Below are 54,938 nucleotides of genomic sequence, written 5' to 3' on the forward strand. Positions count from 1 at the left end.
TTCACCGGGCGGCGGCGCGCTACCCGACCGGCGAAGGCACCGGCGGTAGCCTGGGGCCGGGCGACGAGCGGAGTGGACGGGGGCCGATGAGTCGCGCGGTGGAGGAGTCGAACCGGGCGATGCTGCGTGCCCGGGACGCGATGGACCGGGCGTACGCCGAGCCGCTGGACATCCCCGCGTACGTGGTGGCGAACCTGGTCGCGATCAAGGACGAGACCCGGAACGGGGGACTGTTGACGATGTGAGGTGAGGCGGGGTGACCGTGATCCGTCGCAGCTCGGACGGCCCGTCGACGCTCGTCGCGCTGGACGACGTCACCGACCTGCCGCCCGAGCTGCGTGCCACCGGCCCGCCAGACGACTACCGGATCCGACCGGCGCTCAGCTGAGCAGCTTCACCACGGCGTCGGCCACGGCGCGGGCGGACTGCGGGTTCTGACCGGTCACCAGGCGGCCGTCGACCACCGCGTGCTCGGTGAAGTCCGGCGCCGGTACGTGCTGCGCGCCAGCCTCGGTGAGCTTGTCGGCGAGCAGGAAAGGCACCTCGTCGGTGAGGCCGACGGAGGCCTCCTCGCTGTTCGTGAAGCCGGCCACCCGCTTGCCGGCGACGAGCCGGGAGCCGTCGGTGAGGGTCAGGTTCACCAGCGCCGCCGGACCGTGGCAGACGGCGGCCACCACGCCGCCGCGCTCGTGGACCGAGCGGGCGATGCGGGCCAGGTCGGGGTCGTCGGGGAAGTCCCACATGGTGCCGTGACCTCCGGCGAAGAGGATCACGTCGTACCCGGCCGGGTCGACGTCGGCGGCCCTCGGGGTGTCCGTTACGCCGGCGGTGGCGAGGAAGTCGTTCTGGGTGCTGTCGTTCTCGTCCCGGCCGTCTACCGGCGGCTCGCCGCCGGCCACGGACACCAGGTCTACGTCGTAGCCAGCGGCCCGGAACACCTCCCACGGTTCGGCGGCCTCGCCGACGTAGTAGCCGGTCGAGCGGCCGGTGCGGCCCAGCTCGGAGTGACTGGTCAGGGCGATGAGTGCACGAGTCATGCCCTCCATGCTGGCGTGGTCGGTCCGTCCCGGCCATAGGCCGATGTCACAGCGGAGACGGGTTTGAAAGCCGGGTCACCGGGGTCGGCGGTAGCCTGGGGCCGGGCAACGAGCAGGGCGGGACGGGGGCCGATGAGCCGCGCGGTGGAGGAGTCGAACCGGGCGATGCTGCGCGCCCGGGACGCGATGGACCGGGCGTACGCCGAGCCGCTGGACATCCCGGCGCTGGCCCGGATCGCGCTCGTCTCTGAGGCGCACTTCATCCGGACCTTCCGGGCCACGTTCGGTGAGACCCCGCACCGCTACCTGCAACGCCGCAGGGTGGAGCGCGCGATGGCACTGCTCGTGGAGTCGAACCGGGACGTGACGGACATCTGCTACGCCGTCGGCTTCGGCAGCCTGGGCACGTTCAGCCGTACGTTCCGGCAGATCGTCGGGGAGTCGCCCTCGGATTTCCGGCGGCACCGCGTCGCGGCGGCCAATGTGCCGTCGTGCTTCGCCAAAGCGTGGACCCGACCCAGCAGTTTTGGATAAGCCGCAGGTCACGGTCTACCTCTAGCGTCATGGGCATGACGATGAACGCGATCAGCCGCTCCCAGATCTACGTCCTCGACCAGGACGCCGCGCTTGACTTCTACGTCAACAAGCTCGGCATGGAGGTCAACACCGACCAGGACCTCGGTTTCATGCGGTGGTTGACGGTCAACCTGCCCGGCGACCCGGAGCGCGAGATCCTGCTGGAGAAGCCGGGCCCGCCCGCACTGGACCCGGCCACCGCCGAGCAGGTCCGGGAGCTGCTCACCAAGGGTGCCCTCGGCGGGTACCTCTTCATGACCACCGACGACGCCCGCAAGACGCACGAGGATCTTGTGGCGAAGGGCGTCGAGATCACCGACGAGCCGACCGAGCGCCCGTATGGGATCGACTTCGGCATCCGGGACCCGTTCGGTAACCGGATCCGCATCGGCCAGATGTTCCCACGGGCGTAGGGGAGCCGACGATGAGCCAGGCTGCACCTTTCCCGCTGGTAGGACCGGCTGCTGTCGGTCGGGACCGCGCACTGCTGATCGGCGGTGTGCTGGCCGGTCCGATCTTCGTCGGCTCGGCGATCGTGCAGGCGTCGACCCGGGACGGCTTCGACTTTCGCCGGCATCCGGTCAGCGTGTTGAGCACCGGCGAGCTGGGCTGGATCCAGATCGTCACGTTCCTGGTCACCGGCGCGCTCTGCGCGCTGGCCGCCGACGCGCTGCGCCGCCGTACCGGCGGAGGCGGCGGGTCGGTCTGGCTTCCCCGGCTGCTCGCGCTGTATGGGCTGGGCCTGATCGGCGCGGCGATCTTCAGCGCCGACCCGGCCGACGGGTTCCCGGTCGGCACGCCCCGGGGCGCCGGTCAGATCAGCTGGCACGGCGGCCTGCACTTCCTGGTGGCGGCGGTCGCCTTCGTGTCGCTGATCGCGGCGACCGTGGTGGCGGGCCGTCGGGCCGCACGGCAGGGGGCACGTGGTCGAGCCGCGTACAGCCTGGTGATCGGGGTCTTCTTCGCGGTGGCCTGGGTCGCCCTGATCGTCCGACCGGCTCCGGCCGTGATGGTGGCGTTCGGTCTGGCGGTGACGGCCGGTTGGCTGTGGGTGTCGGTCACCTTCGCGCGAGCGGCGTCCGGCCAGGCCGACTGAGCTGACGGCCGCAGGCCCGGGAGGTGCGGGGTGGAGCCCGCACCTCCCGGTGTGTTGAGGTGGGCGGCATGGTGACTCGCCTGCTGTACCTTGCCCGACACGCCGAGCAGGACCTGACCGCGCTGCGGGAGTCGGATGCCGGTGAACCGGACACCGGCCTGACGGAGCGCGGCCAGCAGCAGGCCACGCTGCTCGGCGAGCGCCTGCGAGGCCGCCGGTTCGCCGCCGTCCACCACGGACCGCTGCGCCGGGCCGCGCAGACCGCCGAGCTGATCGCCAGGTCGCTGCCCGAAGCTCCGGTGTACGCGACGGAGCTGGCCGGCGACCACCTCCCACACGACACGGACCCGGCCGGCCTGCCGCCCGCGTACGCCACATTCCTGGCGCAGTTCTCGGCTGCCGAGCGGGCCGACGGGCCGCGGGTGACGGCGGAGGCCGTGCGGCGGTTCACCGGCCCGGTCCCGGCGGAAGCTCCCGATGGCGAGCCGGTCCGCGAGCTGGTCGTGACGCACACTTTCCTGATCGCCTGGCTGGTGCGGCACGCCCTCGACGCGCCGGAGCGGCGATGGCTGGGCTTGAACCTGCACAACGCGGGGTTGACAGTGATCCGGTACAGCTCCGGTGGCCCACCCAACCTGATCGTCCTCAACGACGTGGCCCACCTGCCGCCGGAGCTGCGTGGCACCGGCCTGCCTTCGGACTACGCGGTCTGAGTGCCGGTGGCCCGCAGTAGGAGCTCGACCAGCGCGCGGGTGGCCGGCAGCTGTTGCGCGTCGTCGCTGGGGCAGTCGTCGTACCCGACCTCGATGGTGCCGACGGTCAGCCGGTAGCTGAACACGTCTGTGCAGATGGTCGCGCCGGCCGTCTGGCGGGCCTCGGCGGCCAGCCGGGCGTCGGCGGTAAGCCCGCGCAGCCGGCCGAGGTCGGCGGGAGTGAGTTGGCCGGTACGCCGCCCGCCGGCGCGGTCCACGGCCGTCCACCGGCCGTCCGGCTCGACGGTCACGGTGTCAGCGCGGCCGGCGAAGCCGCCGGAGCGAAACAGCATCACCCGCGTCGACGCGCTATCGGTGGCCGGCGGCCCGGTCGGCAACGTGGAGGCGGGGCCCGCGGTTGGCGTCCGCGGGGCGTCGGTGGCCGGCCCGGTCGGGACGGGGTCGGCGCTGGTCGGCGGCTGGTCACGAGCGTCGCCGGTGCGGTCGGTGCTGGTGCAGCCGGCCAGGAGCGCGACCAGTAGGGCGAACGTGACGCCGGCTGTCGAGACGGGTCTCATGTCCGTCGGACGTGCTGGGGCAGGTATTGGTTCCCTCGTCAAGCCCCTCATCCGTTCGGTCAATGTCGATGCCTGACATCAGTTCAGGGCTTCTCTTTTCTTCAATACATAGCTATATCTACATGCGTGACTACCTCCGTCACATCCTTCTCCTCTCAGGAGCGCACTTGAAAAGAGCTCTTGCCGCCGTCAGTGCAGTGCTGCTCACCAGCGGCCTGCTGACCTGCATCGTCACCCCGGCGCACGCGGCCCCGCCCACCTCTCCCGCGCCGGACGCCTCCGCCGCGGCCCGAGCGGCAACCGTCCTACGAGCGAACCCCGGCGCCGTCCAGGGTTCGAGCGCCGAGTCCTACCAGGTGCGCAGCACCAAGGTGGACCCCAGCGGCGCTGCCCACACCCGCTACACCAGGACCTACCAGGGCCTACGGGTGTACGGCGGTGACTTCGTCATCCACACCGCGCCGAACGGCACGTACGCCGGCAGTTCGGTCGGGCTGGCCGCGCCGCTGACCCTCGCCACCTCGGCCAGGACCACCGCGGCGGCCGCGAAGAAGGCCGCCAGCGCCCGGTTCGTCGGTAAGGCCGAGGCGGTGGGCACGCCGGAGCTGTTCGTGGACGCCAGTTCCGGGCAGGGTCGACTGGCCTGGGAGACCGTGGTCAGCGGATGGCAGCCCGACGGGCAGACCCCGTCCCGGCTGCACGTGATCACCGACGCCGCCACCGGCGCGACCGTCGGGTCGTACGACGAGATCGAGTCGGTGGTCGGCAGCGGCCAGGGCATCTACACCGGCTCGGTCAGCATCGACACGACGCTCTCCGGCAGCACGTACCAGATGATCGATCCGTCGCACGGCAACGGCCGTACCTGCGACATGAACAACGGCACGTCGACCTGCACCACCTTCACCGACGCGGACAACGCGTGGGGCACCGGGGCCAACTCCAACCGGCAGTCCGCCGGCGTGGACGCGCACTTCGGCGCGGCGAAGACGTTCGACTACTTCAAGAACGTGCACGCCCGCAACGGCATCTTCGGCAACGGCTCCGGCGTGCCGAGCCGGGTGCACTACGGCAACAACTACGTCAACGCCTTCTGGGACGGCGCCCAGATGACCTACGGTGACGGCTCCAGCAACTCCCGCCCCCTCGTCTCGCTGGACGTGGCTGGGCACGAGATGAGCCACGGTGTCACCGAAGCGCTGGCCGGCCTGGTCTACTCCGGCGAATCCGGCGGCCTCAACGAGGCCACCAGTGACATCTTCGGCAACATGGTGGAGTTCTACGCCGCCGCGCCGAGCGACCCGGGCGACTACCAGGTCGGCGAGAAGATCAACATCAACAACAACGGCACGCCGCTGCGCTACATGTACAACCCGTCGCTGGACGGCTCGTCCGACAGCTGCTGGTCCACCAGCACCAAGAACAAGGACGTGCACTACTCCTCCGGCGTGGCCAACCACTTCTTCTTCAACCTGGCCGAGGGCACCGGCGCCACCTCGTACGGCACCTCCCCGGTCTGCGGTTCCGCCCCCGCGGTGACCGGCATCGGCCGGGCCAAGGCCGAGAAGATCTGGTACCGGGCGCTGGACGTCTACTTCACGTCCAACACGGCGTACGTCAGCACCAGCAACCCGGCGAACACCTCCCGCGCGTACAGCCTGCGGGCAGCCACCGACCTGTACGGAAGCTGCTCCACCGAGTACAAGGCCGTGCAGGCCGCCTGGACCGCGGTGAACGTGGCCGGCAGTGACTCGGCCTGCTCGACCGGCAACGACTTCTCGGTCGCGCTCTCGCCGACCGCCGGCTCGGTCAACCCGGGCAGCGCGGTCTCCACCACCGTGTCCACCGCCACCACCAGTGGCTCGGCGCAGACGGTGACGTTCTCAGCGTCCGGCCTGCCCAGCGGGGCTAGCGCCGCGTTCAGCCCCGCCTCGGTGACCTCGGGCGGCTCGTCCACCCTCACCATCAGCACCTCGGCGAGCACCCCGCCCGGCACCTACTCGATCACCGTGAACGGTGCGGGCGCGGTCACCCGCAGCGCCACCTACCGACTCACCGTGAACGGCACCGGCGGTGGCTGCACCGCGCCGGGGCAGAAGCTGGCCAACCCGGGCTTCGAGTCCGGCGCGACCGGTTGGACCGCCAGCTCCGGCGTCATCACCACCTCCAGCAGCCAGGCCGCCCGCACCGGGTCGTACAAGGCATGGCTGAACGGGTACGGCAGCACCCGCACCGAGACGCTCGCCCAGTCGGTGAGCCTGCCGGCCGGCTGCTCGTCGTACGCGCTCAGTTTCTGGCTGCACATCGACTCGGCCGAGACCACCACCAGCGTCGCTTACGACAAGCTCAACGTGCAGGTGCTGAACTCGAGCGGAACCGTTCTGGCCACGCTGGCGACCTACTCGAACCTGAACAAGGCCACCGGCTACAGCCAGAAGTCCTTCTCCCTGGCGGCGTACGCCGGCCAGACCGTCAACCTGAAGTTCACCGGCACCGAGGACTCCTCGTTGCAGACGTCCTTCGTGGTCGACGACACCGCGCTGACCGTCTCCTGACCTGACCGCGGGCCCAGCGACCGCCCCTCGGGGTGGCCGCTGGGCCCGCGCCGTTATGGTCGCCGTATGTCGGACGCGGAGTTGACCGTCGAGGTGACCGGACCGGTCGCAACCGTGGTGATCCACAACCCAGCCCGGCGCAACGCGATGACCGCAGCCATGTGGCGTCAGCTCCCCGAACTGCTCGACCGGCTCGAACCCGACCCGGGCGTACGGGCGTTGGTGCTCACCGGCGCGGGCGACGCCTTCTGCGCGGGTGCCGACCTCGGCGACCTGGCCGAGCTGTTGGACGCCGGCGACGCCAGCATCGCGGTGGCCGCCGAGGAACGGCTGGCCAGTTTCGCCAAGCCGACCGTCGCAGCCATCCGAGGCGCCTGCGTCGGGGGTGGCGCTCAGCTCGCGGTCGCCTGCGACCTGCGGATCGCTGCGGACGGCGCCAGGTTCGGCGTACCGCCGGCCCGGCTCGGTCTGGTCTATCCGGCACCGACGACGCTCCGGCTGGCCCGGCTGGTCGGCCCGTCCGCCGCCAAGCATCTGCTGTTCACCGCCGAGCTGATCGACTCCGAGCGCGCCCTGCGGATCGGCCTGGTCGACGAGGTGCTGCCTGCCGATCGGCTCGCCGGGCGGGTGGACGAACTGGTGATGACGATCGCCCAGCGGTCACCACTGAGCGTCGCCGCCGCCAAGGAGATCATCGACGACCGTGCCGGGCCCGCGCGGATCGCCTGGTGGCACCGGAAGGTCGCGACCACCGGCGAGGCCCGGGAGGGGGTCGCGGCGATGGCCGAGCGGCGTACGCCCCGCTTCGCCTGGCGGGCACCGGCCGACGACTGACCGGTTTGAGCCGTCGACGTCGATGGGTAGTCCCCGCTCCACACGGTGATCGGGGGACCACTATGGACGCGGCAGCATCGAATCGGGGGCAGACCGAGCGGGGCCAACGGCGACTCCGTCTGATTCTTCTCTTCGTGCTGCTGCCCGCCGTGGTCGGCGGTCTCGCGGTGGGTGTCGCGACCGGTGGTGAGAACACCGGCATCTTCGACGGCGACCCGCCGCACTGGGCGAGCAACCTCGGCCTCGTCCTGGTGATCGTCGGAGTCGTCATCGAGGTGGCCGCAGCCATCTGGCTGGTCGCCACCGGCCGCTACCGGTCGGGACGACAGTCGCCCCTGATCGGGCTCAGCTGGTCGCATCGTCGCCGGCTGGATCGGCAGGTGCGACGCGACGCACCCGAGGCCGACGAAGACCCGGCTCTGCTCGTGGAGACCGCCAGACAGTTCGTCAGTCAGCGCTATCTCGCGGTGCTGTGCGCTGGGCTGGTGATGACGAGCGTCGGCCAGGTCTTCGTGGGGTTCGCGCCGTTCCACGCATTGATCGGCGGCTTGCTGCTGGTGATCTGGGTGGTGCTGATCGTGTCGGTCCTGCGAAACGCCCGACGGGGTGAGGCGTTCCTCCGGAACCACCCGGATCTGAGCGAGCGGTAGCCGAAGCTCCGTCCCACCCATCGCAACACCTCGATCCGGGGTGGCCCGCCGCCGGTCGGTACGGCAGGCTGTCGGTCGTGCAGCGTGATCAGTTGCTTGCGGGGCGCTACCGGCTCCTGGAACGCCTCGGCAGTGGTGGCATGTCCGCGGTGCACCGGGCGTACGACGAGGTGCTCGAACGGGACGTCGCGGTGAAGGTGCTCGTCGCCACCGACCACAACGCGCGGCAGCGGATCCGGGCTGAGGCCAAGGCCGCGGCCCGTCTGTCGCACCCGCATGTCACCAGCGTCTACGACTTCGGCGAGTCGTTGGTCGACGGTGCCCAGGTCCCGTTCGTGGTGATGGAGATGCTCGGCGGTCACACCCTCGAACAACGGCTGGCGGCCGGGCCGTTGCCGCCCCGCGAGGGTCTGCGGGTCTGCGCCCAGGTGGCCTCCGCGCTGGCCTCCGCGCACGGCCAGGATCTGGTGCACCGCGACATCAAGCCGGCCAACGTGATGCTCACGCCCACCGGCGCCAAGGTGCTCGACTTCGGCATCGCGGCGGCCGCCGGTGAGTCGGAGATCGACTTCGAGGGGCGGCTGCTGGGCACGCCGGCCTACCTGGCCCCGGAGCGACTGGAGGCCGGCGAGGTGTTGCCGGCCTGCGACGTGTACGCCCTCGGCCTGCTGCTGCACCGGGTGCTCACCGGCCGGCTGCCGTGGCCCGCCGAGGCGCAGACCGGGATGCTCCGCGCCCACACGCACGTCGAGCCGGATCCGCTGCCCCCGGTCGACGGCGTGCCGCCCGAGGTAAACCGGCTCTACCGCTGGTGCCTGGCCCGCGACCCCGCCGACCGGCCGCCGGCCGTCGAGGCGGCCCGCATCCTGCTCGCCGCCGCCAGCGCAGCGACTGCCGTGGTCGAGGCGGCCGGCGCTGTCGACCCGGCGGCCGACGGGACCGAGCAGTCCGGCGACACGCCCGCCGATGCGAGCGAGCCGACCGGGCCGACGAGCGAGCCGACCGGGCCGAAGGTCGAGACGGGCGAGGCGGCTGCCGGGTCCACGCCCCGGCGAGGAGCGTGGCGTCGGGGGCGGGCCGTGCTGGCGGTCAGCTGCGCGGTGATCGCCGCGCTGGCGATTGCCGGGTCGCTCGGTGACTCGCACAACCGTCGGCTCGGGCAGAAGGGGCCGACGGGGATCGGCCCGGGCACCACCACTGTGGGAATGCCGCGCAGTGAGGAGCCGGCCGACACCGGACCGGCCGCCGTCCCGCCGGCCGGGAGCACCGCGCCCGCTTCCCGGTCAGCCCCTCGGGCCAGGCCGAGCCCGACCGTCACCGCCCCCGGGCCGAGCCCGACCAGGGCTGCACCCGCGCCCACATCCACGCCCACCCCTGGCTCGGGTGCGTCCGTGGACGCGCGAGGCGGGACGGTCACCATTCGCTGCGTCGGGAAGTCCGTCGAGGTGCACGCGGTGACGCTCGTGCCCGGGTTCCGGGTCGAGGCGTACGACCCGGGCCCGGCGAAGCAGATCCAGGTCGAGCTGGTCTCCTCCGAGCACCGCAGTGAGATCCGGGTGCGCTGCCCCGGCGGCAGCCCGAAATCGCGGGTCAGGGAACGCGCCGTCTGACCGGGGGCCGGCGGGTGCCGCGCCCGGGACGTACCCGGAACGCGGCCCCCCGTTCCCGCCGGCCGGTCCGTCACCGCCCGGCCAGCGCCCCCCACCCGGGGTTGACCGGCTCCCGGCGCAGCGGCATGCCCGCTTCCGACGGCGTCCGGTCACCCTTGCGCTGGTTGCAGGCGTAGCAGGCGGCGGTGGTGTTCCGCCAGGTGTTCCGACCGCCGCGCGAGCGGGGCAGGATGTGGTCGATCGTGGAGGCGGACCCACCGCAGTACGCGCAGCACCTGTCGTCGCGGCGCAGCACCCCGGCACGGGACCAGGCCGGCCCGGAGTTGAACCTCCACCGGGTGACCACGAAACGGACCAGCCGCACCACCCGGGGCATCGGGAAGACCCCGATCACCCGGTCCGGCTCGGCCTCGTGGATCTCGGCCACCCGACGGCAGAGCATCCGTACGGCGTGTTGGACGGTGACCCGGTGCAGCGGGCCGAGGTCGGCGTTGATGACGAGGACGGCGTCCACCGGGACTCCTTTCCAGAGGCTGACGGACAGCGAAGAGCCGCCCGGTCCGGCTGTCGGACGGGGCGGCTCAGCGCGTACGGATACGCGTCAGTCGGGCCGGCCCGCCCGGGGACCTTCCGCTCGGCAACCGCCGCCGGGCAGCGTCGACGGCACGATGGTGACGTGCGACATCGCCATGAGCTGCTCCCGCGGTGGTGGTTGACCTTGCGCGCTCACGGTAGGCCGGGACGGGACAGACGGGCAACGGATTTCGATCGGCTGGTCTCGTCGGAACGTCGTTGGCGGCGGGTGGGGGTGGTGGCGTCCGTCGAGATGTGGGCGGTGGTCAGGGGGCGGTTCAGTCGCAGGGCCATCCGCACTGTGAGTTCGCTGTCCAGCAGGGGTCGGTTGACCTCACCGGCGACCGCCAGCGCCGGGCCCGACACCGACCGCCAGATCGCGGCCAGACCGGCGCCGAGGCCCACCAGGGCGACGGTGGCCCGGGTGGTCGGTGAGCCGGCGGCCGCGGCGGCACTCACCCCGACCACCGCAAAGAGCACCAACAGCACGGGTACGAGCACCGGCCAGAAGATGCCGCGTGCCGCCTGCGCCACCAGCCGCCGGTCCCGGATCATCAGGTTCCTGGCGATCACCGCGTAGTCCTCCTCGTCGAGCAGGTCGCGCGGGTGCAGGCCGCCGGTGAGCACGTCGCGCCAGAGGTCGCCCTGGCCGCGCAGGGCCCGGCTCAGCTCGGCGGGCGCCGGCACGGCCGGGTCCCCGAGGCCGGCCCGGTCGACAGCGCTCGACCAGGCGGCGAGTGACCGGCGCACCACCGCGGCCGAGTACGGCGGCAGGACGGTGGCCAGCTCGTCCAACCACCGGCGGATCTGGATCTGCCGCCCACCGAACTGCCTCAGCAACTGGGCGGCGTCGCCGGCTCGGACGGTGTCGGCCACCGATCGGCCCAGCCGGTAGGCCAGACCGACCCGGTGGTTGGTGGCCATCGTCCAGCGGAGCACGTCCACGTTGAGGTCGTCGAGGGCGAGCAGCAGGGGTACCGGGTCTGCGGGGTCGGCCCGGTCCAGGTCGGGGAGCAGGGCCCGGGCGGAGGCGGTGTCGGGCACCGGCCCGTTGTGCCGGGTGAGGTCGGCGATCTGGGCCAGGGCGACGTCCACCCCGTCGAGGTACATCCGCATTCGGCGGTGGGCGGACATCTCGGTGAGGTTGGAGAGCTTGGCCGGGGGTACGACCGGTCGGGCCTCGACGGGAGCGCCGAGCTCCGCGTGCTGCCCGTGGTGGTAGGCGTCCGCCATCCACCAGCCCAGCCGCAGCGCGGTGACGATGCACGCGCGTTCGTCGCGGATCAGGGGGTACGCGTCGTCGCGGCCGATCTCGTCGTTCGGCGGGCCGCTTTCCGCGCCGACGCGGTGCAGTGGTGACATCTGCCGCTGCCCTCCCGCCCGGTCGATCGACGGTTGATCAATCGAGCGTACGACAGCAAATAGTCGCTTATAGCAGCTTTGGTGGTTTTGGCGGCGGTAGTGAGCGAAGGGCCGCGCCGGGCGTACCGGCGCGACCCCTCGTTCTGAATCTGCCCAGGTCAGGAGGGATCTGACAGGACGATCGTGATCTTCTTGTTGGCGCCGTCACGAAGGGCGACGCCACGTGCGGAGGCGAGGTCGGACCCCCCGTACCAGCCGCCGACCCACGGCGGATTCGGCACGTACCGGATCTTGACCGACTGGTCGGTCATCCCCTCGATGACCCGCTGGCCGTAGAACGAGTACTCCTTGACCAGGTCCCCGGTGCGGGCGTTGTAGACCTCGCCCGCGAGCCAGCCGTTGTACGGCTGGCCGTCCGCCGACGTCACGCCGATGCTCAACCGGGGGCCGTTCTTGCCGAGCGAGATGTCGGCGACGCCCGGTTGGTCGGTTCCGGCCCTGGTCGTCGCGGCGGTCTTGCGGTCCGACGCGTTGCCCGTCCACACCGCCGCATACGGCTCGGTGTAGTCGTAGAAGTGCGAGAACTCCAGCGGCCAGTCGTACGGCCCGAGGTTCGGCACCGTGTAGGTGCCGTCGGAGTCGGTGCAGAACGGGCCGATCCCGGGCGCGCCGGAGCCCTGACGTGTCGGCAGGACCGACGCGCAGCCGTTGGTGAGAGGCTGGCCGGTTTCGGTGTCCCGAATCGTGCCGGTGATCCGGGCCGCCGGGTCCAGCTTGACGGTGGGCACGGTGCTGAGCAGCCCGGCATGACCATCGACCCGCAGCGCGTCATACTGCCGGCCGACGCCCCCACGGCGTCCCACCCACTGCATGCCGTGCACCTCGTCGGCTGGTAGCGCCAGCAGGGTGTACTCACCCGGCTGCAACTCTCCGATGGTGATCCGGCCCTGCTCGTCGGTGTAGTTGACGCCCCATTCGCACGTGTCGCTGTCCACCGAGCCGAAGGTCAGTGACAGTGCCGCGACACAGACGTTCGGGACCGGATCCCCACTGGCCCGGTCGACGACGGTGGTGGTGATTGCGGTGGTTGGGCGGAGGGCGACCTCGACCGTGGTGGTCTGACCGAGGGTCACCTTGACGTTCTTGACCTCCTGCGCGGCATGCAGGCCGTCCGAGGAGCGCAGCTCCAGGGTGAACGTTCCCGACTCCAGGTTCGCCAGGCGAATCCTGCCGTCGGTGGCGCCGCACTGCTGGTCGTACGGGCGGACGCCCGCGCAGTACGCGTTCACCGGGCCGCCGCTGACCGCGTCGGTCGCGAGCACCTCGACGACGCCGGGCAGGAGCATCTGCTCCTCCGGCACCGTCGTGGTGACGCCGGACGCGACGGTGACCACGTCGGCTGTGGAGTAGCCGAGCTTTTGGTGCGACCACTGGAACCGGCCGAGGAAGCCATACTGGATCTTGTAGGTGCCAACCGGGACGGAGGCGAACCGGAAGTTGCCGTCAGCGTCGGACACGACCTGCCCACCGCTGGCACCATCGGTGGTGAAGAGGTTGACCATGACGTTGCCGGGCTTCTCGGTCACCACGTGGCCGGTGATGGCGCCGCTGTCGGGCTCCACGGCCTGCGCCGGAGTTGCGGCCAGAGTGGCGGCGAGGGTGAGCGCGGTCGCCGAGGCGAGCATGAAGATTCTGCGGGCGGGTCTGTTCATCGTTCCCCGTTCAGGCGGAGGGTGTGGCGCAGCCGTCGGATTCTGGCTGATGCTCCGCGTCGATCGAAAACGGGGCCGCCGCCGTCGGTCCAAGTCACTACGATCCGAGCGGTCGCCGCCGCTCTGCTGGCGACCGTACAGGAGGAACTCCACTTGAGATTCACAAGTCGCGGTGTCCGGCCGGGCGGGCATATGCCGGTGCTGGCCGCCGTCGCCACGCTGGCGCTGGGAGCTGTCGTCCTCTCGCCCGGTCCGGCCGCCGCCGCCGAACCCCACCACGTGTTCACACCGTCGCTCCTCGCCTACACCGACTCCACCACCCCGGACACCGCGGTCTTCTACCCCAGCGGGGGAGAGATCCCTGTCGGGTCGTGGCGGGATGACGCCGGCAGCACGCACTCCTCCCGCATCTACGTAACGTTCGACATCGGCGGGATCTACGTCGGTCGGCTGAGCCAGGCGACCCTCGTCGGGCGGGAAAGCCGCGCCAACGACTGCGCACGCGCGCGTGCCACCGTCGCCCAGGCCACGGCCGCCTTCACCGCTGAGAACAGTTGGTCGAACCCGCCGGCCACGGTCGGCAAGGCGGTCGCCGCGACCGCCGAGGGCGCTGATTGCGCCTCCTGGCGGACCAAATGGGACTTGACCGCCGCGTTGACCAGGGCGCTGGGCCGGGGCGAGCACCAACTCACCACCGAGCTTCGGGTCCCCAAGCGGAACGAGGGGGATGTCTCCTACGGCCGCTGGCTGGAGAGCAACGAGTTCCGGTTCGAGGTGGAGCTGACGAACACCGCCCCGCTCAAGCCGACCAAGCTCTTCAACGCGAACACCGACACCCCCTGCGGTCCGGAATACTTCGCCGGATCGGAATTTGCCGCATACGCCAACATGACGGACCGGGATCGGGACCCGTACGACGCGCTGACCGCCGAGATCGAGTACTGGCCGCTCGCCGACCCGTCCGCTGTCACGCCTGTCGACCCCGGCATTTCCAGCGGCCCCGACGGTCTCGACGCGGTCGGCCAGATGCCGGTGGCCTCGCTCGCGGACGGGGAGTACGCCTGGCACGCCCGGACATTCGACCAGCGGGCCTGGTCACCCTGGAGCGACCCGTGCCATTTCACTGTGGATCGCACCAAGCCTGCCGTCTCGCCGACCGTCGCCTCTCCGGAATATCCGGAGAACCCGGCGAACCCGACCGGCAGCCGTGAGACCGAGGGCACCTTCCTGTTCACGTCGCATGGCGTGGCGGACGTGATGAGCTTCCGGTACGGCGACAGCCAGGGAGCTCTCTACAACCAGGTGCCAGCCGACCAGCTCGGCGGCGCGGCCACCATTCGGTGGCGACCTCGCGACGCGGGCAAACAGACGCTGTACGTGGCGAGCATGGATCGCGCCGGCAACAGCTCTCCGGTGCGGGCCTACACGTTCAACGTGCGCGACCTGGCCGTCAACGCGTGGTCGACGGCCCAACAGCCCGACCCTTCCGGTAGCGGAATGGCGGTCACGATGCGGTTCAGCACCCAGCCCGGCAACGGCATCACCACCATCGCCTATCGGGTGGACGGTGGGTCGGAGCAGTTGGCGACCGTGGGAGCCGACGGGGTCGCCGAGCCGGTCCTGGCGCCCCTCAAGGGCGGTGAGCACCAGCTCAGCTACGTCGGCCGGAGCGCCTCTGGCGAGGCGGGGTATCAGCAGGAGACGACCTTCTTCGTCGACGATGGGCCCACCATCACCTCGGACGGTGTCTATCCGATCGACGGCTCCGGCGGTGGCGTCGGCGTCCCCGGGGTCTTCACGGTCTCTCCGGCGGTGACCAAGGGCGCCACCTCGGTGCGGTGGTTCGACAGTGTCGACAACAACCCCAGAGTGGTTCCGCTGGCCTCCGACGGCAAGGCCACGATCACCTGGACGCCCACGACGGCCGGCTGGACCTACTTCTGGTTCACCGTCGAGTACGCCGACGGCAGCTTGTCCAGTTACCGGTCGTTCTCGGTCACTGTCAACTGATCCGACGCGGGGGTGCGGGCACGCACCCGCACTCCCGCGCCAGGTCTTCCACGCAGGTCAGGGCTTCCGGGCGAGCAGTCCACGTGGTCGGATCGAGCGCACCGGCTCGGCCGAGGCGCCCTCGGCGCGCAGGATGTGGTTCGCGGCGATGATCCCGGTCGCCGCCGAGCGTTCCATCAACGCGCTCGGGAAGTCCGTGGCGATGCCGTCCCCGGCCAGGTAGACGCCGGTCGCGTCGGTGCGTACCCCGGGTCGCCAGGCGTGGCTGCCCGGCGTGAACGCCGGCGCCTGCGCCTCGACCCGGGCCCGCAGCTCGCGGACCCGCAGGTCGCCGGCCTCCGGCCAGAGCGCGACCAGCTCGCGGCGCATCCGCTCGGCCAGCTCCTCCGCCGGCACGCCGGGCTCGCAGGCGTACGCGTGCAGCTCGATGACCGACCCGCCGGTCTGCCGCGCCCAGCGCCGCGGCTCGTTTTCTAACCGGTGGTAGAGCGTCACCGAGTCCAGAGTGGGCTGCCGGGACACGCCGTTGAACACCGCCCGCTCGGCGGCCACGTCCCCGTCACACCAGAACCGCGCCACCGCGTACGGCGGGCCGGGCTGGCCGAAGGCGGGCATCCGCGCCGCCAGCTCCGGTGCCTGCCCGGTCAGGTCCGGGGAGGCCGCGACCAGCGCGGCGAGCGCCGGCGGGTCGACGGCGAGCACGACGTGACCGGCCGGGTGGCTGCCGTCGTCGGTGGTCGTCACCCGCCAGCCGTCGCCGTCGCGGTGCACACCGGTCGCGGCGGAGCTGGTCAGCACCCGGCCGCCGTGCTTCTCGACGTGCCGGGTCAGGGGCTCCCAGATCGCCGTGGCGTAGTCCTCGTCGGGGCAGTCGAACGCCAGCCCCTCCGGGTTGCCGAGCAGGTAGAAGTGGAACTGGGCGACCATCTCGGCGGCCGACATCTCCGCCTCGTGGTTGAAGAACGAGTGCGAGAAGACCTCGAACAGCATGGCCCGCGCCCGGTCCGGCAGTCGTAGCGACGCCAGCAGCTCGTCGGCGGTGGTGCCGTCCAACTCGGCGTAGGTGCGTACCGGGTCGTAGCTGAGCAGCGGCAGCGCGGCGTCCCGATCCATCAGTCGCAGGTCGGCCAGGCGCAGGCTGGGGCTGCGCAACAGCAACGCGAGAAGGTTCGTCGGCGGTGCCGGCGGCAGCTTGCCGAACTCCTCGGTCGGCCACTGCTCGCTGAGGATCGGGTAGCCCGGGATGGGCTTGAGGAAACCCAGGTCACTGTCGACCCGGCGGAGAATCGACCGCCAGTTGTAGTACTGCCGGAAGAACGCGTGGAAGCCGTGCTCGTTCTGCTGGGTGCCGTCGGCGAGCGCCTCCGGCCAGGCGCCCAGTCGACCACCGAGCGTCGGCGCCGCCTCCAGCACCGTCACCGCCACACCCCGCTCGGCCAGCACCACCGCCGCCGACATGCCGGCGATGCCACCACCAACCACCACCGCCGTGGCCGGTCGCGGCACGCGGTCCGCGCCACCGCCGCCCGGGTCCACCAGGTGCTGGCGTACGCCGATGAGCCGACCCACCACTTGCGACAGCGCCATGGGCACCTACCTCTCTCGGGCCCCAGTCTCCCCTACTCCAGGCATCGGCGCGCGCGGTCGGAGGCAGGCCAGACGTACTCCAGGTCTGCTGGAACGTCGTCACCGAAGAGGGGCCGGTAGTGCGCCGGGTCCTTGCGGACCAGCGACGAGCGGTGGCTCAGGTGCAGGTCGTCGCGGCCCAGCCACGGTGGTAGTTCGCCGTCCCGGGCCAGCTCGTCCTGGGTCCGTACGACACCGGCCCCGCAGGCGGCGGCGAGGTCGACGGTCATCGTGGTGGCACAGGTGTCCGCCCGCCCCGGTTCGGTCCACACCGCGCACATGTCCAGCCCGTAGCGGGTGAGCGCCTCCTCGTACCCGGCCCACATCTTCACCGCCGGGTGGTTGCGCCAGCCGTACCCGGGTCGGGTGAGCCCGCGCAGCACCTGGATGGCCTCCACCCGTTGCTTGCCCAGCCGCTTCTGGTCCAGCGTCCGGGCGCTGGCCAGAAAGTCCGGGTACGGGAGGAACGTCTGCATGTCGCTGCTCTACCCGTCGCCAGGGCGGGCATGCCTGGCCGGGAGATGATCCGGACGGGGTCGCCCACCGTGGCCGTGCTGATTACGATCCGGGCATGGCGGAGCCGTGGCGGGACCGGGCGCGACGGGCGGTCGAGTGGAACTGGCGGCTGCGCTCCGTCGGTGATCCACGCCCGCACTATGTGATCTGCGGGAAGGACGCGCTCGCCTACTACGTGGCCAGGGCGATGCTCGAATCCGAACTGCCGACGGGTGGCGCCCGGGTGACCGTCGTGGTGCCGGAGCGTTACCGCAGCAACGGCCCGGACGTGGCGGCGCTGCGGGGGGTCCGGGTGGTCCGCTCGGATCGGCTGGACGTGGCCACCTTCGAGGCCGCCGGCCTGGCCGGGGCGTCCGGGCTGGCCCTGCTGCACCAGGACGACGTGGGCAACCTGCACGCAGCGCTCTGCGCCCAGGCCGTCGACCAGCGGGTCCGCCAGGTGCTGCGAATGTTCAACGGCACCCTCGCCGACGGTGTGCGCAAGCTGCTCAAGGCATCGGTCGAGGTGCTCTCCGACGCCGAGATGGCCGCGCCGGCCTTCGTGGCAGCCGCGCTCGGCGAGGTCGACCCGAGTTCCTTCCAGCACCGGGACAAGACGCTGCGGGTGGCCCGCAGGGCCGACGTCCGACCGCAGGACGTGGTCTGCGCACTGGCCCACCTCACCGAGGCGCAGGGGGTGGAGCTGCTTCCGGCCGAGCAGGCTGGCGCGGACCTGGTGCTCGCCGAGGCGACGGGGCAGCCACCCGCCACCGAGGTCGCCGCCCGTCGACTGGTCCGGGCCCGTCGGCGACGCCGTCCGGTCGCGGTGCTGCTGGGCGCGGTACGCGGCTTCGCGACCCGCAAGATCGGCGTTGCGGTGATGCTGGTGCTCGCGGTGATCGCGGTGCTGGGGGCGCTGATCTCCCGCACCGAGGGCGCCTCCCCACTGGAAGCCCTGTACCTGACGCTGGTGACCACACTCAGCGGCGCCGACCCGGACACCACCAAACCAGCCGGCGCGCAGATCATGCAGGTGGTGCTCAACCTGGCCGGGCTGGCGCTGATCCCGCTGATCACCGCCGTCGTGGTGGACGGCATCGTCAACGCACGACTGGCCCTGCACACAGGCCAGTTGCAACCCGCGCGGGTCGGGCACGTCGTGCTGATCGGCCTGGGCAACGTCGGCACCCGGGTGATGGCGCAGCTGCGCGAGTACGACGTCGAGGTGGTGGCGATCGACAAGGACCCGGAGCCGCGCGGCGCCGCCCTGGCCCGTCAACTGGAGGTGCCGCTGATCGTCGGTGACGCCGCGCTGCCGGAGACGCTGGTCGCCGCGTCGGTGGCCGACTGTCAGGCGCTGGTGGTGGCGTCCACCGACGACGTGGCCAACCTGGAGGCGGCGCTCGCGGCCCGTGATCTTCGTGGCGACCTGCGGGTGGTGCTGCGGTTCTTCGACGGTGACTTCGCCGAGCGGGTGGAGGAGACCTTCGCCCTCGGCGTCTCCCGGTCGGTCTCCTACCTGGCCGCCCCGGCCTTCATCGGTGCCCTCACCGAACGGGCGGTGATCACCACCATCCCGGTCGACCGGCACGCGCTGCCGGTCGCCGAGGTGCCGGTCGCCGCCGGCTCCGAGTTGGACGGCCGGCCCCTGGGCATGGTCAACCGGGACGGGCAGGTCCGGCTGATCGCCCGGACCCCGGCCGGTGGCGGCAAGACGATCTGGTGGAAGGACCTCGACCCTCGCCAGGTGATCTTCGCGGGCGACCGGTTGACAGTGGTCGCCCGGCGGCGCGGACTGGACTGGCTGACGCGGCAGTGTGCCCCGCCAGCCCGCCCGGGCCCGGTCTCCCGGCCGGCCGGAGCGGTCCACGGCGGAGTGCCCACTCCAGCGGCGGCGTCTCCCTCGGTGCCGGGCCAGACGGACTCGGGGGCCGGCGTGGCCCACCCCGTTGCCCCCGCCGCAGGCGCTTCCTCGACAATCGCTGGCGGCCCACCGGACGACTTCGCGCTGACCCGCCGACATGACGAGAGCGGCGAGGTGAGCTGACATCACCCGGCGGCGCGGCCGCTGCGCTATCCACCTGGTCAGGGAAGAAGGGCAGCGTAAGTGGTTGTCAATCACCGACTCGTGGTCATCGGGTTGCCTGCCGATCAAGAACGGGCTCTATCGTGCTGATGGCCTGGCTCGAGCGGTGCGAGTGGGGTCCAGGCAGCCCGGCGGTCTGGAACTGCTTGATTCGTTCTCCCACGCAGGATTCTCTCGGACGACCCGGAATACGTGACCTACGTCGACGTCACTGGGTTGGTCATGGAGGTGGAGTTGGATGATGCTGCATTCGATCTATGACCGGGGGAGTTGGGACCGCCAGGATCCGGTTGAAGTGGCGGACTCGTGCCTCAGGGCTGCTGCCGCAGGCGATGACTCGGCTGTCGCTGAACTGCTTCGCCTGTGCCCTGTGCTGAAGGCGCAGGCTGACCTCGGAAACACTCGTGCACGTACGATGTTGGGCGTCATTTTCATGCTGTATGTCGACGCTCCGGAGGAGACTGTCGACCTCCTGAGTCAGTCCGCCGCCGAGGGCGACGTGGTCGCTCAGCGGACTCTGGCGTACCTGCTGGAGCGAGGGCAGGGGGTCGCCTCTGACAAGGAAAGGGCGATGCGGCTCTATCGTGCGGCAGCCGAGGGTGGAGACGGGATAGCTGCCTTCAACCTTGGCCTGCATTACGCCAATGGCGAATTCCTTGCGGTCGACATCCCTAACGCCGTGCGATGGTTGAGGGTAGCTGCGAAGGCGGAAGTCACTGAGGCGTACCCGTTCCTGGGAAACCATCTGGCTGCCCTTGACCTTGATGAAGAAGCGTTCGAGTGGTATCTCTTCGGCGCCGCGGCCGGTCAGTCCAACTGTATGTTCGTCGTGGGCAGTTGGTACCGGGACGGCATTGGGACGAGCGTGGATCTGGTGCGGGGTCTGCGGTGGTTCATTGCGATGCTCAATGAGGGCAGCGGCGACGGAGTGCACGAGGCCCATAAGCTGGTCTCACGGATGACCTCCGAAGAGGTTCGAGAGGCTGTTCGCCTGGCGGGCCGACCATTCGACGCGGAGGTGTTCCTTGAGCAAGGAAACTGAGCCCTCTTGCCGTCCTGAAGCTGGAGCAGCGTCTACCGAGAGCTTCGACGGTCAGCGGCTGCGCACGGTCCTTGCCGCACTCGAACCGTGGCAGCGTGTTGCGTTCGCGGTCAGTTGTGTCGAGGTTCTGGTGCCGTCCTATGTCAAGTTCAGCGAGCCGGACCAGATCGGTGACGCTGACCTCGTGCGAGCCAGCGTCGATGCTGTCTGGTCGGCCTCGGCCGGTCATCAGCCGGCTGTGCACTGTCCCGAGTTGCCCTCGCCGGACGCAGTGAAGGAGTTGCTGCCCTCGGAGGATGACTGGAATGACTGGGCACCTCAGGCGGAGGATGCGGTCGCGTCGCTCATCTACCTGCTTGAGCTGGTGGGCAGCGATGACGTCACCTACGCCGTCTACGCAGCCGAGCGGGCATATGCGGCGGCCGACGAGCTCTCGGCTCGGGAGCAGGGCCTTGGGGTGCTCGACGCCGATGACCGTGAGGCTCTGCTTGGGTCGCCGTCAGTCCAGGTTGAGCTGCGGCGGCAGGCGGAGGCTCTCACAATTCTCGGAGACTCCGCCGGTGACCGGTCAGCCGTCGCAGAGCTTCGCGCCGCTGCTCGACGAATTCCGGTCGGTGGTGTGCGGCAACTGCCGTGGGACGACGGTGTTCTTAATGGCGACACGGACGCTCCCTGTCAGACCCTGGGCAGCTTCTCGGCCGCTTCGTAAGTGATTAAAGATCGGTTGAGGGTGGCCGGCTTCCACGTGCTCGAGGCGTATGACATGGCGGAAGGGCTGCCGTCCGAACAGGAAGCCTGGAAGTCGGTCGTCAGTTCGCCGGCAAGCCCCGGATGGTCGGTCGCACTCGCCGCGGTCGATGCAGTGGAACAGGTGGAGCGACGGTGGCGCCGCTTGGTGCATGAGCGCGGGTTGACGAGCGGCGATGGCACCCTGCTAATCGGCCTCACAGGGCACAGTGACGAAAGGCGTTGGGTGGCGGTGCGGCTGCCGGACGGGCCGTTGGCGCTCGACGCGCTCGGTCCGAATCCTGGCGAGCCGGAGTTTGTCGCGATGTCACTGGCCGGCGATGCCGTATGCGGGGTAACGGCAGAGGAGTACGAGTTGTGGGTGGTATGCGCACGACTTGATTGAGCGGGGGCCGATGAGACAACCGTACGACGCGGAAAGGAGTCGGTATGGCAGCGCTGAGCGAACACATAAATGTCTACACAACGCAATCACAGTCCTCGAAATAAGCGATTCTCGATTTGGTACGACAGATTTGAATACAAGAATCCAGGCGAGTGCATAAGCTCTTGGTGGGAGACTGAGGGCATCATTCGCTACCCGAATGTTCCCAATAATGCACCTGAGTACACCCCTGTCTACGCTAGATTCCGACACCAAAGCGAGCGTGAATAGGGACTTCTCCTTCCTGTGCGGGGCACAGAAATTGCGGTTCACCCTCCGACCCGCAAGCTCGGCGGATCGGTCAGCCGGAACCGGCCGGAGCTGAGCGACAATGGACGGCATGCGTTTCCGCATCCTGGGTCCGACCCAGGTGGTGCTGGCCGACGGGCGAGAGGTCCCCGTGGGCGGTCCGCGGCTGCGCGCACTGCTGGCACTCCTCCTGCTCGACGCGGGTCGGGTGGTCTCCGCCGAGCGGCTGATCGACGGCCTGTACGGGGAGCATCCGCCTCGTGGTGCGGCCAATGCGCTCCAGTCCCAGGTGTCGCGGCTGCGCCAGGCCCTGCCTGCCGGGCACGACCCGGTCGAGTTTCACCCGGCCGGTTATCGCCTGGCAGTGGATCCCGACGATGTCGACGCGTACCGCTTTGAACGGCTCGCCGAGGCGGGGCGGCGCGCGCTCGCCGACGGTGACTGGCCCCGGGCAGCGGCGGTGTTGCGCGAGGCGCTGGAGCTGTGGCGTGGTCCCGCCCTGGCCGATGCCGTCGGCGCAGCCGGCGCGCCCGCCCAGGCGGCCCGGCTGGACGAGCTGCGGTTGGCCGCCATCGAGGATCGGGTCGAGGCGGACCTGGCGTTGGGCGCACAGAGCGCGCTGATCGCGGAGCTGCGGGAGTTGGTCGTGGCGCATCCCCTGCGGGAGCGCTCGCGAGGCCAGCTCATGCGTGCCCTGGCGGCACTGGGTCGGCCGGCGGAGGCGCTGGCCGAGTTCGAGGACGCGCGGCACACGCTGGCCGATCAGCTCGGTGTCGACCCATCGGCGGAGCTGGCTGCCGTTCACCTGGCGGTGCTGCGTGGTGAGGAACGCGAGGCGGCCGAGCAGGCGCTGCCGAGCCAGCTCACCACGTTCGTCGGGCGGGAGGAGGAGCTCAAGCGCGTCGGCGACCTGCTCGGCGAGCGGCGGCTCGTCACCCTTACCGGCCCCGGGGGAGCGGGCAAGACCCGGTTGGCCATCGAGGCTGCGGGCCGGGTCGACGGGGAGGTCCGTTTCGTCGAGCTGGCCGGGCTGGCCGACGGGTCGGACGTGCCACAGGCGGTGCTGAGCGCGCTCGGTCTGCGTGACGCGGGTCTGCGGGCCCCGGCCGAGCCGGGCCGGCAGTCCACGGACCGACTGGTCGAGGCGCTGGCCGAACGGCGGCTGCTGCTGGTGCTCGACAACTGTGAGCACGTCATCGCCAACGTGGCCCGGCTCGCCGCACGACTGCTGAGCGCGTGCCCGGCGCTGCGGGTGCTCGCCACGAGTCGTGAGCCGCTCGGGCTGGCCGGCGAGGCGTTGTGCCCGTTGTCCGGGCTCACCCTGCCGCCACCCGACGCGTCGACGGAGAATGCCGACGACTACGCCGCGGTCAGCCTCTTCGTCCAACGGGCCGCCGACGTCGCACCCGACTTCACCGTCACACAGGCCAACGTCGACGTGGTGCTGCGGATCTGCCGCACCCTCGACGGCCTGCCGTTGGCGATCGAGCTGGCCGCCGCGCGGCTGCGGGCGTTGCCCGTCGCGGAGGTGGCCGCCCGTCTGGACGACCGGTTCCGGCTGCTGTCCATGGGCAGCCGGGCCGCGTCGCCCCGACACCGCACGCTCCGGGCTGTGGTCGAGTGGAGCTGGGACCTTCTCGACGATGCCGAACGCACGCTGGCCCGCCGGCTGACCGTTTTCGCTGGCGGCGCCACGCTGGAGGCCGCCGGGCGGGTCTCCGGCCTTCCCGCGGCCGAGTTCGTCGACGCGCTGACCGGTCTTGTCGACAAGTCCTTCGTGGAGATGACTGGCGGCCGTTACCGGATGCTGGAGACGGTGCGTGCCTTCTGCGCCGAGCGTCTCGCCGAGGCTGGCGAGGCCGACCAGCTCCGTCGTGCGCACACCGCGTACTTCCTGGAATTCGCCTGGACCGCCAGCGACCACCTCCGCTGCGCGGAGCAGCTGCACTGGCTGCGACGGCTCGACGCGGAACGGGACAACCTCCATGCGGCGTTGCGGCGGGCCACCGCCGCCGGTGACACGTCCGACGCGGCCGGGATGGTCGCGGCCCTGTCGTTCTACTGGTGGCTGCGCGGCATGCGCGGCGAAGCGGCCCGGTTGGCCGCCAACGTCCTCGACCTGCTGGGCGCCGAAGCGCCGCCGGGGCTGAGCGAGGAGTTCGCCCTCTGCGTCTACAACAGCTCGCTCGCCGGTGCCGGCCACCTGCCCTCGCTCGGAAATCAGCGGTCCGTGATCCGCAGCCTCGATCGGGCACCTCGACAACCGTTCCTGCTGTATCTGTCGGGGATCTCGACCGGGCCGCCGTCCGGCGGCGCCGAGCACGTCGAGGAGTTGATGCGGGAGCTGCGGCGACTGGTCGGTCCGGACGTGTGGATCAACGCCCTCGGCGCGATGGGAAGCGGCTCGGCGCTGATGTGGAGTGGCGAGTGGGACCGGGCCAGGAGCGCGCTGACCACCGCGCTGGACGGCTTCCGGAGCACGGGGGACCGGTGGGGCTGCATGATCACACTCGGTGCGCTCGGCGAACTGGCTGCCTGGCAGGGCGATCCGGAGACGGCGGGCGCCCACATGGACGAGGCCATGGGACTGGTCGAGGCGCTCGGGTCGGCCGTCGACCAGGCCGACATGCTGCGGACCAGGGGCGAGATCCGGCTGCGTGCCGGTGACCTCGCCGCGGCACGGGACGACTTCGCCGGTGCGCTGCTCCTGGCGCAGCGCAGCGGCGCGCCCGAGTTCGTGGCCAGCGCTCGCCTCGGCCTCGCCCAGGTGGCCCGGCTGCGCGGCGATCTGGTCGAGGCGAGACGGCTCTGCGAGGAGGCGTTGGTCGGTGGGCTCACCGGCTGGTACGTCGGCGAGGCCACCCGGTCGGAGATCATCCTCGTGCTCGACGAGATCACCGAGCAGGAGAAGGCCGAAGCCGCGAGCAGGCCTGGTGCGCCGCCGTCAGCGGACGGTGCGTGACCCGTCAGCGCCTGACCGCACCGTGGGGTCATGACGACATTCGAGGTGGTCGCCGAGGGTCTGGGCAAACGGTACGGCCCCACCCGCGCGCTCGACAGGTTCGACCTGGCCGTACCGACCGGCACTGTGTACGGGCTGCTGGGGCCCAACGGCGCGGGAAAGACGACGGCCGTACGGATCCTCACCACTCTGCTGCGCTTCGACGCGGGCAGGGCCACCGTGGCCGGGTTCGACGTGCTGCGACAGCCGGACGAGGTGCGGGCCCGGATCGGGTTGACCGGGCAGTACGCCGCGGTCGACGAAACCCTCAGTGGTCGGCAGAACCTGGAACTGTTCGGCCGCCTGTTCCGGCTGGGCCGGCGGGAGGCCTGGCAGCGCGCCACCGAACTGCTGGAACGGTTCGGGCTTGCCGAGGCGGCGAGCCGCTCCGCCGGTGAGTACTCGGGTGGGATGCGTCGTCGGCTGGACCTCGCCGCCAGTCTGATCCGTACGCCGCGCGTGCTCTTCCTCGACGAGCCGACGACCGGCCTGGACCCGCGCAGCCGCAACCAGGTGTGGGACCTGGTCCGCGCCCTGGTCACCGAGGGGACGACGGTGCTGCTCACCACCCAGTACCTGGAGGAGGCCGACCAGCTCGCCAACCGGATCTCGGTGATCGACGCCGGTCGGGTGGTGGCCGAGGGGTCACCGGACGAGCTGAAGTCGATGACCGGCGGCGACCGGATCGAGGTGGTGGTGCGCGATGCGGCCGATCTGGACCTGGCCGCCGGCATCGTCGCGCCGATCTGCGGCGCGGAGCCCGAGCGTGACCCGGAGATCCGGCAACTCAGCGTGCCGGTGGCCGACCGGGTTGCCGGGCTGGTCGACGTCGTGCGGGCGTTGGACGACGCGGGGATCGCGGTCGAGGACATCGGCCTGCGGCGCGCCACGTTGGACGAGGCGTTCCTGCACCTGACCGGGCATCGTCCCGACGAGGCCCGCGAACCCGTTGGCGCCGGACGAAAGGCGAACGTGGCATGACCACTGCGGTAGCCGACGGTTGGACGATGACCAGGCGCAACATGATCCATGTCGTCCGTCAGCCGGAGGAGGTGATCCTCTACTTCTCACTGCCGATCATGTTCGTGCTGGTCTTCGGGTACGTGTTCGGCAGCGGCATGCAGGTACCGGGCGGTGGCAACTATCGCGAGTTCCTGCTGCCCGGGGTCTTCGTGATGACGATGCTGTACGGCCTCGGCGCTACGGCGACCGGCGTGGCGCTGGACCTCAGCCGGGGTGTCGTCGACCGGTTCCGGTCGATGCCGATGGCACGGTCCGCCCTGATGACCGGCCGCAGCGCCGCCGATCTGCTGCGCGCCCTGCTGGAGATGTCCACCTTGCTGGTCTGCGGCCTGCTCGTCGGTTGGCAGTGGCGAGAGGGTGTGGGCAAGGCGTTGCTCGCCGTCGGGCTGCTCCTGCTGCTGCGGGTCGCGATCACCTGGATGGGGATCTACCTGGCGCTGCTGGTCCGCAGCCCGGACACCGTCGGCGTCATCGTCTTCCCGGCGGCGTTTCCGCTCACCGCGATCTCCAACGTCTTCGTGTCGCCTGAGCTGATGCCCCCGGTCATCGGGACGATCTCGGAGTGGAACCCGTTGTCGGCCATCGTCGCGGCGATCCGCGAACTGTTCGGCAACCCGGGTCTGGGTGGCGACTCCTGGCCAGCGGAGCACGCCATGCTGTTGGCGGTGCTGTGGCCGGTGCTGCTGATCGCGACGTTCGCTCCGCTGGCGGTACGCCGCTACCGACGCCTGAGCCGTTGACACCCGCGCGCCGGTGGCCCGCTCAGGTCACCGGCGCGCGAGGCGCAGCGCGTACCAGGCGGCGCCAGCGGCGAGCACACCGAAGCCCGCGAGGACGCTGGTCACGGGCAGGTTGACCGCGAGCAGCAGACACCCGACCAGCCCCAGGCCGGCGAGCACCTGCACCGGCAGCCGCCGACCGGGTTCCCGCCCCAGTGTGAGCGCCGCCGCGTTGGTGATCGCGTAGTAGACCAGCACCGTGCAGCTGGAGAAGCCGATGGCCCCCCGTACGTCGCCAAGGAGCACGACCACGATCACCACGGCGGCGACCGCCAGCTCCGCGCGGTGCGGCACCCGGTGCACGGGGTGCACGGCGGCCAGCGCGCCGGGCAGGTCGCGGCGGCGGGCCATCGCGAGGGTGGTCCGGCCGACTCCGGCGACCAGGGACAGCAGCACCCCGACGACCGCGATCGTGGCCCCGGCGCGGACCACCCAGGCCAGGCCGGGCAGCCCGGCGGCGGTCACCACGTCGACCAGGGGCGCGGCGGACCCGGCCAGCCGGTCGGCGCCGAGTACGCCGAGCGTGACCACGGCCAACACCAGGTAGATCGCGAGCACCGCCCCGAGCGCCAACGGCACCGCGCGGGGAATGGTCCGCTGCGGATCGCGGACCTCCTCGCCGAGCGTGGCGATCCGGGCGTACCCGGCGAAGGCGAAGAAGAGCAGCCCGGCCGCGGTGAGCACACCTCGGGCGGAGCCGCCGGGCTCACCGAGCCGATCCAGGTGCACTGGCCCGCCCGCCACTCCGACGACCGCGACCAGGGCCAGCACCGCGAGCACCAGCGCCACCAGCAGTTTCGTGACAGTGGCCGTCTTGCCGATGCCGCGCAGGTTCACCCCGGTCACCGCGAGCACCGCGCCGACTGCGACCAACCGGGCCTGGCCCGGCCACAGGTACGCCCCGATGGTCAACGCCATCGCCGCGCAGCTCGCCGTCTTGCCGACCACGAAGCCCCAGCCGGCCAGGAACCCGGCGAACGGCCCGAGGCGTTCCCGGCCGTAGACGTACGTGCCGCCGGACTCCGGGTAGCGGGCCGCCAGCCGCGCCGAGCTGGTCGCGTTGCAGAAGGCGATGAAACCGGCCAGCACCAGCGCGGGCAGCAACCCGGAGCCGCCGGCCGCCGCTGCGGCCGGGCCGAAGACCACGAAGACGCCCGCGCCGAGCATCGAGCCCAACCCGATGACAACCGCATCGGGTACGCCAAGCCGCCGCGACAGTTGGTCCACGGACCGAAACCCTAGGGGTACGAGGTGAACGGCCGGTCCCAATCGCGTAGCCGGCGGGGGAGCGGGATGTCGTCCCAGGGCACCCGGTGCAGCAGCCGGTCCAGGAGCAGGCCCAGCAGCAGACCGGCCACCGAGTCGGTCAGCCAGTGCCAGCCGAGGTAGGTGGTGGTGGTGAGGACGACAAGCGGTGGCACGATGCGGATCACGGTGATCAGCCGGGCGGGCAGTTGCCGGCCGAAGCTGCGGGCCAGCGGGGCGAGCAGCAGCGCGATGACGCCGTACCAGACGATGGCGTTGGCGACGTGCCCCGACGGGTAGGACTGGGCGAATCGGACCGGCAGATCGTCGTGGAACAGCGGCAGGGTCTGCTCGGGCGGCAGGAAGGGCTCCTTGACACTGGCGCTCGGCGCTGCCCGCGCGGTCCAGACCTTCAGCGGACCGATCGTCAGGTAGGTCAGCACGAACCCGACCACCGGCGGCAGGATCGGCCGCACCGACCGCAGCCGGACGGCCAGCAGCACGCCCAACCCTGCGGCGATCAGGGTCAGTGGAGTGCCCTGGCCGAGCAGGTTGAATACCCGGGCCACCCAGTAGGCGACCGTCGGTCGGTGCCCGTCGGCCCAGTCGGCCACCGCCCGGTCCAACCCGAAGAGTTGGTCGGCGGCGAGCGCCACCGTCAAACCGACCAGACCGACCAGCAGCAGCGCGTCGAACCACCAGCCGGCCGGGCGGACGGGCCGTAGCCGCAGGTCACGTCGTACCGCCGTGGGTTTGAGCACGCGACCACGCTACCGGCCCGGCGCCAGGCCGGGGTGTTCGGCGCTGTGGGCCCAACCACGATGTGAGGCGGATGCGGGGGGCGAGGCGTCATGCTTGTGCCCGTGCGGATCACGTCTGCCCTCGTGGACCCGGCGCTGCTCGACCTGCCCTGGTCGACACCGCTGGAGGAGTGGCCTGCCCAACACCTGGTGGCCCTGCCGCAGGGCATCTCCCGACACATCGTCCGGTTCGTCCGGCTCGGTGACTACGTGTACGCATTCAAGGAGACCCGCGAGCGGATCGCTGAGCGGGAGTACGACCTGCTCAGGGCCCTGGAGAGGATCGACTTTCCCTCGGTCGAGGCGGTGGCGGTCGTCGCCGACCGGCAGACCGAGGACGGCGAACCTCTCGAATCGGTCCTGATCACCCGGCACCTCCAGTTCTCCCTGCCGTACCGGGCGCTGTTCTCGCACACCCTGCGGCCGGAGACGATGAGCCGGCTGCTCGACGCGCTCGCCGCCCTGATCGTGCGGATGCACCTCACTGGCTTCTTCTGGGGTGACTGCTCGCTGTCGAACACGCTGTTCCGCCGGGACGCGGGCGCGTTCGCCGCCTACCTGGTGGACGCGGAGACGGGCGCGTTGCACAACTCACTCTCCAACGGTCAGCGCGGTGAGGACCTGGAGATCGCCCGGGTCAACATCTTCGGTGAGGCGCTGGACCTCCAGGCCGCCGGCCTGCTGCACGAGTCCATCGACCCCGAGGTGGTCTGCGAGGAGGTCGTGCAGCGCTACGAGCGACTGTGGCACGAGATCACCTACGAGCAGGCCGTCGAGCGGGAGGCCCGGCACGACATCGAGGGCCGAATCCGCCGCCTCAACGAGCTGGGCTTCGACGTGGCCGAGGTGGCCATGTCCTCCATCGACGACGGGCGTTACCTGGTCCGGCCGAAGGTGGTCGACGCCGGCTACCACACCCGCCGGCTGCTGCGGCTGACCGGTCTGGACGCCGAGGAGAACCAGGCGCGCAAGCTGCTCAACGACCTGGACGCCTATCGGGCGGAGAGCGACCTGACCGACGAGCAGCAGGCCGCGCACCGCTGGCTCACCGAGGTCTTCGAGCCGGTGGTCCGGGCCGTTCCCGCTCACCTGCGCCGCAAGCTGGAGCCGCAGGAGCTGTTCGCGCAGATCATCGAGCACAAGTGGCTGCTCTCCGAGCAGGCCGGCCGGGACGTCGGGATGCGCCACGCGGTCCAGTCGTACCTGGCCGACGTGCTGGTGCACCGTCCCGACGAGCAGGCCATCCTCGGCGTGGAAGTCCCCAGCCTCAACTGAGCTTCGCCCCGGGACCGGCCCGACCTGCGCTCGCTTCCGTAACGCCGGAGTCGGCAGCTTGGTGTTGACGTCCTGTAGAGCTGCCCCAGATATGGGGCAATTGTGATGCGCCATGTGCCGACATCGATCGTCCGCGCGGTCCGCGCGGACGGTTCTCCATCGATCGTCCGCGCGGTCCGCGCGGACGGTTCTCCACGATCGCCGGGGCTTCCGGCGCCGCCTGCCCCATATCCGGGGCAGCTCTACAGGCTGCGCAACAGGTGGCCGCACTGGACGGCCGCAACAGGGGCCGGTCACTCCCCACCGCTACGAGCGTGGTCGACGGGCTGGGCGTCAGTCCACCCAGGAGCCTCGGCGCAGCACCCGGACCACCTTCAGGTCGGCGTCCAGCACCACCAGGTCGGCGCGGAGGCCCACCTGGAGGGCACCCACCTGGTCGCCCAGGCCGATGGCCCGTGCCGGGGTGGTGGCCACCATCCGAGCGGCGTCCGAGATCGGGATCCCGGCGTCCACGGCGTGCCGCAGGGCGGCGTCCATGGTCAGGGTGCTGCCGGCGATCGACCCGTCACGGGCCAGTCGCGCCACGCCGTCGGTCACGGTGACGGCCTGGCCGCCCAGCTCGTACTCGCCGTCTGCCATCCCCGCGGCGGCCATCGCGTCGGTGATCAGCGCGGCCCGGTCCGGGCCTGCGGTCGCGGTCGCGAAGGTCAACATGCCGTCGTGCAGGTGCACCCCGTCGGCGACCAGTTCGCAGATCACGGTGGGCTCATCAAGCAGGGCCACCACCGGGCCCGGTTCGCGGTGGTGCACGGGACGCATGCCGTTGAACAGGTGGGTGCCGACGCTGGCGCCGGCGGCGACCGCTGCGCGAGTCTGCTCGTACGTGGCGTCGGTGTGGCCGACCGCCGCCACCACCCGCTGCGCGGTGAGGAGCTTGATCGCCTCCAGTGCGCCGTCGCGTTCCGGGGCGAGGGTGACCATCCGCACCGCGCCCCGGCCCAGCTCGATCAGCTCGGCCAGCTCGTCGGTCGACGGGTCGCGCAGGTACTCCGGGTTCTGCGCGCCACACCGTGCTGAGGAGAGGTAGGGCCCTTCGAAGTGGACGCCCGCCAGCACACCCTCGTCGACCAGGGGAGCGAACGCCTCGGTGGCCGCGCGCATCAGCGGAAATGGCGAGCTGACCAGGCTCGCCAGCAGGGTGGTCGTGCCGTGCGCGAGGTGGAAGTCGGCCGCCGCCCGAGCCTCGGCGGCATCCCCCGTGGTGAAGGTGTGCCCACCACCGCCGTGGGTGTGCATGTCGACGAAGCCCGGCAGGATCCAGTGCCCGTCGCGGACCGAGGGATATTCGGCCACCGCGGTGATCCGATCCCCGTCCCACTCGACGCAGCCCTGTCGGATGACACCGGTCGGGGTCACCACGCGGCCGTTCACCCGTACGGTCATCGTTTCTCCTGGTGGTCACGGACGCGAACGGCGTCCAGGGCGAGCAGGGCGGCACCGAGGCAGCCGGCCTCGTCGCCGAGGGCAGCCGCGACCAGCCGCGGCTCCCGGTGGAAGGTCATCCGCTCGTGCAGCGCTGCCCGCAGGGGGGTCAGCAGCCGGTCGCCGGCCTGGGCCAGGCCGCCGCCGAGCACGATCGTCGCCACGTCGTACAGCGCCTGCCCGGTGGCAAGGCCGTCGGCGAGCGCCTCGACGGCCTCCTGCCAGACCTCGCCGGCGAGTGGCTCGCCGGCCGCGGCCCGCGCGGCCACCTCGGCGGCCGTCACCGGGGCGTCGGCTGTCGCACCGGCGAGTTCGGCGTAGCGGCGGCCGATCGCGGAGGCCGAAGCGATCGCCTCCAGGCAGCCGGGTCGACCGCAGCCGCAGCGCGGGCCGTCGGGTCGGACCAGGATGTGGCCGATCTCCCCGGCGGCGTCGTGGGCACCCACGGCGGCTCTGCCGTCGACGACGTGCGCGGCGGCGATGCCGGTGCCGATCGCCACGAACAGCACGTGCCCGGTGCCGCGCCCGGCGCCGAGCCGGGCCTCGGCGAGACCACCGACGCGCACGTCGTGGCCGAGCGTCGTCGGCAGGCCGAGTCGCCTGACCGCCAGGTCCCGCAGGGGTACGTCCCGGAAGCCCACGTTCGCCGACCAGACCGCGACTCCGCGTGCCTCGTCCACCACCCCGGGCACGGCGATGCCGACAGCGATCGGGGTGAGGCCGTCGGCGCGGGCCTTCTCGGCAAGCCCTTCGGCCACGTCCAGGATCGTGCCGACCACTGCCGTCGGGCCGCGGCTGGCGTTGGTGGGGTGCCGCTCGGTGCGTACCGTGACGCCGTCCGGCCTGACCAGGGCGCACTTCATGCCGGTGCCGCCCACGTCCAGCGCGACGACCACCTGGTCGGCGTCCACGGCGTCGCTCACTGGGCCAGCTCGGTTCGCGACTGCGGGGCTCGCAAACCCGGCTCACTCCTCGCGCTCACGCCAACACCACGGACCGGCTCAGGTGCCGGGGCGCGTCCGGGTCGAGACCCCGGCTGGTGGCGAGCGCGACAGCGAAGCGTTGCGCCAGGATCAGATCGGCCATCGGGTCGACCGGGGTGCGACCGGCGGACCAACTGCCCAGCACCGTGCGCCAACCGTGGGTGCGGCTGTGCACGAAGGCGGCGCCGGTGGCGGCCACGTCCTCGGGGAGACCCTCGGGCAGCTCGCCGAACGCCCAGACCAGCCGGCCGGGCGCGGCGACCGAGATGGGGCCGTGCCGGTAGTCCATCGCCGGGTACGCCTCGGCCCAGAAGGTGGCCGTCTCGCGACACTTCAGCGCTGCCTCCTGGGCCAACCCGACCGTCCACCCCCGACCGAGGAAGGTGACCTGCCCGATGGTGGCCGGGTCGATCGGCAGCGGGGAGCGCACGGCCACCTCGGCGTCGGCGGCGAGCGCGGTCACCGGGTCGCCCAGGTGGGCCCGGAGCAGGGCCAGGGCAGTGGTCGGGAAGCGGGTCTGCACCACCGACCGCTCGTCGGCGAAGGGCATGGCGACCGTGGCGGTGGCCAGGTCGACCGCCGGGGACGCCGGGTCGCCGACGATGACGGTGGTGGGTGTACGCCCGCGCAGCGCGGCGAGCAGGTCCAGCACCTCCGTCGTGCAGCCCGAGCGGGTGATCGCGATCAGCCGGTCGTACTGGCGGCCGGCGGGGAACTCGGATGCCTGGAACGCGTCGGTCTCGCCCTGGCCGGCCTGCTCGCGGCGGGCCGCGTACGCCATCGCCATGAACCACGACGTGCCGCAACCGACGACGGCGACCCGCTCACCGGGGCGCGGCAGGTCACCGCGTACGACGTCGGCCAGCTCGGCGGCCTCCCGCCAACAGTCGGGTTGGCTCGCGATCTCCGCGTCCACGTACGCCATGGGAAACTCCTCGCAGGGGCGGCCGGTGCGCAATACGGCTCGTTAGACCCGCATTTCGCGCGTTATTCTGCGCGAACGCGGGTGGCCGTGGCAACCGACCAGCCGATCGCGCAGGTCAGTCTTTTGCGCCAGCCTAGTTTCGCGCACTAGTGTGCACGCAATCAATCACCGTCCGTGCAGTTACTGGGAGGGCCTCCGCGGTGGACCGGTACGCCAGATGGAACGCCCTGCTCGAAATGCTGACCGACAACGGCCGGGTCAGCGTGGAGGCGGCAGCCGAGCGGCTCGACGTCTCCCAGGCCACCATCCGGCGTGACTTCGACCAGCTCGCCCAGCAGCAGATGATCACGAGGACCCGGGGCGGCGCGGTCGCCAACGGCGTCTCGTACGACCTGCCCCTGCGCTACAAGACGGCCAAGCACTCGGCGGAGAAGCAGCGCATCGGGGCTGCCGCCGCCGCGCTCGTCACGCCGGGCACGGTGGTCGGCCTGAACGGCGGCACCACCAGCACCGAGGTCGCGAGGGCGCTCGCCGTCCGGCCGGACCTCAACACCAGTGCCGAGGGCGCCCAGCTCACCGTGGTGACCAACGCGCTCAACATCGCCAACGAGCTGCTGGTCAGGTCCCGGATGAAGGTCGTGGTGGCCGGCGGGGTGGTGCGCCCGAAGTCGTTCGAACTCGTCGGCCCGCTGGGCGGGGCGCTGCTGCGTGAGGTCACCCTGGACGTCGCTTTGCTCGGCGTGGACGCGATCGACCCTCAGCTCGGTGCCGCAGCACACCACGAGGGTGAGGCGGCGATGAACAACCTGATGGTGGCCCGGGCCAAGCGCGTGGTCATCATCGCGGACTCGTCCAAACTGGGCGGGCACGCCTTCGCCCGGATCTGCCCGGTCGAACGGGTGGAGACGCTGGTGACCGACTCCGGTGCCGACCCGACGGTGGTGGAGGGGTTCCGCGCCGCCGGCGTACAGGTCATCTGCGCCTGAGCCGTCACGTTCCGTCGATGAAGTAGCCCGATCGGCGCGTCGATGCATACCGCGTATTGCGGGCGTCTGCATACCGCGTATGGTGTCGGCTGTCACGCCCACCCATCGGGGGAGGTGCAGCTTGCCAGCTGTCCTGGAGATCGAAGGTCTACGTAAGACGTACAAGAGTCGTCGACGCGGCACCCGCAACGCGCTCGACGGCTTCGACATGCGGGTCGACGCGGGGCAGGTGCACGGCTTCCTCGGCCCCAACGGATCCGGCAAGACGACCACTCTGCGTACTCTGCTCGGCCTGATCCGGCCCGACGGAGGGCGGATGTCACTGCTCGGGCACGAGGTGCCCGACGCGCTGCCCGCCGTCGCCGGCCAGGTCGGCGCGATCGTGGAGAGCCCGCAGTTCTTCCCGCACTTCTCGGCACGGGACACGCTGTCCCTGCTGGCCGGTGCCGGCGAGGTGCCGGCCACCCGGGTCGACGAGGTGCTGGAACTCGTCGGGCTGCGCGACCGGTCCGGTGAGCGGGTCAAGACGTACTCGTTGGGCATGAAGCAGCGGCTCGCCGTGGCCTCGGCCCTGCTGAAGAACCCGAAGCTGCTCATCCTCGACGAGCCGGCCAACGGCCTCGACCCGGGCGGCATCCGGGAGATGCGCACGCTGATGCGTACCCTTGCCGAATCCGGCATGACAGTGGTGCTGTCCAGCCACATCCTCGGCGAGATCCAGCTGATCTGCGACTCGGTCACCATCATCTCGCTGGGTCGGCGGGTCGCCTTCGGCCCGGTCGACGAGGTGCTCGCGCAGCACTCGTCCAGTGCGGTCCGGATCCGGCTGGAAGCGGTCAGCGACCTGCCGGCGGCCACCGAGGCGCTCACCCGGGCGGGGATCCAGGTCACCGGGCACCCCGACCACCTGATGCTCGCCGGCGTCGACAAGCCGGCATCGGTGACACGGCTGCTCGCCGAGCAGAACCTCTATGTCAGCGAGTTGGCGCCGATCGCCGTCGATCTGGAGAGCGTCTTCCTCGAACTGACCGCCACCGCGCCGGTCCCCGGTCAGCACCGGCAGGTCGACGAGTCCATGAAGGTCGGCGGGGCGGGTCAGCCCGGCCCCGCCGGAGGAGGGTGGGGCGCGTGAGCCTCTTTCGGACGGAGTTGCGCCGGCTCACCAAGCGGCGTTTCAGCCGGTACATGACACTGCTCGGTCTGCTGGTGCTGGCCGCGGTGGTGATCGGAGTCTTCTTCAGCAACCAGAAGCTCGGCGCCGAGCAGCTCGCGCGGGCCGAGCGTCAGGCCGACCAGCAGTACCAGGAGCAGGTGCGCTACATCGAGCAGGAGCGCGTCGCGTGCGAGCAGGCCAAGACGGCCGGCACGCCGAACGACGGCCGCTACCCGGACGACTGCTCGATGATCACGCCGCCGTCGCGGGACCAGATCGAGGCGCAGTGGTTCCTGCCCTCGACGTTCGACTTCCGGGAGACGTTCGACGAGACGCTGATCCCGTTCGCGGCGATCCTCGCCCTGGTCGGGTTCGTGATCGGCGCGTCCTTCGTCGGTGCCGAGTGGAGCACCGGCGGCATGATGAACCTGCTGCTCTGGCGACCCAAGCGGCTCACCGTGCTGCTCACCAAGCTGGCCGCGCTGCTGACCGGCATCCTGGCGGTGACGCTGCCCGCCGCGGTGCTCTGGTTCGCCGGGTTCTGGGCGGTCGCGTCCTTCCGAGGCAGCACCGAGAAGATGACCTCCGGTGCCTGGCAGTCGTTCATGCTGACCGGGCTGCGCGGCGTGGTGCTGGTGCTGGTCCTCACCACCATCGGCTTCGCCCTGGCGTCGCTGGGCCGGCACACCGCGATGGCACTCGGCGGTGTCGTGGCGTTGATGGTGGTCGGCCAGTTCGGCCTGGGCATCCTGCTGGCGATGGCGAACGTGCGCTGGGCCGAGGCATTCCTGCTGCCCACGTACGCGCTGGCCTGGATGACGAAGACCGTCACCCTCCAGGACTGGAACTCCTGCAACGCGACCTACTACGGAGAGTGCAAGCCGGACACTCTGGACATCACCTGGCAGCAGTCCTCCGTCCTGCTCTCGGTCGGGGTGGTGGTGATCCTCGGGGCGGCGCTCTGGGCGATGCGTCGCCGCGACATCTCCTGACCTGACCGAAGTGACGCGGCGCGGCCGGCCCGGCCGTCGGGGTTCCCGACGGTGCGGAGCGGCCGCGCCGCTTGCTGCGTCCCTGGTCGCCGCTGACTAGGCTGAGCGACATGTCCGCCGACGCCACCCCCGCCACTCCCGAGCCGTCCACCGACGCTCGTCCGGGTGACGCGGCGGCGCCGGCCGGGCCGATCATCCCGACTCCCCGGCCGGCGCCGTCCATCGAGACCACGGACGAGTCGGTGCTGTCCGCCGAGACCATCGACGAGCCTGCGCCGCCCGCTGATCCGCCGCCCGGGCTGACCGAGCGGGAGCGGGCCATCCTCGCCTTCGAACAGCAGTGGTGGCGGCACGCCGGCGCCAAGGAGCAGGCCGTCCGGGACACCTTCGGGATCTCCTCGACCCGTTACTACCAACTGCTCAACGGGTTGCTGGACAACCCGGCCGCGCTCGCCGCCGAGCCGCTGCTGATCGGCCGGCTGCGCCGCCTGCGCTCGTCGCGCGCCCGCAACCGGCGCCGCTGACCGCCTCGCTCCCTTCGCGCCCTGGCGTCTGATTCCTCGGTTTTCTCCCATTGCCGCCTCCGTCGCCGATCCTCGCGACCGGGCCGGACGGCAGAACCGCATGCCGGCTGACCAGGCGGGTAGGCGGGAGGCGTTCCGAGGTCGCCACGCGACCCCGGACTCAGGAAGGGAGCGGAGGATGACGGCTACGAACCAGAGCGGCAGAGCGCAGCAGGCTCGACAGGAGGCCTCCCGGGTCGGCCAGCAGGCCACCCAGGCCGGGGGTCAGGTCGCCCATGCCGCTGCCGAACAGGGCGGGCAGGTGGCCGCCGAGGCGCGGCACCAGGCCCGGCAGTTGACCGGCGAGGCCGGTGGGCAGCTTCGTGACCAGGCGCAGACGCAGCAGCGGCGAGCGGCTGAGGGACTTCGCGACCTGGGGCAGAACCTCAGCTCGATGGCCGAACGGGACGGCGATTCCGGACTGGCCGGTCAGGTGGTGCGCAAGGCCGCCGACGCCGCCCAGCAGGCCGCCGGGTGGCTCGACGAGCGCGAGCCCGGCGAGGTGCTCGATGATGTCCGCACGTACGCGCGGCGCCACCCGGGGACCTTCCTCGCGGGCGCGGCGGTGGCTGGATTGCTGGTCGGGCGGCTCACCCGTGGCCTGACGGCGTCGGCCTCCGGCAACGGTGGAACGGGCAGCGCAGCCGGCGGGCCGTCGCAACCGCAGGGCGCGCCGGCGGAGACTGGTCAGCCCTACGTGGGTACGGCACGGGCGCAGAACGTCTCGCCCGCCGGCCGACAGTCGTCCGACCTGCCGGGTGGGGTGGCCCCGTGAGCGCCCCCGAGAAGGAACGGACCCAGGCCTCGGTCGGCGAGCTGCTGGGCGATGTGACCCGGGACATGTCCACCCTGGTGCGCAAGGAGGTCGAGCTGGCCAAGGCCGAACTCCGCGAAGAGGTCAGCCAGGCCGGCAAGGCTGGCGGCATGTTCGGCGGCGCCGGGCTGGCCGGGTTCCTGGCGGTGCTCTTCGTGTCGTACGCCCTCTGGTGGGGGCTGTCCAACACGATGGACCAGGGGTGGGCGGCGTTGATCGTCGCGGTCCTCTGGGCCGCCGTTGCCGGTGGTCTCTTCATCAACGCCCGGACCCAGCTGAAGCGGGCGCGTGCGGTTCTGCCCCGGACGAAGCAGACTGCCCGGGAGTTGCCGGACGCCCTGCGGGGTCGGTGAACGAGTCGGGAGGAGACAGATCGTGTCCAGTGATCCGGATCGGATCCGGCGGGAGATCGAGACCACCCGCACCGAGTTGAGCTATGACGTCGACGCGCTGACTGACAAGGTCAACCCGCGTCGGATCGCCGGTGACCGTGCCGGGCAGGCCCGGGATGCGTTCACCCGAGCGAAGGAGAAGATGATGGGCAGCTCGAGTCACATGGGGCAGGAGACCGGCCAGCGTGTGTCCCACGCGGCTGGCTCGGTCCGCGACGAGACCCGTTCTCTCGGGCAGCAGTCCCGCGAGCGGGCTCAGGGCAACCCGATGGCCGCTGGCCTGGTCGCCTTCGGCGTCGGCCTGCTGGCTGCCTCGCTCATCCCGCCGAGCGGGCGCGAGCGGCAACTCGCCGGACGGGCCCGCGACATGGTCAGCGAGCACTCCGATCAGCTGCGTGAGCAGGCGAGTCAGGTCGGCCACCAGGTGCAGGACAACCTGCGGGAGCCCGCACAGCAGGCGGCACAGTCGGTGCGCGCCAGCGCCCAGCACGGGATGTCGGCGGTAGGCGACCAGGGCCGCTCGGCCGCCCGTCAGGTGCAGGGAGAGGCGCATGCGGCCGCCGACGACGTTCGGCAGCGCTGACCCGATGGGCGCGTCGGGGCCGGGGCGGGCGATGCGGGTTCACTCCGCGTCCGCGCCGGCCCCGGCCCGGCCGGTCAACGAGGACCTGGTCTTCCGGTTCGGTCCGCTGGTCGGCGTCCTGGACGGCGCGACAGTGCCGGACGGCTTCGACACCGGCTGCGTTCACGGGCCGGAGTGGTACGTCCGGCACCTGGCCGCCCGGATCGGTGTGGCGGAAGCGGTCCGCCCGGCGGCCCGGCTGACCAGCAACCTGGCCGCGGCCATCCTCGCCGTACGCGCCGACCACGGCGGGCAGTGCGACCTCGACCATCCGGGCACCCCGTCCAGCACGGTCTGCCTGCTGCGTGACTGCGGCGACCAGGTGGACTACCTGGTGCTCTGCGACAGTCCACTGGTCCTGGACACCGGCGGCCAGGTCAGCGTGGTGACCGACAACCGGCTGGACACGGCCATGGCGGAGCTGCGGGAGACGGTCGCGGCCGTGCCGGGTGGTGGGGCGGACCCGGTCACCCGGTTCCGGCACGCCGTGAGCGTCCAGCGGGAGCGGATGAACCGCACCCACGGCTACTGGGTAGCGGCGGCCGACCCCGACGCGGCCTTCCACGCGGTGACCGGGACCCTGCCACGGCACGGCCCGGCGGCGGTACGCCGGGCGGCGCTGCTCAGTGACGGCGCGTCCAGCGCGGTCGAGCAGTTCGGGTTGACCGACTGGGCCGGTCTGCTGGACCTGCTGAGCACCGACGGGCCGGGCGGGTTGATCGACCGGGTCCGGGCCGCCGAGCGCGACCACCCGGATCGGCTGCGCCGGCACAAGCCCACCGACGACGCCTCGGTGGTGTTCTGCGAGTTCGAGTAGGCGGATCAGAAATTTTCTACCCCGACGGGTGACAACGGAGCGTGAGGAGGAACACCCACGCCGCCCGACCGGCCGGTACGACTGACCGGACCGCCACTGGATGTCCAATGGGGTGGACTTCGACCATTGAGGCCGGCAGACTGCGGCACGTGGCGGGTGCGGTCCGGCTGGAGCCGGTGGACGAGCAGAACCTGGAGCCGTTGCTCTCCGTAGCGGCTGCCGAGGCCGAGCCGGATGACGTGATGCCTCCGGTCGAGGCGCCCGCAGGTTGGTCGCTCGCCCGCCGGGAGGCGTTCCGGGACTTTCACCGGGCCAGTTTCGGTGGCCTGGACGGCCCTACCGGTTCCCAGATGTACGCGATCCTCGTCGGCGGCGAGGTCATGGGCATGGTCCGGATGACTCGCTGTGACGAGCCCGGCACGGTGGAGACCGGCATGTGGCTCGGGCGCTCGGCCCGGGGCCAGGGGATCGGCGTCGTCGCCCTGCGCGAGCTGCTGAACGAGGCCGCGCGGGCCGGCATGCGGGCCGTCGTGGCGGAGACGACCCGGGACAATTTCGGCGCGGTCTCCGTACTCGAAAAATGCGGCGCGAAACTGCGCGAGGACGGCGGAAAGGTGCACGCCGAAATCTGCCTCGACTCGACGCCGCCCGCGCTCTGAGCGAGGCCGGTCGACGGTGACCCCGGTTGGTCGGCGGCGACCGCGGTGGGCCACCGCCGACCGTCTGAATCAGGCTGGCACGCGGACGATGTCGTAGTCGGTGCTCGGCGTCGACTCCACGTCGAACCGGCCGTTGACCACGTACAACGCTGAGCCGAGCAGGTCGCCGGTGGCCGGCGACCGCAGTTGCGAGCCGGTGATCTCCCGCTGGACCACCCCGGCGGTGTAGCCGGCGTTCATCCGGACCACGGCGATGACGTTGGTCAGGTTGCGGATCACATAGAGGGTGCGCCCCCGCAGCACCAGCCCGTCGGCCCGCTCCACCGAGTAGCCACCGAGGTCGACGACGCGGCTGCCGCCGGTGCGAGGGTCGACCCGCACGAGCTGACCGCTGAGCATCTGCGCGACCAGCAGATCCCCGTCCGGCAGCGCCACGATCCCGTTGTGGTAGACGTCCGGCGTCGCGGCCGGGCCGGTGAGCTGGAGGACCCGGAACGCGGTGGGGGCCGGCAGGCGACCACCCGGACCCAGCGGTACGACGTACAGGACCTGCCGGCCCGAGTCGGTGAAGTAGACCGCCCGGTCCGTGATCACCAGGTCGTTGACGTAGCTGCCCGGCTCATCGGTGAACTGGTAGTGGGCCAGCTTGGCGCCGGTGCCCGCGTCGTACACGCTGGCACCGCCTCCGGAGAAGTCGGCTGTCCAGAGTCGGCCCTGTGGGTCGAGCTTGAGGCCCGCCTTGTCGGTGCCCGGTGTGCCGGGGATCAGCACCGACCCGCGGCCGGTGCGTAAGTCGCCCCGCCACACCGCTCCGTCCAAAATAGATCCCACGTACACGGTCGTCCCGCGACCGATCGTCAGCCCTTCGGGGGTGAATCCGTTCGGCAGGGCGATCCGGGCCGGGAATGGCTTCGCCGGATGAGCGGTCGCCGGTGCACCAACCGTGACCAGGGTCGCCGCCGCCACCAGGGGGACGAGGAGGAGAGAGGACAACTTGCGCAAGGAACACCGCCTGACGTCGCAGTGGATGACTCCACTGAGGAAAATGACGTCCTAGGAACGCTCGGGGTGTTACGAAAGGTTGTCCTTCTCTGATCACTCCCGGTTGGCGGCGTACGCGGCCAACCAGGCGACCTGGGCCGGGTCGAGTGACGGGCGTACCCGCGCTCGCGCGACCGCGACGTGTTCGGCGGTCACCGTGGCGGCGGCGAGGGACTCACGCATCGCGGCCAGCGCCGCCTCCCGGACCAGCGCCGCGCAGTCCGCCGCGGAGAAGCCGGTCAGCTCGTCGCCGAGGGCGGCCAGGTCGACGTCCGGGGCCAGTGGCACCTGCCGGGACGCGGCCCGCAGGATCTCCGAGCGGGCCGGCCCGTCCGGCGGTGGCACGTAGACCAGCCGTCCCAACCGGCCTGGTCGCAGCAGCGCCGGGTCGACCAGGTCCGGCCGGTTCGTCGCGCCGACCACCACCACGTTGCGCAGCGTCTCCACCCCGTCCAGTTCGGTGAGCAGCGCGGCGACCACCCGGTCCGTGGTGCCACCGTCGGTGGCCTGGCCGCGTACCGGGGCCAGCGCGTCCACCTCGTCCAGGAAGATCAGGGTGGGAGCTGCCTCGCGAGCACGGCGGAACAGCTCCCGGACCGCGCGCTCGCTCTCGCCGACCCACTTGGAGAGCAGTTCCGCGCCCTTCACCGACAGCACGTTGGCCCGCCCCGACCCGGCCAGCGCGGTCACCAGATAGGTCTTGCCGCAGCCCGGCGGCCCGTAGAGCAGCACGCCGCGTGGCGGCTGCACCCCGAGCCGGGCGAACGTGTCCGGGTAGGTCAACGGCCACAGCACCGACTCGGTCAAGGTCTGCTTGACCTCGTCCAGGCCACCCACGTCGTCGAGGGTCACCGAGGCCAGATCCAGTGTGGACGCGGCCATCGTGGTCGGCCGGACCACCTCCAGTGCAGCCCTGAAGTCGGCCATCGACACCGTGGGCGTCTCGGCGGACTTCTGCCGCAGCGCCGCGCGTACCCCGGCCTCCCGGACCAGCGCGGCCAGGTCCGCCGCGACGAACCCGGGGGTACGCGCGGCCACCTCGTCCAGCCGGACGTCGTCGGCCAACGGCACCTGCCGGGTGAGCACCGTGAGTTGTTCGCGGCGCAGCGCCTGATCGGGGAGCGGGATGCTGATCCGCAGCGACAGCAGGTCAGGCGCACGCAGTGCGGGATCGGCCGCCTCCGGTCGGCTGGTGGTGCAGACCACGGCGACGCCGGCTCGAATGCACTCGGCGAGCACCTGGCGGAACACCGTCGCCACCGGGCCGGGACTCTCCGCCGGCGCGAGCGCCTCGACGTCGCTGACCAGCAGCACCGCCGGCCCGCCGTCCCGGGCCTTCGCCGCCGCGCCGCGCAACCGGTCGGCTGCGGCCTGGTTGGTCAACGCGGCCACCTCGGGCGCCCAGAGCGGATGGACGCGGGCACCGACCCGGGCGGCAACGGCGTGGACGAGCGCCGACTTTCCCGAGCCTGCCGGGCCGACGAGCAGCACGCCCAACGAGATGGTGGTGCCCAGCCGGCCCAGCACCTCCCGGTGGTGGAAACCGAGGTCGAGCAGTTCGGTCAGCTCCTCGGCCTGGGCCCGCAGCCCGGGCAGCTCGTCCACGTCCGGCGCGTCGTCCGGCACGTCGGCCGCCGGCGTCGCGTCGGTCGCCCCGCGCGGCCGGCCCGGCGCGGTGTCGACCGGGGTGGGCCCGCCGTGGGTGGTCGCGCCATGCTCCCAGGCGATCACCGTGTTCATGGTGACCAGAGCGCCGGCCGAAGGTTCGATCGCGACCACGGTGAGCAGGGTGCTGGTCCAGGCGAAGCCGACCGTGTTGGCCAGGCTGCGTCGAGCCGCCTCGACCAGGCTGCGCACCGACGCGTCCGGCAGCACGTCCTGCGGCAGCAGCGAGACGTCGTCGCCCGCGGTGAGCACCTTGCCCAGCAGGGCGAGCCGGAGCATCTCCGGGCTGACCGCCGCGACCACCTCCACCGGGCCGGCCAGGACGACCCGGCCCGCCGGGGTCAGCGGCACCGGAGTGAGGAGCACCTGACCGCCGTCGCGCAGGCCCAGGTTGCCCAGGATCAGGTCGTCGGCGTACAGCAGGGCGCTGCTCGCGCCCGGCGCAGCCGCCGCCACGATCCCGGCTGTTTCCCGGCGGCCGACAAGCCGGACCGGGTCGCCGGGGCGCAGCCCCAGCGCGGTCAGCGCCTCCGGGTGCAGCCGGACGATGCCCCGTCGGGCGTCCAGCGCGGCCGGCCGAAGGCTCGCCGTCAAGGTCAGGTCGGGTTGCGCCACTGCCCGACCGTAGCCGCCGACAGCCAGCCTTGCCGGTCAGCGCCGCGGATCCAGCTCGTCCAACAGCGACGGGTCCCGTCGGATCAGCTCGGCCAGCCGGGCCGCCGGGTCCGGGGCCAACCCGTTCGGGCCGGGTGCCCAGCCGGGAACGGTCCGGCCGGACAGCGGCCAGGTCGGTGGAGGTGTCACCGGTGTCACCGGTGTCACCGGTGTCACCGGCGGTGCCGCCGGGGGCACCGGCCCGACCGTGACGTCCGGCCCGTCCCAGGAAACCCGCAACGGGTACGTCCGCCCGGCGTGCTCCACGTGCACGGTCACCGCCAGCCCCGGGTGGGCGCCGACGATCTGACGCACCGCCTCGGCCACCTCCTCGACCGGCCCCCAACCGGTCACGTCGGCCGACGGGTCCGCCCCCGCGTGGCGGGGACCGTGGCCGCCCGGCACCGCATCGCGCTCGTCGCCGCGCGCGAGCTCGGGCTGACCCGAGGACGGTGTGGTGTCGGCACGGTCGTTGACCCGTCGGCGTAGTGCCTCCTCGCGCCGGGCCAGTCGGGCCAGCGTCTCGTCCAGGTCACCCCTCACCACAGACCTCCTTCCCGCCACGGCCGGAGCCGGTCAGCTCAGGCCCTCCGGTCCCGCGTAGCCCTGTCCAGCGCACGGTCCAGGACGACCAGCAGGGCGTCCCGCACCGAGAGCCGGTCCCGGGCGTCGAACTGCACCAGGGGAACGTGGTCGCCGATGGCCAGCGCCCAGCGGATCTCGCCGAGTTCCAGGGCCAGCCGCCCGTCGAAGGCGTTGACCCCGACGACGAACGGCAACCCGGCCCGCTCGAAGAAGTCGATCGCAGGGAAGCAGTCGTCCAGCCGGGCGCTGTCCACCACCACCAGGGCGCCGAGCGCACCCCGGGCGAGGTCGTCCCACATGAAGCCGAAACGGGACTGCCCCGGCGTGCCGAACAGGTAGAGCTTGAGGCTGCGGTCGATGGTCACGCAGCCGAAGTCCATGGCCACCGTGGTGGTGGTCTTGGATGACCGGGCGCCCGGATCGTCCACGCCGATCCCGGCGGTGGTCATCTCGGCCTCGGTGGTCAGGGGCGCGATCTCCGAGATCGCGCCCACTGTGGTCGTCTTGCCCACCCCGAAGCCGCCGGCAACCAGGATCTTGACCGGGACCGGCGGCGCGGCGGGTCTTCCGACCGGCGGCGATGACGCCCGCGTAGCGGACGGAGGCTGGTACGGCGGCGGCGGAGCGCTCGACGGCGGCCCGGCCCGCCCGACGATCGGCCCGGTGCCCGATGACATGCCGTACCGGGCGGCGGCGCTGTTCGCGGCGACCCCGCCGAGCGGGGCGACCGGCCATTCAGGAGATCGCACGGAGTCCATCAATCACTCGCAGGATGAGGTTGGGGTCGAGAGCGTCGTCGGTGTCGGTGACGTGCACGTCCAGGTGCCCGGCCGCCCGGAGGTCACCGACCAGGACCCGCGTCACCCCGAAGTGCAGCCGGGTGCGGGCCGAGATCTCGGCCACCGAGATCGGCTCGGCGCAGAGCGCGATGATCGCCTGGATCTCCGGTGCCATCAGGACCCCGGGAGGGCTGCTCCACCAGCCGCTGTCCGGGCGGACCGTCACCTGCGTCTCCAGCCCGATCGCCGGATCGGCACCCGCCACCCGCCCTGAGGTGAGCACGAATGGACGGGGACCGGCCGGCCCACCGCCACCCTCCTCCGGCTCGGGCAGCGCCGGTGCCGCCACGCTCTCCCCGGTCGGGGAGAACGCGCGCAGGTACGGGCGGATCCGGACCCGGGGGTCCGGGTCCGGATCCTCGCCGGCGACCTCGGGGGTCATTGTTGGACGGCGTTCTTCAACTCGACGATCAACCGCGGGGTCAGGGCGCCACCGGCCCGCCCGGCGAAGAGCGTCATCTCGTACGCGACGGTGCCCAGGTTGGCCGACCGGTCCGCGACGACCCCGAGCACGGAACCGCTGCTGATCGCGCTGATCAGCAGATAGCCGTCGGCCATGTCGACGATCACCCGGTTCAGGCCGCCGAGCGCGTACCAACTGGCCGCCCCACCGGCGAGGCTGGTCATTCCGGAGACCACGGCGGCCAACCGCTCGGCGTTGGACCGATCCTTGATCGCCGACATGGCCATCAGCAGGCCGTCCGAGGAGACCGCGATCGCCTCCAGGACCCCGGCGGTGCTGGAGGTGAAGGAGTCCAGCAGCCAGTTGAACGTGCGAGCCTCCGGGCTGAGGTCCCCGATGGCGCCGGTCGGGCTCTGGTCGACGTTGTCGTGCAGGAAGGGGCTGGTCACCGTGATGATCCCTCTTCGTTCCGGTGGTCTGGGCTGACTTCGCGGAGAGCGCGGGCGACGCCCTCCTCGAACTCGCTGATCTGATCTCGGACCTCGGCCGGGTCACCGAGGTGCGTACTGGGCGGCTGGCAGGCCGGGATGGCGGTCAGGTTCGCCCCCGGCACCCGCCGGCTCAGCCGGCCCCGACCCGGTGTGCCATCCGACGGTCCCGCGTTGTCCGTCACCGTCGGGCCGGCGCCGCCCGGTGTGCTCGGCAGGTCGACGGTCACACTCGGGTCCGCCATGGTCGACCGGACACCGGATGCGGCCTCGGCCCGGCGTACCCCGGCCTGGAACGCCTCGACCAGGGCGCGGGCGGCGGCGGGGTCCGCGGCAGTGGCGTCCACCGGCCGGGTCGGCGCGGCGGTGGCGTGCAGGCTGGCCCCGGGCACCCGCTGCCGGACCCGCGGTCCGGCCGGCGTGCCCGACGGCTCCGGCGCCTGGGGTGCGGGAGCGACCTGCTCCGTCTGGCCGGGGCCGAACGCGTTCCAGGACGGGCCGGCCTCCAGGCTGCGGGTGGCTCGGCTGAGCAGGTCCGAGTCGAAGCGGGCCGGCGCGGCGACGGCCGCCGCGAGGGACCGCGTGTCGTGGTCGTCGACCGCCGGGGTGGCCGTACGTCGGTCCCGTGCCGGCACGGCGGCCCGGGCCACGGCGGCCCCGGCCCGGTCGGCGCGGCGCAGCACCAGTGACGCCGACGGGATCTCCAGGTGTGCGGTCACCCCACCGCCGCCGGTGGCGGTCAGGCCCACCTCCCAGCCGTGGCGACGGGCAAGCCGGCCCACCACGAACAGGCCCAGCACCTCGGTCGGTGCCAGGTCGAGCCGTTCCCGGCGGGTGAGCCGGGCGTTCTCCTCGGCCAGCCGTTGCTCGCCCATGCCGATGCCGTGGTCCACCACGGTGATCCGGGCGCCGAGGCCGGACGCCTCGGCGGCAACCAGCACCCGGGTGTGCGGCGGGGAGAAGACTGTGGCGTTCTCCATCAGCTCGGCCAGCGCCAGGATGAGGTCACCGACCACCGCCGGCGCGGCCGAGATGCCCGCCGGCACCCGCACCTCCACCCGGGTGTAGTCCTCGATCTCGCCCAGCGCCAACCGGACGACGTCGGCCAGCGGCACCGGCGCGGTGTGCGCGTCGGCCCCGGCCGCGCCGGAGAGCACCACCAGGCTGCCGGCGTTGCGCCGCAGCCGGCTGGAGATGTGGTCGAGGCGGTACAGGTGCTCCAGTCGGCCCGGGTCGGCCTCCTGCTGCTCCAGCCGGTCGATGAGGGCGATCTGCCGGCCCACCAGGTTCTGGGTGCGCCGCCCGACGTGACCGAACATCTGCGCCACGTTGCGTCGGCCGGCGACCTGCCGCTCGACCAGCCGCGCGGCGGTGGTCTGCACCCGGTCGAAGGCCCGCGCCAGGTCGCCGATCTCGTCGTTGGCCCGGACGTCCACCGGCTCCAGCCGGACCGCTTGTGGGCTCTCCGTCTCGTCGTCGGTGACCCGGACCAGCTCGGCCTCGGCGACCCGGGCGACGCGGTCGGCCGAGCGGGTGAGGCGGGTCAGCGGTCGGGCCACCGTCCGTGCGACCGCCGCACTGAGCATCACCACCAGCATCAGGATCAGCACCGTCGCGGCACCGACCAGGTACGCGGCGGTCAGCGCCCGGCGCTGCTCGGCGGTCACCTCGGTGAGCACGTCGGCGACCAGTTTCTTCTCGACGAACTGGCCGAGTCGGATCATCGTGCGGACGGCCGGGAAGAGCGCCTCGATCGGCACGTCGCGGACCGCGCCGGCCGGGTCCCGGGCGCTGGTGACCAGGAAGTCGGGGCTGGTACGCGCGGCCACCGCCGCGTCGTTGAGCTGGGCCACCGCGAGCTGCTCGGGCGTGATCAGGGCGCGGAAGCGCCGACTGTCGACCTGGAGCGCGGCGATGCACGCCACGTAGGCGGCGCTGGTGTCCGGGCTGCCGATGACCTTGACGAGCACGCTCAGGGTGGCGCAGGCGCCCAGGCCCTCGTCGGCGCGGAGCAGCCCGTCGAGGGCGAGCACCTGACGGCCCGCCTGCGTCTCGGTGTCCACACCGAACGCCAGCCGCAGCGAGTCGATCATGCCCACGTTGACCGGGCCGAACGCGTTCATCACCTGCCCGGGGTTCGCGGCCCGGGCCAGCACTGCCGTGCGCAGGTCGCTGAGGCTGGACACACCGTCCAGGGCACGGTCGACGCGGTCGGTCAGCGCGTCACTCCCGTCGGCCCGCAGGTCGGCCACCCGGTCGTCCACGTCGGCGGACTTGCGGATCAGCTCACTCCGGTCGACCCGGCCGAGCAGGAAACCGACGGAGAGGATGCGTTCCTGCTGGAGGTCCTGGACCAGGCTGCCGACGCGACTGGCGAGTCGTACCCGGTCGGCGGTGTCGCCGGCCCGCTGTGCCGCGGCCACCCGGTCGAGCATCACGGGCACGGCCAGGCCGACCATGCTGAGCAGTGGGATCACCACGAGCAGCGCGAGCTTGCCGCGGATGCGGAGCCTACCGAGCAGCATCGAATGCCCCCCACTGCGCGGTCTCCGGGGCCCGGAGCGCGCCGGTCGGTTGCAGCTCTCGCGGTTCGGAGGCGGCCGGTTGCCAGGGGTCTGCCCGGGACGGGGTGTCGGGGGCTTCCGTGTGGGTCGTGGCCAGGGCGGCCCGGCGTCGGGCCCGGCGACCCGCACCGATCAGCAGTGCGGCGAGCCAGCCCAGCAACAGCACGGCGACGACCCCTGAGGCGATGGTCAGCCAGCGGTCCCGGTCCAGCCCGTCGAGGCGCTCGACCAGCAGGGCGTCCAGTTCGGCGAGGATGACCGGCTGAAGTTGGCGCGCCGCGCGGTGCGTGTTGAGCCCGGCGGCAGCCAACTGACCCTGGTCCACGCCTCCGCGGCCGGGGGTGGAGAACGCGGCCAGCGCCTCCACCGAGCGCTGGTAGGTGTCGAGCGGGGTCAGCACGTTCGCGCCGAGATCGGTGCTCTCCGAGCCGTCCACGGCGGAGCGCAGGTTGTCCACGACGTCGTTGGCCGGCGCCAGGGCGGTCACCCGCAGGCCGGTCAGCTCCATCAGGCCACGGGGTTGCTCGGCGGCGGGGCGGCGGGAGATCAGAGTGCCCAGGTCGGCGAGCCGGCCGGCGGCCACCACCGCCTCGGGCAGCTCCTCGCCGACGCTGTCCTGAAGGAAGAACGAGTCCACTGCGGGGTCGCGTACGAGTCCGGAGCTTTCCCGGACCTTGCGGTGCAGGGCCAGCAGCAGGTCGGCAGCCTCGCCGTACGCGGTGTAGGCGGACTCCGGGTCGGCGGGGCTGCGGCCGCGCAGTGCTTCCAGCTTGGCGCGTACCCCGGCCCAGCGCTCCTGGCTGAGTAGCTCGACGCCGATGCGGGCGTCCACGGCGGCGGCCTTCTCGACCGCCTGGTCCAACGCCTCCCGGGCGACGGGGCGACCGTTGACCGCGGCCGACTGGGCCTCGACCAGGGCGTCGGTGACCCCGGCCAGGGCACCGAGGTACTGCACGCCGAGTCGTTCGCGGGCGGCCAGGGTCCGGTCGTCGCTGGTCTGCTGCCAGGCAGACGTGACGAGCAGACCCACGGGCGCCAGTAGTGCCCCGACGAGCAGCAGCGGCAGCAGTCGGCCCAGCGTGGACGGCCGTCGACGGGCCCGCGGCGCGGGGACTGTCATGTGTGTCTCCTCCGGCGGGGAAGCGCGAATTGGCGCGGTCTCGGGTCAGCCGAAAAGTCCCGTGCACCGGACCGGAAAACTAATCGAACCGCCTACCAGTCAGACCTCAGTCGGCGAGTCAGGTTCGCGTCAGTTCGAGCAATGTCAGCATTTGTCCGCGCCTCCAGCCCACTTTGTTTCGTCGATGGGTGTGACATGGAGGGATCGAGGTGGATATCCGTCAAAGATCGGAATTCACGGAATCCGAAGTCAACTCACTGTGCCGCGTCCGACGTTGCGCGCTCGCACCCATCTCGACACCGATCGGGGCAACCGGACGGACGTACGGCGGATCTCAGCCAACGCTCAGGCTGCGGGCCGTACCGTGTGCCGCATGACATCGCCGTCGCCGGCCGCGTGGTTCCGGCGTGCCCTGCCCACCCGCCGTCGCGCGATCGTCGCAGCGGCGGTCGTCGTGCTGCTGGCCGCCGCCGTGACCTGGGCGGTGTGGCCGCAGGGGCCGGGCGTACGCACCGAAAGCGCGATGCTCACCGTCCGCTCCGGACCGTCCGGCGACCAGCCGGTGGACCTGGACACGACCTTCTACCTGCCCGACGACGCGTCGTCCGGGCGGAAGGTGCCGGCGGTGCTGTTGGCACACGGGTTCGGCGGCACGAAGGAGTCGGTGCGCTCCGACGCGGAGGAGTTCGCCGGGCGCGGCTATGCGGTGCTCACCTGGACGGCCCGGGGCTTCGGCCGCAGCGGCGGTGAGATCCACCTGGACAGCCCGGACCACGAGGTGCGCGACGCCCAGCGGCTGCTGGACTGGTTGGCGGCTCGGCCGGAGGTGCGCACCAACGCCGCCGGTGACCCGCAGGTCGGTGTGGTCGGCGGCTCGTACGGCGGCGGGTTGGCACTGCTGCTGGCCGCCCAGGACAGTCGGGTCGACGCGATCGTCCCCATGATCACCTGGAACGACCTGTCGCGCGCCTTCCTGCCGGAGAGCACCGGCGGAGCGCCGACCGAGGGCGTGTTCAAGAAGGGCTGGGCCGGTCTGTTCTTCGGTGGCGGCGGCAACGTGGGTTCCGGGCCGGCCGGACTGTCCGGTGCGACCGCTGCCCAGCCGCAGGGAGCCCCGGAGTCGGCCGGTCCGCCCAGCCCCGGGCCGGGCGCTGGCCCGGGCACCGGTCCCGGTGGCGCCCCGGCCGGTGCCGCCGACCCGTCCTGCGGCCGGTTCGCCGCCGACGTGTGCGCCGCGTACCTGCGGATCGCCACCACCGGTCAGGCCGACCAGGCCGCCGTGGACCTGCTGCGCCGATCCAGCCCGGCGGGTGTCCTGGACCGGATCAAGGCGCCCACCCTGCTGGTGCAGGGTGAGGCGGACACCCTCTTCCCGCTCGCTGAGGCGGACGCCAACGCGCGCGGCATCGCCGCCGCCGGCACCCCGGTGCGGGTCGCCTGGTTCACCGGCGGGCACGACGGTGGCAGTGGACCCCGCTCGGACGAAGACCGGGTGAAGTTCCTTACCGTCCAGTGGCTCGACCACTACGTCAAGGGCGAGGGCGACGCACCCGGCGACGACTTCACCTGGTCGCGGATCGCCGGCTTCGACGCGCTCGACAGGGGGCTCGTCGCCACCGGCTTCCGCCGCGCCGACTACCCGGGCCTGACCGGCAACGCCCGCCGGGAGATCCCGGTCGCCGGCCCGGCCCAGCCGATCGCCAACCCGCCCAACGGCAACCCGGCCGCGATCTCCTCGATCCCGTTCGCCGGCGGGCTCGCCTCGCTGCTGGACGGCGTGGCCGGTGACGTGCCCGGCCAGCACGCCCGGTTCGAGTCGACGCCGCTGACCGAGGCGGTGGACGTTGCCGGTGCGCCGACCGTCACCGTGCGGGCCGCGTCGCCCACCGGCGAGGCGGTGCTGTTCGTCAAGCTCTACGACGTCGACCCGGACGGCGCGGCCACCCTGCCGAACGGGCTGGTCGCCCCGATCCGGCTCACCGGCCTGCCGCAGCAGGTGCAGGACGCCCGCCCGGTCACCGTGACGCTGCCCGGGATCGTCCGACGGGTGGAGGCCGGCCACCGGCTGCGCCTCGTCGTGGCCACCTCCGACCAGGCGTACACCACGCCCGCCCAGCCCACCGTCTACACGGTGGCGGTGGACGGCGCTGTCACCCTGCCCACGGTCAGCGGCGAGCCGATCCCCACCGCCGCGACGCTCTGGCGCTGGGTGCTCGCCGGCCTGCTCGCCGCCATCGCGGTCGGGCTCGTCGTGGTCGTCGCCGTGGTCCGCCGCCGGCACCGCCGCCAGGACCGCTCGGTGCACCCGGAGTACGCGGACACCCCGCTGGCCGTGCGCGCACTGCGCAAGGAGTACGCGGACGGCTTCGTCGCGGTGTCGAACGTGGACTTCGAGGTGCACCCGGGTCAGGTGGTGGGTCTGCTCGGGCCGAACGGCGCCGGCAAGACCACCACCCTGCGGGTGCTGATGGGGCTGACCCAGCCGACCGCCGGGGAGATCTACGTCTTCGGTCGCCGGTTGGTGCCCGGCTCGCCGGTGCTGTCCCGGATCGGCGCGCTGGTGGAGGGCCCCGGCTTCCTGCCGCACCTGTCGGGTCTGGACAACCTCAAGGCGTACTGGCGGGCCACCGGACGGCCGTGGGAGGACGCGCAGTTCGACGCGGCGCTGGAGATCGCAGGGCTGGGCGACTCGGTGCACCGGAAGATCAAGAACTACAGCCACGGGATGCGTCAGCGCCTCGCCATCGCCCAGGCCATGCTCGGTCTTCCCGAGCTGCTGGTGTTGGACGAGCCGACCGACGGGCTCGACCCGCCGCAGATCGCCGAGATGCGCCGGGTGCTCCAGCGCTACGCCACGGACGGGCGCGCGGTGCTGGTCTCCAGCCACCTGCTGGCCGAGGTGGAGCAGACCTGCACGCACGCGGTGGTGGTCAACAAGGGCCGGATCGTGGCGTCCGGGCCGGTGGAGGAGATCGTGGGCGAGTCGCCGAGCGTGCTGTTCGACGTCACCGACCCGGTGGCGGCGCGCGCGGTGCTGGACCGGCTGCACGGGGTCCGGGTCCTGCCGGAGAGCGACGGCCAGTTGGTGGTCGACACCAACGGCACGGCCCGCAGCGAGGTGGTGGCCGAGCTGGTGCGCGCCGGCATCGGAGTGGACCGGGTGGTGCCCCGGCGGCGCCTGGAGGACGCGTTCCTCGCCCTGGTGGGCGAGAACTCTCGGGGAAGCGGTGACCGGTGATGGCAGGCTCTTCCGTCGAGACACCGCTGGGCGTGACCGACCCGGCCGGTGCGGCCCGCGGTTACCGGCCGTCGGCCACCATGCCCTTCGCGGCGGAGTTCCGGCGGCAGGCGTCCCGGCGGCGCACCCAGCTGGCGCTCGGGTTCATGGTGCTGCTGCCGCTGATCATCCTGATCGCCTTCCAGTTCGACTCGGGCGACGACGACAACGGTCGCAACGAGTTCTCCAGCCTGGTCGAGCTGGCCACCTCGGGTGGCCTCAACTTCACCCTGTTCTCGATCTTCGTCTCGGCGTCGTTCCTGCTGGTGGTGGTGGTCGCGCTGTTCTGCGGCGACACGGTCGCCAGTGAGGCGAGCTGGGGCAGCCTGCGTTACCTGCTGGCGATCCCGGTGCCCCGGGCCAGGTTGCTGACGGTGAAGCTGGTGGTCGCGCTCGCGTACTCGGGGCTGGCCCTGATCCTGCTGGCCGGCACCGCGCTGCTGGCGGGGACCCTGCGCTACGGCTGGTCGCCGCTGCGCAGCACTGTCGCCGCCGAGCTGGAACCCACCGAGGGGCTGCTCCGGTTACTGGCGGTGCTCGGCTATCTGGCGGTCGTACTCCTGGTGGTGGCCGGGCTGGCGTTCCTGCTGTCGGTGACCACGGACGCCGCGTTGGGCGCGGTGGGTGGTGCGGTGCTGCTGTGGATCCTGTCCAGCATCCTGGACCAGATCACCGCCTTGGGCGCGGTGCGCGACTTCCTGCCCACCCACTTCAGCACCGCCTGGCTGGGGTTGCTCTCGACCCCGGTGCAGACCGACGACGTGGTACGCGGCTGCATCTCGGCGATCAGCTACGCGACGCTGTTCTGGGGGTTGGCGTTCTGGCGCTTCACCCGCAAGGACATCACCAGCTGACGGGCCGGGGTCACAGCCGACTGTCGGGTGGACTCACCGACGACGGCACCGCGCTCGGTGCCGGCGGCGGGGCCGGCCGGGACGGCACCGGCGCGGACGGGTCGGCCTTCTTCCAGGCGCTGACGCCGATCCGGCCGGTGTTGCCCAGGTCGACCGGCCCGTCCGGGTCGACCTCGTGGGGCGGTTGGCCGGCCGCGGGGGCCACCGTCAGGAACTCTCCGTTGGTGGCCACCACTGTCGAGTCGGTGACCAGGTTGCGCCAGAGCACCACGGCGGTGGCCCGCTCGTCGGGGGCGAGAGCGACCTTCCGGGGCGGCTGGTCGAAGCCCGAGGTGATCTCCTTGGCGCCGTTGACCACGCGCAGCATGATCGGCTCGCGCTGCTCGTCGTAGACGTGCAGCACCGGGTAGCCGTTGAGCTGGTAGGGGCGGTCGCCGCAGTTGACCAGCTCCAGGCCGAGGGCGCGAAGCCCCATCGCGGCGTCCGACCCGGTCGACCGGATCCGGACGCCGGACGCCGGGCACTCGGCCAGCGGGTCGGTGCTCGCGGACGGGCTCGCCGACACACCGGGTGCGGCCGGCGGCGGGCTCGGGGGATCCCCGGACTGGCCGCGATGATCGCCGGGTACGCAGGCGCCGAGCGCCAGCGCTGACGCGAACACCGCGAGCGACCGGCCGGCCCGTCGTGCTGCCATCTTCCGGGAGATCATCCACCGATCCTCGCGCACGGAGGCGTCCCGCCGCTGCCCACCCCTGCCCACGGCTGCTCACCCCGCCCACCCCTGCCTAGCCGGCCCATCTGCCCATCCCCGGCCCACCTGCGGGCGCTTGATCGACTCGGTTTCGTTGAATCCGGGCCCGTGCTCAGCCGGTGGAAGCAATCTGGCTGGTCAGCAGCTCGGCGAAGACTTCTTTGGGTTTCTTGTAGCCGAGGATACGGCGGGGTCGGTTGTTGAGTCGGTCGGCGATGGCGTTGAGGTGGTC

General features: G+C 71.7%; 50 protein-coding genes and 1 pseudogene. 30 read left to right on the plus strand and 21 right to left on the minus strand.

What is annotated here, in order from left to right:
* Both KBX34_RS33780 and KBX34_RS34095 read left to right on the plus strand, forming a co-directional pair.
* Positions 1-245, plus strand: a pseudogene (locus KBX34_RS33780) (hypothetical protein); the annotation flags it as partial.
* A gap of 11 nt (positions 246-256) precedes the next feature.
* On the plus strand, positions 257-388 hold the full coding sequence (locus tag KBX34_RS34095) for a hypothetical protein (protein WP_256439979.1): 132 nt from the start codon (positions 257-259) through the stop codon (positions 386-388).
* Here KBX34_RS34095 and KBX34_RS24120 read toward each other — a convergent pair.
* Entirely contained in the window at positions 381-1,037 is a 657-nt protein-coding gene (locus KBX34_RS24120; protein ID WP_231927158.1) for a type 1 glutamine amidotransferase domain-containing protein, read from the minus strand. The two genes, KBX34_RS34095 and KBX34_RS24120, sit on opposite strands and share 8 nt — an antisense overlap.
* Before the next feature lie 132 nt (positions 1,038-1,169).
* On the opposite strand from KBX34_RS24120, the gene KBX34_RS24125 reads away from it, so the two are divergent.
* The 4 genes from KBX34_RS24125 (at position 1,170) to KBX34_RS24140 (ending at position 3,422) form a co-directional block, all read left to right on the plus strand.
* On the plus strand, positions 1,170-1,571 hold the full coding sequence (locus tag KBX34_RS24125; protein ID WP_088950468.1) for a helix-turn-helix domain-containing protein: 402 nt from the start codon (positions 1,170-1,172) through the stop codon (positions 1,569-1,571).
* 35 nt (positions 1,572-1,606) lie between these two features.
* A complete protein-coding gene (locus tag KBX34_RS24130) occupies positions 1,607-2,026 on the plus strand; it encodes a VOC family protein (protein WP_088952055.1) in 420 nt (139 codons plus the stop codon).
* A gap of 11 nt (positions 2,027-2,037) precedes the next feature.
* Positions 2,038-2,709: a DUF998 domain-containing protein gene (locus tag KBX34_RS24135; protein ID WP_088950467.1), complete on the plus strand. Its 672-nt coding sequence runs from the start codon at positions 2,038-2,040 to the stop codon at positions 2,707-2,709.
* Between the two features lie 68 nt (positions 2,710-2,777).
* On the plus strand, positions 2,778-3,422 hold the full coding sequence (locus KBX34_RS24140) for a histidine phosphatase family protein (protein ID WP_210927063.1): 645 nt from the start codon (positions 2,778-2,780) through the stop codon (positions 3,420-3,422).
* On the opposite strand, the gene KBX34_RS24145 is transcribed toward KBX34_RS24140, so the two are convergent.
* Entirely contained in the window at positions 3,410-3,979 is a 570-nt protein-coding gene (locus KBX34_RS24145) for a hypothetical protein (RefSeq protein WP_210927065.1), read from the minus strand. The genes KBX34_RS24140 and KBX34_RS24145 overlap by 13 nt on opposite strands.
* A gap of 167 nt (positions 3,980-4,146) precedes the next feature.
* On the opposite strand from KBX34_RS24145, the gene KBX34_RS24150 reads away from it, so the two are divergent.
* The 4 genes from KBX34_RS24150 (at position 4,147) to KBX34_RS33785 (ending at position 9,628) form a co-directional block, all read left to right on the plus strand.
* Positions 4,147-6,534 (plus strand): M4 family metallopeptidase, encoded by a 2,388-nt coding sequence (locus KBX34_RS24150; protein ID WP_210927067.1) that lies wholly within the window; start codon positions 4,147-4,149, stop codon positions 6,532-6,534.
* 66 nt (positions 6,535-6,600) lie between these two features.
* Positions 6,601-7,368, plus strand: a complete 768-nt coding sequence (locus tag KBX34_RS24155; RefSeq protein ID WP_210791210.1) for an enoyl-CoA hydratase/isomerase family protein — start codon at positions 6,601-6,603, stop codon at positions 7,366-7,368.
* 62 nt (positions 7,369-7,430) lie between these two features.
* Positions 7,431-8,018, plus strand: coding sequence for a hypothetical protein (locus KBX34_RS24160; protein WP_210791209.1), 588 nt, complete (start codon positions 7,431-7,433; stop codon positions 8,016-8,018).
* A 77-nt stretch (positions 8,019-8,095) separates the two neighbouring features.
* Positions 8,096-9,628: a protein kinase gene (locus tag KBX34_RS33785; protein WP_307871482.1), complete on the plus strand. Its 1,533-nt coding sequence runs from the start codon at positions 8,096-8,098 to the stop codon at positions 9,626-9,628.
* A gap of 70 nt (positions 9,629-9,698) precedes the next feature.
* Here the strand turns inward: KBX34_RS33785 and KBX34_RS24170 are convergent, their stop codons facing one another.
* The 3 genes from KBX34_RS24170 to KBX34_RS24180 form a co-directional block, all read right to left on the minus strand.
* A complete protein-coding gene (locus KBX34_RS24170) occupies positions 9,699-10,142 on the minus strand; it encodes an HNH endonuclease (protein WP_099849021.1) in 444 nt (147 codons plus the stop codon).
* A gap of 212 nt (positions 10,143-10,354) precedes the next feature.
* Positions 10,355-11,563, minus strand: a complete 1,209-nt coding sequence (locus KBX34_RS24175; RefSeq protein WP_210927069.1) for a hypothetical protein — start codon at positions 11,561-11,563, stop codon at positions 10,355-10,357.
* A gap of 158 nt (positions 11,564-11,721) precedes the next feature.
* A complete protein-coding gene (locus KBX34_RS24180) occupies positions 11,722-13,275 on the minus strand; it encodes a carboxypeptidase regulatory-like domain-containing protein (protein ID WP_210927071.1) in 1,554 nt (517 codons plus the stop codon).
* Positions 13,276-13,428: 153 nt separating this feature from the next.
* Between KBX34_RS24180 and KBX34_RS24185 the strand changes: the two genes are divergently transcribed.
* Positions 13,429-15,285: a hypothetical protein gene (locus tag KBX34_RS24185; RefSeq protein ID WP_210927073.1), complete on the plus strand. Its 1,857-nt coding sequence runs from the start codon at positions 13,429-13,431 to the stop codon at positions 15,283-15,285.
* Between the two features lie 57 nt (positions 15,286-15,342).
* On the opposite strand, the gene KBX34_RS24190 is transcribed toward KBX34_RS24185, so the two are convergent.
* Both KBX34_RS24190 and KBX34_RS24195 read right to left on the minus strand, forming a co-directional pair.
* Positions 15,343-16,872 carry an FAD-dependent oxidoreductase gene (locus KBX34_RS24190; protein ID WP_210927075.1) on the minus strand — a complete coding sequence of 510 codons (1,530 nt, stop codon included), beginning with the start codon at positions 16,870-16,872 and terminating at the stop codon, positions 15,343-15,345.
* Positions 16,873-16,904: 32 nt separating this feature from the next.
* A complete protein-coding gene (locus tag KBX34_RS24195; RefSeq protein ID WP_088950458.1) occupies positions 16,905-17,387 on the minus strand; it encodes an MSMEG_6728 family protein in 483 nt (160 codons plus the stop codon).
* A gap of 95 nt (positions 17,388-17,482) precedes the next feature.
* On the opposite strand from KBX34_RS24195, the gene KBX34_RS24200 reads away from it, so the two are divergent.
* The 7 genes from KBX34_RS24200 to KBX34_RS24230 all read left to right on the plus strand — a co-directional run bounded on the left by KBX34_RS24200 (position 17,483) and on the right by KBX34_RS24230 (position 26,718).
* A complete protein-coding gene (locus KBX34_RS24200) occupies positions 17,483-19,453 on the plus strand; it encodes an NAD-binding protein (protein ID WP_247672168.1) in 1,971 nt (656 codons plus the stop codon).
* Between the two features lie 277 nt (positions 19,454-19,730).
* Positions 19,731-20,534, plus strand: coding sequence for a tetratricopeptide repeat protein (locus KBX34_RS24205; RefSeq protein ID WP_210927077.1), 804 nt, complete (start codon positions 19,731-19,733; stop codon positions 20,532-20,534).
* A complete protein-coding gene (locus KBX34_RS24210) occupies positions 20,518-21,243 on the plus strand; it encodes a DUF416 family protein (protein WP_210927079.1) in 726 nt (241 codons plus the stop codon). Before KBX34_RS24205 ends, KBX34_RS24210 begins: the two co-directional genes overlap by 17 nt.
* 21 nt (positions 21,244-21,264) lie before the next feature.
* Entirely contained in the window at positions 21,265-21,666 is a 402-nt protein-coding gene (locus tag KBX34_RS24215) for a hypothetical protein (protein WP_210927081.1), read from the plus strand.
* A gap of 379 nt (positions 21,667-22,045) precedes the next feature.
* Positions 22,046-24,916 (plus strand): BTAD domain-containing putative transcriptional regulator, encoded by a 2,871-nt coding sequence (locus tag KBX34_RS24220; protein WP_247672169.1) that lies wholly within the window; start codon positions 22,046-22,048, stop codon positions 24,914-24,916.
* 30 nt (positions 24,917-24,946) lie between these two features.
* Positions 24,947-25,936 carry an ATP-binding cassette domain-containing protein gene (locus KBX34_RS24225; protein ID WP_210927085.1) on the plus strand — a complete coding sequence of 330 codons (990 nt, stop codon included), beginning with the start codon at positions 24,947-24,949 and terminating at the stop codon, positions 25,934-25,936.
* Entirely contained in the window at positions 25,933-26,718 is a 786-nt protein-coding gene (locus KBX34_RS24230) for an ABC transporter permease (RefSeq protein ID WP_210927087.1), read from the plus strand. The genes KBX34_RS24225 and KBX34_RS24230 overlap by 4 nt, the downstream gene beginning before the upstream one ends.
* Positions 26,719-26,745: 27 nt before the next feature.
* On the opposite strand, the gene KBX34_RS24235 is transcribed toward KBX34_RS24230, so the two are convergent.
* On the minus strand, positions 26,746-27,984 hold the full coding sequence (locus tag KBX34_RS24235; RefSeq protein ID WP_210927089.1) for an APC family permease: 1,239 nt from the start codon (positions 27,982-27,984) through the stop codon (positions 26,746-26,748).
* A gap of 11 nt (positions 27,985-27,995) precedes the next feature.
* The gene (locus KBX34_RS24240; protein ID WP_185755536.1) at positions 27,996-28,733 is read right to left on the minus strand and encodes a phosphatase PAP2 family protein; all 738 of its coding nucleotides are present in this window, start codon (positions 28,731-28,733) and stop codon (positions 27,996-27,998) included.
* A gap of 132 nt (positions 28,734-28,865) precedes the next feature.
* Between KBX34_RS24240 and KBX34_RS24245 the strand changes: the two genes are divergently transcribed.
* Positions 28,866-30,077 carry a DUF4032 domain-containing protein gene (locus KBX34_RS24245; RefSeq protein ID WP_371409795.1) on the plus strand — a complete coding sequence of 404 codons (1,212 nt, stop codon included), beginning with the start codon at positions 28,866-28,868 and terminating at the stop codon, positions 30,075-30,077.
* A 333-nt stretch (positions 30,078-30,410) separates the two neighbouring features.
* On the opposite strand, the gene nagA is transcribed toward KBX34_RS24245, so the two are convergent.
* The 3 genes from nagA to KBX34_RS24260 are packed head-to-tail and all read right to left on the minus strand — an operon-like array spanning position 30,411 to position 33,467.
* Positions 30,411-31,520: an N-acetylglucosamine-6-phosphate deacetylase gene (gene nagA, locus KBX34_RS24250; RefSeq protein WP_210927091.1), complete on the minus strand. Its 1,110-nt coding sequence runs from the start codon at positions 31,518-31,520 to the stop codon at positions 30,411-30,413.
* Positions 31,517-32,482, minus strand: coding sequence for an ROK family protein (locus KBX34_RS24255; RefSeq protein ID WP_307871483.1), 966 nt, complete (start codon positions 32,480-32,482; stop codon positions 31,517-31,519). The genes nagA and KBX34_RS24255 overlap by 4 nt, the downstream gene beginning before the upstream one ends.
* 55 nt (positions 32,483-32,537) lie before the next feature.
* A complete protein-coding gene (locus KBX34_RS24260; protein WP_088950448.1) occupies positions 32,538-33,467 on the minus strand; it encodes an SIS domain-containing protein in 930 nt (309 codons plus the stop codon).
* Positions 33,468-33,667: 200 nt separating this feature from the next.
* Here KBX34_RS24260 and KBX34_RS24265 point away from each other — a divergent pair, with 200 nt between their 5' ends.
* The 9 genes from KBX34_RS24265 (at position 33,668) to KBX34_RS24305 (ending at position 40,465) form a co-directional block, all read left to right on the plus strand.
* A complete protein-coding gene (locus tag KBX34_RS24265; protein ID WP_088950447.1) occupies positions 33,668-34,453 on the plus strand; it encodes a DeoR/GlpR family DNA-binding transcription regulator in 786 nt (261 codons plus the stop codon).
* A gap of 121 nt (positions 34,454-34,574) precedes the next feature.
* A complete protein-coding gene (locus KBX34_RS24270) occupies positions 34,575-35,585 on the plus strand; it encodes an ABC transporter ATP-binding protein (RefSeq protein ID WP_099848990.1) in 1,011 nt (336 codons plus the stop codon).
* Complete coding sequence (locus KBX34_RS24275) at positions 35,582-36,598, plus strand: ABC transporter permease subunit (RefSeq protein ID WP_088952052.1); 1,017 nt, start codon at positions 35,582-35,584, stop codon at positions 36,596-36,598. Before KBX34_RS24270 ends, KBX34_RS24275 begins: the two co-directional genes overlap by 4 nt.
* A gap of 110 nt (positions 36,599-36,708) precedes the next feature.
* Positions 36,709-37,122, plus strand: a complete 414-nt coding sequence (locus KBX34_RS24280) for a DUF3263 domain-containing protein (protein ID WP_210927093.1) — start codon at positions 36,709-36,711, stop codon at positions 37,120-37,122.
* Between the two features lie 178 nt (positions 37,123-37,300).
* Positions 37,301-37,936 (plus strand): hypothetical protein, encoded by a 636-nt coding sequence (locus KBX34_RS24285; RefSeq protein ID WP_210791182.1) that lies wholly within the window; start codon positions 37,301-37,303, stop codon positions 37,934-37,936.
* A complete protein-coding gene (locus KBX34_RS24290) occupies positions 37,933-38,328 on the plus strand; it encodes a phage holin family protein (RefSeq protein WP_088950443.1) in 396 nt (131 codons plus the stop codon). Before KBX34_RS24285 ends, KBX34_RS24290 begins: the two co-directional genes overlap by 4 nt.
* Positions 38,329-38,350: 22 nt before the next feature.
* Complete coding sequence (locus tag KBX34_RS24295) at positions 38,351-38,950, plus strand: DUF3618 domain-containing protein (RefSeq protein ID WP_210927095.1); 600 nt, start codon at positions 38,351-38,353, stop codon at positions 38,948-38,950.
* Entirely contained in the window at positions 38,919-39,806 is an 888-nt protein-coding gene (locus KBX34_RS24300) for a hypothetical protein (protein WP_210927097.1), read from the plus strand. The genes KBX34_RS24295 and KBX34_RS24300 overlap by 32 nt, the downstream gene beginning before the upstream one ends.
* A 149-nt stretch (positions 39,807-39,955) precedes the next feature.
* Positions 39,956-40,465, plus strand: coding sequence for a GNAT family N-acetyltransferase (locus KBX34_RS24305; protein ID WP_210791176.1), 510 nt, complete (start codon positions 39,956-39,958; stop codon positions 40,463-40,465).
* 69 nt (positions 40,466-40,534) lie between these two features.
* Here the strand turns inward: KBX34_RS24305 and KBX34_RS24310 are convergent, their stop codons facing one another.
* The 8 genes from KBX34_RS24310 to KBX34_RS24345 all read right to left on the minus strand — a co-directional run bounded on the left by KBX34_RS24310 (position 40,535) and on the right by KBX34_RS24345 (position 49,824).
* Positions 40,535-41,458, minus strand: a complete 924-nt coding sequence (locus tag KBX34_RS24310; RefSeq protein WP_210791175.1) for an SMP-30/gluconolactonase/LRE family protein — start codon at positions 41,456-41,458, stop codon at positions 40,535-40,537.
* 102 nt (positions 41,459-41,560) lie between these two features.
* Positions 41,561-43,786 carry an AAA family ATPase gene (locus KBX34_RS24315; RefSeq protein WP_210927099.1) on the minus strand — a complete coding sequence of 742 codons (2,226 nt, stop codon included), beginning with the start codon at positions 43,784-43,786 and terminating at the stop codon, positions 41,561-41,563.
* 36 nt (positions 43,787-43,822) lie between these two features.
* Positions 43,823-44,368 carry a hypothetical protein gene (locus KBX34_RS24320; RefSeq protein ID WP_210927101.1) on the minus strand — a complete coding sequence of 182 codons (546 nt, stop codon included), beginning with the start codon at positions 44,366-44,368 and terminating at the stop codon, positions 43,823-43,825.
* A gap of 38 nt (positions 44,369-44,406) precedes the next feature.
* A complete protein-coding gene (locus KBX34_RS24325) occupies positions 44,407-45,168 on the minus strand; it encodes an ATP/GTP-binding protein (RefSeq protein ID WP_172862120.1) in 762 nt (253 codons plus the stop codon).
* Complete coding sequence (locus tag KBX34_RS24330; protein ID WP_088950436.1) at positions 45,146-45,631, minus strand: DUF742 domain-containing protein; 486 nt, start codon at positions 45,629-45,631, stop codon at positions 45,146-45,148. Before KBX34_RS24330 ends, KBX34_RS24325 begins: the two co-directional genes overlap by 23 nt.
* Complete coding sequence (locus KBX34_RS24335) at positions 45,628-46,101, minus strand: roadblock/LC7 domain-containing protein (RefSeq protein WP_088950435.1); 474 nt, start codon at positions 46,099-46,101, stop codon at positions 45,628-45,630. The genes KBX34_RS24330 and KBX34_RS24335 overlap by 4 nt, the downstream gene beginning before the upstream one ends.
* Positions 46,098-48,665 (minus strand): nitrate- and nitrite sensing domain-containing protein, encoded by a 2,568-nt coding sequence (locus KBX34_RS24340; protein ID WP_210927103.1) that lies wholly within the window; start codon positions 48,663-48,665, stop codon positions 46,098-46,100. Before KBX34_RS24340 ends, KBX34_RS24335 begins: the two co-directional genes overlap by 4 nt.
* Entirely contained in the window at positions 48,652-49,824 is a 1,173-nt protein-coding gene (locus tag KBX34_RS24345; protein ID WP_210927105.1) for a hypothetical protein, read from the minus strand. The genes KBX34_RS24340 and KBX34_RS24345 overlap by 14 nt, the downstream gene beginning before the upstream one ends.
* A gap of 373 nt (positions 49,825-50,197) precedes the next feature.
* On the opposite strand from KBX34_RS24345, the gene KBX34_RS24350 reads away from it, so the two are divergent.
* Both KBX34_RS24350 and KBX34_RS24355 read left to right on the plus strand, forming a co-directional pair.
* The gene (locus KBX34_RS24350; RefSeq protein WP_210927107.1) at positions 50,198-53,062 is read left to right on the plus strand and encodes an alpha/beta fold hydrolase; all 2,865 of its coding nucleotides are present in this window, start codon (positions 50,198-50,200) and stop codon (positions 53,060-53,062) included.
* Positions 53,062-53,955 (plus strand): ABC transporter permease, encoded by an 894-nt coding sequence (locus KBX34_RS24355; RefSeq protein ID WP_210927108.1) that lies wholly within the window; start codon positions 53,062-53,064, stop codon positions 53,953-53,955. Before KBX34_RS24350 ends, KBX34_RS24355 begins: the two co-directional genes overlap by 1 nt.
* Before the next feature lie 10 nt (positions 53,956-53,965).
* Here KBX34_RS24355 and KBX34_RS24360 read toward each other — a convergent pair whose 3' ends face one another.
* The gene (locus KBX34_RS24360) at positions 53,966-54,664 is read right to left on the minus strand and encodes a DUF4232 domain-containing protein (RefSeq protein ID WP_210927110.1); all 699 of its coding nucleotides are present in this window, start codon (positions 54,662-54,664) and stop codon (positions 53,966-53,968) included.
* Between the last annotated feature and the right edge of the window lie 274 nt (positions 54,665-54,938).

Source organism: Micromonospora sp. M61 (assembly GCF_018070245.1).
Lineage (GTDB): Bacteria > Actinomycetota > Actinomycetes > Mycobacteriales > Micromonosporaceae > Micromonospora > Micromonospora zamorensis.

What these genes read in the sequence shown, in the direction of transcription:
- KBX34_RS24350 (WP_210927107.1), top strand. Translation starts at nt 50,198, where the DNA reads ATGACATCGCCGTCGCCGGCCGCGTGGTTCCGGCGTGCCCTGCCCACC.
- KBX34_RS24190 (WP_210927075.1), bottom strand. Translation starts at nt 16,872, where the DNA reads ATGGCGCTGTCGCAAGTGGTGGGTCGGCTCATCGGCGTACGCCAGCAC.
- KBX34_RS24205 (WP_210927077.1), top strand. Translation starts at nt 19,731, where the DNA reads ATGATGCTGCATTCGATCTATGACCGGGGGAGTTGGGACCGCCAGGAT.
- nagA (WP_210927091.1), bottom strand. Translation starts at nt 31,520, where the DNA reads ATGACCGTACGGGTGAACGGCCGCGTGGTGACCCCGACCGGTGTCATC.
- KBX34_RS24175 (WP_210927069.1), bottom strand. Translation starts at nt 11,563, where the DNA reads ATGTCACCACTGCACCGCGTCGGCGCGGAAAGCGGCCCGCCGAACGAC.
- KBX34_RS24225 (WP_210927085.1), top strand. Translation starts at nt 24,947, where the DNA reads ATGACGACATTCGAGGTGGTCGCCGAGGGTCTGGGCAAACGGTACGGC.
- KBX34_RS24330 (WP_088950436.1), bottom strand. Translation starts at nt 45,631, where the DNA reads ATGACCCCCGAGGTCGCCGGCGAGGATCCGGACCCGGACCCCCGGGTC.
- KBX34_RS24325 (WP_172862120.1), bottom strand. Translation starts at nt 45,168, where the DNA reads ATGGACTCCGTGCGATCTCCTGAATGGCCGGTCGCCCCGCTCGGCGGG.
- KBX34_RS24345 (WP_210927105.1), bottom strand. Translation starts at nt 49,824, where the DNA reads ATGACAGTCCCCGCGCCGCGGGCCCGTCGACGGCCGTCCACGCTGGGC.
- KBX34_RS24230 (WP_210927087.1), top strand. Translation starts at nt 25,933, where the DNA reads ATGACCACTGCGGTAGCCGACGGTTGGACGATGACCAGGCGCAACATG.
- KBX34_RS24120 (WP_231927158.1), bottom strand. Translation starts at nt 1,037, where the DNA reads ATGACTCGTGCACTCATCGCCCTGACCAGTCACTCCGAGCTGGGCCGC.
- KBX34_RS24140 (WP_210927063.1), top strand. Translation starts at nt 2,778, where the DNA reads ATGGTGACTCGCCTGCTGTACCTTGCCCGACACGCCGAGCAGGACCTG.
- KBX34_RS24155 (WP_210791210.1), top strand. Translation starts at nt 6,601, where the DNA reads ATGTCGGACGCGGAGTTGACCGTCGAGGTGACCGGACCGGTCGCAACC.
- KBX34_RS24180 (WP_210927071.1), bottom strand. Translation starts at nt 13,275, where the DNA reads ATGAACAGACCCGCCCGCAGAATCTTCATGCTCGCCTCGGCGACCGCG.
- KBX34_RS24355 (WP_210927108.1), top strand. Translation starts at nt 53,062, where the DNA reads ATGGCAGGCTCTTCCGTCGAGACACCGCTGGGCGTGACCGACCCGGCC.
- KBX34_RS24160 (WP_210791209.1), top strand. Translation starts at nt 7,431, where the DNA reads ATGGACGCGGCAGCATCGAATCGGGGGCAGACCGAGCGGGGCCAACGG.
- KBX34_RS24125 (WP_088950468.1), top strand. Translation starts at nt 1,170, where the DNA reads ATGAGCCGCGCGGTGGAGGAGTCGAACCGGGCGATGCTGCGCGCCCGG.
- KBX34_RS24200 (WP_247672168.1), top strand. Translation starts at nt 17,483, where the DNA reads ATGGCGGAGCCGTGGCGGGACCGGGCGCGACGGGCGGTCGAGTGGAAC.
- KBX34_RS24145 (WP_210927065.1), bottom strand. Translation starts at nt 3,979, where the DNA reads ATGAGACCCGTCTCGACAGCCGGCGTCACGTTCGCCCTACTGGTCGCG.
- KBX34_RS24300 (WP_210927097.1), top strand. Translation starts at nt 38,919, where the DNA reads ATGCGGCCGCCGACGACGTTCGGCAGCGCTGACCCGATGGGCGCGTCG.
- KBX34_RS24135 (WP_088950467.1), top strand. Translation starts at nt 2,038, where the DNA reads ATGAGCCAGGCTGCACCTTTCCCGCTGGTAGGACCGGCTGCTGTCGGT.
- KBX34_RS24285 (WP_210791182.1), top strand. Translation starts at nt 37,301, where the DNA reads ATGACGGCTACGAACCAGAGCGGCAGAGCGCAGCAGGCTCGACAGGAG.
- KBX34_RS24280 (WP_210927093.1), top strand. Translation starts at nt 36,709, where the DNA reads ATGTCCGCCGACGCCACCCCCGCCACTCCCGAGCCGTCCACCGACGCT.
- KBX34_RS24360 (WP_210927110.1), bottom strand. Translation starts at nt 54,664, where the DNA reads ATGATCTCCCGGAAGATGGCAGCACGACGGGCCGGCCGGTCGCTCGCG.
- KBX34_RS24260 (WP_088950448.1), bottom strand. Translation starts at nt 33,467, where the DNA reads ATGGCGTACGTGGACGCGGAGATCGCGAGCCAACCCGACTGTTGGCGG.
- KBX34_RS24220 (WP_247672169.1), top strand. Translation starts at nt 22,046, where the DNA reads ATGCGTTTCCGCATCCTGGGTCCGACCCAGGTGGTGCTGGCCGACGGG.
- KBX34_RS24130 (WP_088952055.1), top strand. Translation starts at nt 1,607, where the DNA reads ATGACGATGAACGCGATCAGCCGCTCCCAGATCTACGTCCTCGACCAG.
- KBX34_RS24195 (WP_088950458.1), bottom strand. Translation starts at nt 17,387, where the DNA reads ATGCAGACGTTCCTCCCGTACCCGGACTTTCTGGCCAGCGCCCGGACG.
- KBX34_RS24340 (WP_210927103.1), bottom strand. Translation starts at nt 48,665, where the DNA reads ATGCTGCTCGGTAGGCTCCGCATCCGCGGCAAGCTCGCGCTGCTCGTG.